Raw genomic sequence first — 57671 nt, forward strand, 5'->3', positions numbered from 1 at the left:
GCCGATGGGATCACTAATGCCAAAGTAGCTGACAATGCCATTCAAACTGAAAATATACTCGATGGAACGGTTGCCACAGCCGATATTGCCAATGATGCCATAACTGTTATCAAAATCGCTGATGATGTTGCCGATCAGGTGCTTACAACTGATTCCACTGGAAATCCTCAATGGGAAGATAAGTCAAATCTGCAAGGTCCTTGGACAGATGATGCTGATGACACTCCTGCTACAAGTGCTGATGGTAACATCTATAATAACGGCACTGTAGGAGTAGGTGATTTTTCGGGGGGAACAACTATTGATGCTAACTTACATGTAAGAGGAACGGGAACATTAGTTAGAGCAGGTGAATCGGCTGGAACTCGTTTGGATATAAACACTACAGGAAACAATACTGTTTTAGAACAAAGCTCAGCTGTGGGAATAGGAAGTCTTATCCTAAGAACAGAGGCTGATGCTGCTAAAGAAGTGGAACTTAAAAACACAGGAGAGATACAAGCAAAAGCATATGGAGAAGCGAATGTTGATGTACAGGTAACAGCAGCTAAACAACCCGTAGTAGGAATTGCATCTGATAATCAAGGTAATTTCTTAGAAGTACCGGTCATTTTTGCTGCAGGAAAAGCACCTTCTGGAGGTGGTGGTACACATTTTAATGCAACTGTCACAAAAATAACTACCAACAACCCTGCTGGTGGTGGTGGTAACGCCAACGGAGATTATCAGGTTACTTTTACAACCGCACTCTCCAGTACAAATTATATTATCCAACTTACATTACAAGATGGTGCTGGTGTTGGTAATGATGATTTAGACATTTCATATTATGATCAACAAACAACTGGTTTTAAAGTAAATATAGGAGATAATGATAATGGAGGAGGCAATAGAGCAGATAGAGACTCAGAATTTATGTTTACTGTAATCAGAATACCTGGTTTCTAAAATACATCAGCTATGAAAAACACAGCACTTATCATCTTATTTCTCTGCACTTCCACTTTAGTTAAAGCGCAAGTGGACCCTGAACTTATCTTAGCCTTAAAGAAAGGAACTACTACAGAAATTGCTGCTATATCTACTGCAAATATTGATGAAGGATATATGATATACGATACAGATATCAAAGCAGTATACGTATATAATGGAACCACTTGGCGCAAACTCTATTTTGGGCCTCTTGTCAATGCTCAAACAGGAAACTATACATTACAAGCTTCTGATGATGGTAATGTATTAACTTTTACCAGTGCCACAGATGTTACCCTTACTATACCCGCCGGTCTACCCATAGGGTTTAATGTAAGTGTATATCAGCAAGGCGCAGGACAAGTTCAGGTAACCGGCGGAGGCGGAGTTATTGTTCAAAACAGACTTGCTCGATTTTTTACGGCGGGCACAGGAGCGGGAATCGGTATTATTGCAACAGGAACAGATGTATATAATGTAACAGGAGATTTAAAAAAGAACTAAGGTGAAATTAATTCTCATATATATATTGTTATGTTTTGGTGTAGCTATGCATGCACAAATAGGAAATTACAATCAATTTCCTGCCATGCAGCCATATCATATTCTAGATGATGAAACGCTAACCACAGATATTGCCTTTGCATATTCTTTAAGACTTCTTAGATCTGATTATGAAGGTGCGCTTATTAAGTTACGAAGGGATTCAGATAATGCAACGTTGGATTTTTTCTGCGGTGGCGATGATCGTGTAGACATAGAAGCTATAGATGCTTGGAGAGGAGCGGCAAATGTTTTTGTAGAACGATGGTATGACCAAAGTGAGATTGGTAGGGATGCTATTCAAACCAATACGACACAACAACCTCAATTTATTCCTGATCCTACCCAACCTTATTTTGCAGGAGATGGGGCAAATGATATTCTTTTTGTAGAAGATACTATGGCAGAAGTTACAGAAAATGGCAAAAACGGATCTGTAGCAGGGGTATTTTATGCTACAGATCGTGCTGATTCTGCATTTGGAGCTTTAACTGGTGGAGATAGGTGGTTGGTACATATCAATTGGGTGGATGAATTTTGTTATTTTGATCCTGGTTATTGTTGTAATAACCCAAGAAGGTTTAGAAATGAACTACCTACCACAACAAACCCAGGCAGTCTAAATGTTTGGGATCAATATTCATTTATCCGAAGAGATGATCCTGGTAACGCAACTATAGACAGAACAATACTTAGATTAGGGGGTGTCGAAAGAGTAAATGGTAACTTTCCGGATAATCAATCCTTTGGACCTACCGCTATACCCTTTGGAATATGTGCTTTAGCCACAAATACTTCCGGAGGATCCACAAGTCGCAGTAACACTCGTTTTGCTGAAATAATAATGTGGAATCGTGGAAAAGAAGATACCTTTATTCAGGAAATAGAAGAAAATCAAATAGCCTTTTGGAATTTATGATAAAAACACTCCCTTTCATATTGACTTTAATTTTTTATGCTTTCGCGAAAGCGCAAGTGGATCCTGAATTGTTATTAGACCTTAAACAAGGAACAACTGCTCAGATAGCTGCAATACCTACTGCAAATATTGAAACCGGAGCTATGGTTTTTGATATAAGTTTAGGAGAAGTTTTTCAGTTTAATGGAACAAAATGGGTACAGATGTTATCTGAAGATTCCGGATGGAAAATAGATGGTAATACAGACACTGATGATACTACAGATTTTATAGGTACCACAGATGCTCAAGATCTCATATTAAAAGCAAATGATAGTGATGAGCTTCGTATTTCTGCTTCAAATGGTCAATTATTAGTTAACGAAGCTCCAAATTTTAATAATCATCCATTGGTTATTAGAGCTTCAGGCGTTGATGTATTAGCTTTTCAAAACTCTAGTGGCACACCTGAATGGCATTGGAATTTATTAGGAAACGGTTTGAATTTTGTAGAAAGCAACGTAGCGGATTACAGAATGTTTTTAGAAAACGGAGGTAACTTAGGTATAAATACAGACAATCCGGAAGCTACATTGGATATTAACCCTGTAAGCAATGAAGTACCGCTTAGAGTACGCCCCAACACGACCACTCCCACCGGTGCAAACCGAGGAGAGTTTTATGTAGACAATACTGATGGATTATTATATGCTTATGATCAAACTAGGGGAAAATGGTTAAGTGTCGATCGTACCATGATAGGTTGGGGAAGAAACTCTGGAAACGCATCAAATGAGTATTTAAGACAATTTAATGGAGCACAATCCAACAACAATGGGTGGCGAATGATAAGGGATGGGACTATTACTGCTATTACTGTGCAAAGTAACAATGTAGACACCTTTGATATAGAAATTGAAAACAATGATAACACCACCCCTATTTTTACATTCACCATTACCAATGCTGAAGGTGGGCATAATAACACAGTTAATGTAGATTTTAATGAAGGGGATTTTCTACAATGCTTTCTTCCTAATGTGGCAGGAGGAGTAGCATTTCCACAAGTATTGATCGAAATAGCATGGAGAAAATAGTTTGATATGATGAAATACATAAAATATATTAGTTTACTTGTTATAATACAACTCAGTCTTTCGGGTTTTGGTCAAGAAGCTTTTCATAATTTTGGAAACGTCCAAATCCATGATCAAGGTCAGATTGGATTTCATATCAATTTAATCAATGATGGTACTTTTGATCAAAATCTGGGACTTGCCGGGTTTTATAACCAAAATAATAATCTTACGGTTTCCGGTACTAATCGCCCAATATTTAATGACCTGGAAATTGATGTTCCAGACGACCTATTTCTCGAAATAGCTATGGGTGTCACTAATTCGCAACAATTTATAAGTGGTCGTGTGAATACACCCAGAGACAATATTGATGTTTCATTAGATTATATTAATGATGCAATTTATTTAAACGAAAATGATTTTAGTTTTGTCGACGGTTATAGTGCTATAACTGGGCTTTTGGATTTTACTTTCCCTATTGGAGATGATGAGCGATTACGTCCAATGAGTATTGATAATGAAGCTGCCATAAACACTTCTAAAGGAGCCTACTTCTTTGAAGATCCAAATTTCCCTGGTATAAGCATCTTCCCGTCCGGTGGTTTTGACACCACTAATTTTGGCAATCTACTATTCGGAGTTAGTGATATTGAGTTTTGGGATTTGGATGGAGATGTAGAAACCAGAGTTACCCTTACTTGGGATGACAGTAGTAATATTGATGAATTGGTAAGTAGTTTGACAGATCTCAGAGTTGCTGGCTGGGACAGAAACCTCGAGCAATGGGTCAACTTAGGTAACCTAGGAACTACAGGAGATTTAATTAACGGTGAAATTATATCACAACCTATAATTCCTAATGATTATGTAGTACTTACCTTTGGTTCTTCTAATCGTATATTAGACGGTGATTTTGAAATTTTTAATGCTGTTTCCCCTAATGGGGATGGTATTAATGACACCTTTATCATCCAAGGAATAGCACAATTTCCTAATAATGAACTTTTTATTTTTAATCGATGGGGTGTAGAGGTATTTAGCCAAAAAGGGTATAATAATACTTGGGGCGGAATCTCTGAAGGAAGAGCTACAATTGCCAAAGGAAAAGAGCTTCCTGTAGGAACATATTACTATGTTTTGTATATAAATGGTCAACAAGATCGTGCAGGATATTTATATATAAACAGGTAATAAATTTCGAATATTATAACTTCTTCACAAAGTGATGTGCCCATATTTCATAGCCTTCATTCAAGTAAAACTTATGTGAAGGGTAATTGCTTACATAACTATTTAACTCAGAAGTTTCGCAACCTTTATTTCGAGCATACTCGTAGATCCAAGAAAATACTTCTTTTCCTATTCCTCTGCCTCTATATTTATCATCAATATACACATGATCAGGCTCACAAGACTTGCCTGCATAATGGCGAGTCATAAACCATAGACCAAATACACCTATTATTTTTCCTTCAAAATGTACTCCCCAGCACTCATAATTCTGATCAAACATTTCAGAGAAACGTTGTCCCAAAACTTTGTCTTCTAACTGATTATTCATCAATTTTTGAATCATTGGAAGAATTGTAGAGATATCTTGCTTTAAAATTTTGTGAAATGCTAAATCCATATGATGCTTTTCTGCAAAAATAATTATACATTTATCTGGTATATTTAAAGAAATCTTAAAAAAATAAAAACCGCGATAATGAAAGAAAAATCAGGAAAAACACAGGATCTGATCGATAAAAAATTTTTGGAAGAACGTAGTGTTTTCCTTTGGGGACAGGTAGATGATAAATCTGCCAAACATGTAATCGATAGATTAATGTATCTGGACATGATTAATAATGACGAAATTAAATTATATATCAATAGCCCTGGAGGCTATGTTACTTCGGGCTTTGCAATGTATGATACAATAAAAAGTTTGAAAAGCCCTGTATCCACAATCTGTACAGGTTTAGCTGCTTCTATGGGATCTATTTTGCTCAGTGTTGGAGAAAAAGGGCGTAGATTCATTCAACCACACGCTAAGGTGATGATTCATCAACCCAGTGGAGGAGCTCGAGGACAAGCTTCTAATATAGAAATACAAGCTGCAGAAATCCTTAAGACTAAAGAATTAAGTGCACAGATTCTCGCAGATAATTGCGGACAAGACTTTGATAAAGTATTAAAAGACTTCAACCGTGATTACTGGATGGATGCTCAGGAATCATTAGATTATGGTATTATAGATGGTATTTTATCTTAATAATCAGTACTGTGGAAACCATTTTTTCTACAGAAAGATTATTGTTTAGAAAACTCCAAACAGAAGACGCAAAAAACCTCTATGAACTCAATCTTGATCCAGATGTCATCAGATATACAGGAGATCAACCATTTAGTTCAATTGTTGAAGCAGAAGATTTTATTATAAATTATACTGCATACACAGATTATGGCATAGGCCGATGGGCTGTGATTCATAAAAAAACCCGGGAATTCCTGGGTTTTTGCGGTTTAAAATATCATCCAGACGAAAACATAGTAGAAATTGGCTTTAGGTTTTTTAAAAGATATTGGAATCAAGGCTACGCTACTGAAGCTGGAAAAGGAGCTATAGCATATGGTTTTACTATTATGGGATATAAAGAAATCTACGCACATGTACATCAAAACAATGATGCTTCCAAGAGAGTATTAGAAAAGATAGGACTAACTTTTCAAAAAGAAATTATCTATGATGGAGTACCTGCCTTCTTATATAAAATAGAAAAAACGTAATTTAGATCCTATGCAAAGAAGAAATTTTATAAAAACTAATGCTATGGTGGCATTAGGTCTATCATTAACCTCGTTTTCTATGTTTCAGTCTCAATTTTCTAAAGATGACCTTATGGGAAAGAGTGATCCAACATTATATGGTCATGGATACAAACTTCAAAAAGAAGTCTATGAAGCTTTTCTGAAGATGAAAGCTGAAGCTGCTAAAAGCGGTATCAAAATCAAAGTCGTTTCCAGCTATCGTAACTACGCACATCAAAACCGGATTTGGGAGCGTAAATACAAGAAATTCACCTCAGAAGGGCTCTCTCCTATTCAAGTAATCAAAAAAATTGTGGAATATTCTACCATTCCAGGAACCTCCAGACATCACTGGGGTACTGATCTCGATATTGTGGATGGTAATCCACCTCAACCCAAAGGATTATTACTAGAGAAAAACTTTGAGAATAATGGACCATTTTGCAAATTCAAAGAATGGATGGACAAACATGCAGAAAGCTTTGGATTCTATTTAGTGTATACAGATATGAAAGATCGAAAAGGGTTTAAATATGAACCCTGGCACTATTCTTATGCATCACTTTCTATTCCTATGTTAAAAGAATATCAAAAACTAGATATTAAAACCGAATTACAAAAGGCCAAACTTATGGGTAGCTCTCACTTTACAGAAGATTTCATACAGCAATATATTAAAGAAAACATTTTTGATATTAACCCCCAATTATTATAAGACATACTAAAACGCTAATATTTTAGTTATTATATTTCCAAGACTCAACTAAAATGAAAACGACTTTAGTAAAATATTTAAGGATATTTACGCTGCTACTTTTCGTTATCTCATGCTCTGATGATAGTTCTTCAGAAATCGAACAACCAGTAATTACTAATCTGGTTAATGATATTTCAGTTGCAAACGAAATTCATAGACTTGTTAATCAACACAGACAGAGTATAGGACTATCTCCATTACAAAAAAACAGTACTGCAGAAGGATTAGCTGTAGATCACACCAACTATATGATAGTTCAGGGAGATATAAGCCACGATAATTTTAATGCTCGTGGGGATATATTAAATGAAAAAGAAAATGCCAGAAATACTGCAGAAAATGTTGCTTATTTATATCGTGATGCACAAAGTGTAGTAAACGGTTGGCTTAACAGCTCCGGACATAAAAAGAATATTGAAGGTAATTATACTTATACCGGTATCGCTGCCATCAAAGATCAACAGGGAAGATATTACTATACTCAGTTATTTTATCGCTAACACATGTGCTTGACTATGCTAGTGTACTAAACAAGTTTATTGCCCTGTATAATACCTCTAGTAGTTGCTTATCAAAAAGTGTCAATACATTTATTGGTAAGCAACTTTTTTATTTAGTAACTTTAAAAAACATTTGATTATTAATTAGAAAACTCAATTTTTATGAGACGTGGTGGCATGAAAATAAGGATATTAATCGGACTTGCGATTGTAGCCTTTGCCTTTATTAAGAAATGTAATAATAAAACTGAAAACCCATATACTCACCGAGTTCAGAATATAGATATGACCAGCGATGAGGAGATAAAAATTGGTTTAGCAAGTGCTCCACAAATGGCTGAGCAACATGGCGGTTTATATAATGATCAAAAATTACAGAGTTATATTGATATGGTAGGTAATAAACTGGTTAATTCTAGTATGGCCAAAAAAACACCATATAAGTATGAATTTCATCTTTTGGCAGATCCAAATACGATAAATGCTTTTGCATTACCCGGAGGGCAAATATTTATTACCTATGCGCTACTATCTAAGTTAGAAAATGAAGATCAGGTAGCAGGTGTTTTAGGCCATGAAATTGGTCATGTTTTAGGAAGGCATTCTGCAGAAAGAATTGCAGAACACGAATTTTGGAAAACTATTTCTACAGGTGCATCAGTAGGTGCAGATATGGGAGGCTTAGTCAACGGAATTGGGCAAAACATCCTTTTAGGTAATGGACGAGATGATGAATTAGAAAGTGATAAACTTGGTGTTCTTTTTATGCTTAATGCTGGTTATAATCCGGAAGAAATGATAGGTGTGATGAAAATTCTAAAGGCCGCAGCAGGACCCAATAAAACTCCGGAGTTTCAGAGTACTCACCCTGATCCAGAAAATCGTATAGAAAAAATAAAAGAAGCCATAAGAGAATATAGCGGAAAATAAAACCCCATCTGCAATGAAACAAATGGGGTTCTACACTACATTAATACTGTCACTACGACAATTCTTTAAGTAATGCCATTGCTTCTTTAGCATTAGATAATTTTGCAAACTTCATTGCATTATATCCTTTTTCGTTTTTAGTTTTGATTTTGGCTCCTTTTTCTACCAATACTTTAATAATATCTACACGATTATAACGAGCTGCATACATTAATGGAGTCATACCATTTGATTTCTTATTAACATCAGTTCCTAACTCAATTAATTTCTTAACAGTTTCGGTGTCTCCTTTTACAATAGCCATGCAAAAAGGACTGGTTTGATTGTTTGCAACAAATTCATAGGTATGACTATCAACAGTCATATTGTTTTCTAAAGCAAAACTTGCAGATGATACTAACAATGCAGTTAGTGTAAATAAAACGATTTTTCTCATGATGAATGAATTTTTAGATTAATTAATTTGATTACTTATAAGACCATCAAACACATTGTTTTGTTACAAACAAGAAAATTATATAACATAACTTTAACCTTTTCACGAGTATTTATATACTGAAAATCAAATAATTAACAAAACATAAAAAAATCCGCTCAACAATAAATTAAGTTAAGCGGATTTACTTTACATAGTGCTAACTCTGTATAGTTATTTCTGTTTAAGTTCTTTTAACATATTTATTGCATCATTGGCTCCAGATCTTTCCGCATACCTCGCAGCTGTATTGCCCTTTGCATCTTTTCTACTTATTTTAGCACCATTGGCTACTAATAATTTAATAATCTCTACTCTATTATACCGCGCAGCATACATAAGAGGAGTCATTCCTCCGGAGAAGCTATTAACTTCTGTACCTAATTCAATCATTTTCTTGACCATCTCATAATCCCCTTTTGCTACAGAAATACAAAAAGGTGATACGTTTGTAATCTCTGTCTTTTTAACTGCATAAGGTCTTAGATCTTTTACCGGATCATTGGCTAAAACCAATCCTATGGTCATACATAATACTAAAACTGTTAACTTTCTCATTTTTTTTAGATTTTAAGTTCAATTACTGATTTGTGTATTGTCAAATTTGACGGCGCAAATAAATTACATTATTCTTACTCAAATAACCAAAATATCAAGAATAACTCATTTTTAACCTTCCCTACACAAATTCGTTAACGATTTCACAAAAAATGCTTTTATTTAATATTTCAAAAAGGAATAGATAACACAGGAATAACTCCCTCTTTTTGCCCACTTATCATCGAAATCGTAACTTAGCCTCTTATTTTATTTTTTTGAGGCTATGACTCAATTACCAACCAACCAAAAACTTTTTATTAAGAATACATTATGAATAAAAAAGTAATCCTAATGATACTAGATGGATGGGGGACTTCTCCTGACCCTAAAGTATCTGCTATTGATCACGCAGCAACACCATTTATTGATAGTTTATATACCAAATACCCTAATGCAGCTTTACGAACCGACGGCCTTCATGTTGGTTTACCAGATGGTCAGATGGGAAATAGTGAAGTAGGTCATATGAATCTAGGTGCTGGCAGAATTGTATATCAGGATTTGGCTAAGATTAATATGGCGGTAGAAAACAACACGCTAAAAGATGAATCTACTCTAAAAGATGCTTTTCAATATGCCAAAGACAATAATAAAAATATCCACTTACTAGGTTTGGTAAGTGACGGTGGAGTTCATTCTCATATTAATCATATTAAAGGGTTACTAAACGCGGCAAATGATGCACAAGTAGACAATGTATTTCTTCATGCATTTACAGATGGTAGAGATGTAGATCCAAAGTCAGGAAAAGGACATATTCAGGATATTCAGGATCACATGTCCAAAAGTACTGGTAAACTAGCTTCTATTATTGGTAGATATTATGCTATGGATCGTGATAAAAGATGGGAACGCGTTAAGCTGGCTTATGATCTAGTTGTTAATGGGATTGGAGAATCTAGCAACAATGCTATCGATAGTATCCAAACTAGTTATGATAACGATATTACAGACGAGTTTATAAAACCGATTGTAGTAGAAGAAAACGGAGCTCCAATAGCTACCATACAGGAAGATGATGTGATCATTTTCTTTAACTTCAGAACTGATCGTGGACGAGAGCTTACAGAAATGCTATCCCAAAATGATATGCACGAATACAATACTCATAAGTTACCTCTTTACTATGTAACGATGACTAATTATGATGATAGTTTTAAAGGCATCAACGTAATTTATGACAAAGACAATATCACAGGGACCCTGGGAGAAGTACTTGCTAAAGCAGGAAAGACCCAAATCAGAATTGCAGAGACAGAAAAATATCCACATGTTACGTTTTTCTTCTCAGGAGGCCAAGAAGAACCTTTTGAGGGTGAAAGCAGGATACTGAGAAATTCTCCAAAGGTTGCTACTTATGACCTAAAACCAGAGATGAGTGCATATGAATTAAGAGATGCTTTAGTTCCAGAATTACAAAAAGGAGAAGTAGATTTCGTTTGTCTTAACTTTGCCAATGGTGATATGGTAGGACATACAGGAGTAATGGAAGCTGCAATTAAAGCTTGTGAGGCTGTGGATGAATGCGTAAAAGATGTTATTACGACTGGTCTGGAGAATGGATACGCCACTTTGCTTATTGCTGATCATGGTAACTGTGAAACTATGATTAACCCTGACGGGTCTCCGCATACGGCTCATACTACCAATCCGGTTCCTTTTATTTTGATCGATAATGATCAGATCAAAGTTAAAGATGGAGTTCTTGGAGATATGGCTCCTACAATCTTGGAGCTGATTGGCGTAAGCAAACCAGAAGTAATGACTGGCAAATCGCTTATTTAACTTATAATTTTATAATAAAAACTAGTCCCTAATGATAAAAGCGTTAGGGATTTTTTGTTACTTCCAATTCAAAACATGGACTATTTTCTGCGGTATAATTAGGGTTTAACATTCTTTTTATTAAATTGAAACATCTTTTTTTTTGTTAAAACATCTAAAAAAGTAGAATAAAGACGCAGCGAAATCCGATACTCTAGGTTATATACCATGAGCTTTTTTATGCACTAACCAAATCCATGAATAAAGAAGAGCAAGACAGATTAGTTAAAGCCTGTAAAAAGGGTAATCGGGATGCCATGGAAAAACTTTACACTTTTTTCGTACCACGAATGATTGCAGTAAGTAAACGTTATTGCAAGAATCAATCTGATGCAGAAGATGTTGTACAAGAAGCCTTTATCAAAGTCTTCAAGAGTATAAAAAAATATAATCACAAAGGAATGCTAGGAAGCTGGATTGAACGTATCGTTGTTAATTCAGCTATTGATCATTGGCATAAACTAAAAAAAACAGTTCATATAGAAGATTCGGATTTTTTTGAAGACAATGAACAAGGTGTAAACGAATCTGAGCAAGATTATTTATCAAAGGAAATATCTATAGAAAAATTAAGAACGTTAATCAGTGATTTACCTGAACAATATCGTTATGTTCTGAATCTTTATGCTATAGAAGGATATTCTCATAAAGAAATAGGAAAAATGCTTAAGATCAAAGAGAGTACATCGAGATCAAATTACACGAGAGCTAGAAAAAAGCTGTTGGAGAATATGAAAAATAATGGAATGGTAAAAATCAATAACGGATGAAAGATGATAAAGGCCATTTAGAAGAACTCTTGCAATCCAAGTTTAAGGATGATGTTGTCAAACCATCTACCAATATGTTTGATGATATCTACGATGCTTTACAGGAGGAAAAAACAAATCGAAACTATTTGCCGTGGTATCAAGCTGGTATTATAGCTCTAATTATATGCGCTATACTCGGTCTTTATTACTTTACAAATAATAAAACTTCAGAGAAAACCGATATTATTCCAGAAACTTCAGAACAAGATATTAATATAACGCCAGCTAAAAACGAAAAGCCAATCATCCAAAAAGAAGAACAACAAATAGTAATAGATACTATTAAAACCATACCAGCAGTAACTAAAGAACCGGTTAAAACTGAATCCCCCAAGGAAGAAATTATTACTTCACAAGCGGAAGAAGACCTAAAAGAGAAAGGGTTAATAGGAATGTCTTATATAGCTTCAGAAAAATATGCTTCAACAAAGCAAACCAAATATCTAAAACTACCTGACTCAAGTACTATTGTATTACGAAGAAGTAGCCGAGTTAATTATTATGATGCTTCGCTACTAAATTATAGAAGAGTATATCTTACCGGAACAGTATTCTTTAGTATAAATGATAATACATCCAAACCATTTGTCATATATGGCAAACAAGGTAAGGTAGAAGTTCATGGCAATTCCTTTGCTATGTCAACCAAAAAAGATGGAGATTATATGACACTTATTGAAGGATCTGCCGAAATAACTCATTTAGCAACAGATGAAAAACAAAAGATTACTCCTGGTGAAAGCTTTAAGATAACTACTCAGGAAATTGTAACTATAGAAAAATCACCTAATCAGTTCGCTTGGAAAACAGGTAATCTATATTATCAAAATGTCAAATTAGAAGAAATTCTAAATGACTTGGAAGAAAACTTTGATGCTAAAATCAGACTAAAGAATAGATCGTTATTAAATTGTCAATATACAGGTAATTTTAATGATGCTGCTACCGAAAAAGTATTGAATAGCATTGTCAAATCACTTACGTTAAAACTAAGCAAAAAAGATGGTGTTTATATCATATCGGGGAAAGGGAATTGTAATTAGTAGATATGTATTACTTTTATGGACTACCTACCTACAACTTTAAGACAGTTTTACGAACAGTTTTTGCAATAACCAGAGATAATCCCATTAAAAGACTTTGAAACGTACCCGCTTGGTAACGGAACATCAATTTCGTTATTTATACATTCTAATTTTCCACAATCAAGGCATCTGAAGTGAAAATGATTATGGTCACGTTTCTCTATTCCATTACCATAGTTCAAACATAGCGCAAAATACCGCTTACCATCATCACCTACAATTTTATGAACCCAACCATCCTCACAAAATCTATTTAGAATACGATAAATTGTTGCCCTATCAATATTAGAAACTAATCGTGCTTGCAACATATCATGGCTTAATGCTGATTCAGCAGATTTCAGAATATTTAATATTTCTGTTTTGGATTGTGTGGTTCTTCTTTTCATTTTTAATGCGACTTTGTTGCAATAACGTAAAATTATCTTACTTTTACAAAAAAATAAACCTATGGCAGAATGTCTAATTGATCCAAAAGAATTGAATAATATTAAGATCGAATTTATTAATTCTGAATTTGTTGTAACGCTTGTTGACCAAACTCATATTGAGTTACTAAAAGGTTATGGTAATACGGTGATATCCGCAATTAATGATTTACATCAAAATTTAATCTAAAAATCACCAATTGATATGAAAATCTATTTGACAGATTTATCATGCATAGATAAATTGATAATTGGAGTATACCATTATCAGTAATCACAAAACGTAATTTTATGAAAGAAGACAATATATTTGAAGTCATAATAATTGGGGGTAGTTATGCAGGCCTTTCTGCTGCAATGGCATTAGGCAGATCATTAAGAAAGGTCTTAATAATAGACACTAACAAACCTTGCAACAGACAAACACCACGATCCCATAATTTTATAACACTTGATGGAAAAACGCCAAAAGAAATATCTACTCTTGCTCGACAACAGGTAGAAAAATACAAGACGGTTTCTTTTTATAATGACTTAGCAATAACTGGGACGAAAACAAAAAATGGATATAATATTTCTACACTTTCAAACAAAACATTTTCGGCAAAAAAAATAATTTTTGCGACAGGGATTAAAGATGTAATGCCTAATATCTTAGGGTTTGCAGAGTGTTGGGGAGTTTCTATTATTCATTGCCCTTATTGCCACGGATATGAAGTACGTAATGAAAAAACAGGAATATTAGGAAATGGAGATTATGGTTTTGAATTCTCCAAAATGATAAATAATTTAACCAAAGATTTGACTCTTTTTACTAATGGAAAATCTACCTTAACCATTGAGCAAACAAAAAAACTAACTGATCATAATATTAAAATCATTGAAACCGAAATCGACCGTTTTGAACAGGAAAACGGTTACCTTAAAAACATACTATTTAAAAATGGAACAAAACATTCAATAAAAGCAGTTTATTCGCAAGTGTCTTTTATTCAGCATTCTGATATCCCAGAAAAATTAGGTTGTAAATTAACAGAACAGGGATATATTGAAGTAGATGCCTTCCAAAAAACAAATATTTATGGAGTATATGCTTGTGGTGACAATACTACTTTTATCCGTTCGGTAGCAAATGCTGTTTACGCAGGTAATATCTCTGGAGCTATGGTAAATAAAGAGCTAGTAGAGGAAAAATTTAAATAAAAACATAAGACGCATCAATATTAAACATTGATTTTCATTAAATTAATAACACAAAAACTGCCCACAAATAAATTTGTAGACAGTTTTTCAAACTTAACTAACCAATATCTTTTCTTTATAAGTTAAAAGTGATAGATCCTTCATCCGAGGTAAGTGTCACTTCTTTATCACAAGTTCCGTCACCATAATCAACATTAAAATTAACACCAAAACTACTAGAGAAATCCTGAGATCCCTGAACCGGATATCTTAAGAAATTAAACCCATCAAAACATTCTCTCTTAAATACTATTGGATTACCATCCACTGTTTTAGAATTTATAAAGAATTCTTGACTAACACCTTTTAAAGAAGAAGACTCTTCTAACACTAAAGTTTCTGTTGCTGTATAACGGTCTGTGAACACAAAATTTCTGTTAGTAGTATACTCATAAGCATCACCATTTGGCTCAGTAATCAGACCATCAATGACAACATCATACACCTGTACTTCTTCATTACTAAGATTCTCTACCAAATTAGCTGTTCTATATCCTTCAAATATATATCCTTCATCCCCTCTTACATTTTTAAAAACTGTAGAGTCTTTCCATTTGCCAGTTAGAGCACCAGCAACATAATATTCTATAGTACCTCGCCAATCATCAAAACGACAAGAACTTTCATTAGAATTTACTACAACCTTATTATAGTATTCATATTCAGAAAATCCGTTTATTGGATATTCCTGATACGGAACCAATAATTCTACAGAAATACAAGATCCTTTACTACTCTTATTTGCATTTTTTAATTCTACAGAAGCTCTTTCAGAAAATCTTCCAAAATCATCCATTGCAAAATCAAGGTTTTTATATAATTCGAATGTTTCTTGATCATCCGAAGAAGATATATCGTTATCAACATCTTCTACAGTACAACTAACTACTAGTCCAAAACTTAATGCGCAAATCAATAATTTTTTCATGGTATTACTTTTTTAATGATTATTAATGTTTTCTATCTACAAAACCAGAGAAAACAAAAACGCTGCGTATTATTTTTATTTTTTGTTAAACTAAAATCAAATCATAACTCTCAACACCAGGTTTTATCTATATTAGCGAGCTATTTAATTTTTTTAAAAAAATGAGAAAAATATTTCTTTTTACTATTTCTAGCCTATTATTATCTTGTGGAAGTATATCTAAAAGCACAGTCAACGAGCAAACGACATCAAAAAATATAAGTAAAGAACCTTCTACAACAAACATACAAAGAGCTAAAGCAAATATGTTAGTAGGAAAACAAACTAGGAATGCCTTAGAACAAAATCCATATGGAATTTGGTTTAATAGTAATTTCGAAAATTATGCTGTGGATACAGAAACGGTAAAGCTACTTTCACCATACCTAGAAGACATATCTATCAAAGCATTTATGGGTACATGGTGCAGTGATAGTAAAAGAGAAACTCCTAATTTTTATAAAATACTGGATCAGGCAAACTTTAATTACAACAATCTAGAATTGATTACAGTAACCCGATCAAAGGATACCCCTGAAGGCTATGAAAAAGGATTAGATATTCAGAGAGTACCAACTTTTATATTTTATAAAAATGGAAAAGAGGTCGGACGTTATGTAGAATTTGCCAGAGAGACCTTAGAGAAAGACATATTAGCTATTTTATCAGGAGTATCTTACAAGCATTCCTATGAGGATTAGCTTGATATCCTAATATTCTTTGTAAATTTGCCTTCCTTTAATTCAGAATTGTATAATAGATATATGGGTATTATTGTAAAAACACGTGAAGAAATTGAATTAATGCGAGAGAGTGCATTAATAGTATCTAAAACGCTAGGAATGCTTGCTCCTGAGGTAAAACCAGGTGTTACCACGTTACAATTGGATAAACTTGCAGAAGAATTCATTAGAGATCATGGAGCTATACCTGGATTTTTAGGGTTGTATGATTTTCCAAATACATTATGTATGAGCCCAAATGCCCAAGTGGTTCATGGCATCCCTAATGATAAACCACTAGAAGAAGGTGATATTATATCTATTGATTGTGGAGCTGTCAAAAATGATTTCTATGGAGATCATGCCTATACTTTTCCTGTTGGAGAAGTATCTCCGGAAGTAGAACGTTTACTAAAGGTTACCAAAGAATCTTTATATGTGGGTATAGCCCAGTTTAAAGTTAATAATCGCATAGGTGATGTCGGTTATGCCATCCAAAAATTCACTGAAGATGCCGGTTATGGTGTTGTTAGAGAATTAGTAGGTCACGGATTGGGAAGAAAAATGCATGAAGATCCTGAGATGCCTAATTATGGACGTCGTGGTAAAGGGAAAAAATTTATTGAAGGAATGGTAGTAGCCATTGAGCCTATGACTAATATGGGCACACATCGTATTAAACAGCTACAGGATGGCTGGACAATTCTTACTGCAGATGGTAAGCCTAGTGCTCATTTTGAGCATGATGTTGCTATTATTGACGGTAAACCTGAAATTCTTTCGACATTTAAATATATCTACCAGGCGTTAGGTATTGAATCTGACGAAGAAGATGCTTTTAGGCAAGAGTTATTAGCAGTTTAGTATATTCTAGGATAATACTCAAAAATTGTGATTGAGTAATTATAAATATGAAAAAACTTTTCAAACTAATACTGAATACAATTCCAAGGCCTATATTGATTCGATTGAGTTATATAGCCAGACCTATTATCGTATTATTCTTAAAAGGAAAAACGTTTACAGATCCTATAGATAAAAGAAGTTTTTCTAAATTTTTACCCTATGGGTACGAAAACCCAAGAGATAATGTACTTTCTCCATCTACACTATCTCTTGAGCGCCATAGGTTATTGTGGTTATATTTACAGACTGAAACCAATTTTTTTACAGCTAAAGCCAAAGTATTACACTTTGCTCCGGAACAAGCTTTTTATAAGCGCTTTAGAAAACTGAAAAACCTGGATTATACTACCACCGATCTTAATTCTCCTTTGGCTGATGTAAAAGCCGATATCTGTAACCTTCCGTTTAAGGATGATGAATATGATATTATCTTTTGTAATCATGTTCTAGAGCATATTCCAGATGATACTAAAGCTATGCAAGAACTCTTAAGAGTATTAAAACCAGGAGGAGTGGCCATTTTACAAATACCTCAAGACCTAAATCGTGAAACTACTTTTGAAGATAATAGTATTACAGATAGAAAGGAACGTGCTAAGATATTTGGACAATATGATCACGTAAGAATATATGGTTTAGATTATTTTAATAAATTAAGGCGTATTGGTTTCAAAGTAGAAGAGGTTGATTATACTGCTAAGCTATCAGAAGAAGAAGTTACTCGATATTGTTTAGCCAAAGGAGAAATACTTCCTGTTTGCTATAAGTCCTAGTTATTTTTGAGGCAAAAGAGTCAGTATTAACTCGTCTCTTCTAAACTGATGTTATTTCTAATTGCCTAAATATTAATTTTCTGGAAAACCGTTTACAGAAAGTGTTTGTAACACTTTATTCTGATCTTCATAAATAAAATAAACTTTCAGTTCCGGATGGCTCTTTAGAAATTGTTTAGATTTTTCTAATCCCATTGACATCAAAGCAGTGGCATACGCATCTGCTTCCATACAGGTTTGAGCTAAAATCGAAACACTCAAGAGATTAGATTTATGAGGATATCCAGTTTTGGCGTCGATGATATGGGCATAGCGATTACCATTTTCATCAATCTTGAACTTTCGATAACTACCAGAGGTCGCCATAGCTTCGTTTTGTAATGAAATCACTTTACTATACGATTGTGTTTCATCAAAATTAGGATCCTCTACTCCTATTTTCCATGGTTTTTCTTTTACCAGGTTATTACCCCTTCCTCTAATCTCTCCTCCTATCTCTACAAGATAATTTTCAAACCCTCTACGCTCCAAGAATTCAGCAAATACATCTACTGCATATCCTTTAGCCAAAGCATTAAAATCAATATAAGTTTTAGGATATTTTTTTATAATTTTATTGTTCTTAAGTACAACCTTATTCAACCCAACTGAAATTAATAACCTATCAATTTTAAGGCTATCTAAAGCTTTTATTTTTCCTTCTGGCCCAAAATCCCACGCGTTTACCAAAACACCCACAGTGGGATCAAAAGCACCTCCAGTTTCTTTATAAATCTTTTTTGAAGTATTAAAAACTTTCTGAAAATGTTCGTCTACAACAATAGTAGAATCCCCCTGGTTAATTTTTGAAATATCAGAATCGTTGATATATGTTGACATCGAAGTATTGATTACCTCTATTAAGCTATCATATGACTTAGAAAAATCTACTTCTTTAGTATCTATAAACTGTACCGAAAAAGTTGTCCCAAAGGCTTCTCCTTTTTTATAATTCAACTTTAATTTTGAATCTTCCTTACAGGAAATTAAAGATCCAATTATAAGCCCCCAAATAAGTTTTTTAATCATAAGAATTAATTGAGATGTGTTTCTATTGTTTGCAATCCTGCATATTCCAACACATAATCCTCGTTTAAAAAAACCGGTTTATTAGGATTTTCTGCATTTTGTAAACCTACTCCAGCATAAAACACTTTAGCTTCCTGTTCTCTGGCATGTTTTTTAAAAGCTTCCATCCAAACCATATCATAATTATGTGGATTATCAGGATAGGATATTGCTTTTACAATTACAAAGTATCGTTGATTTGATTTATCAATGCATACGAACTGTGGATGTTTCCCTAATTTGCTATTAATAGCTATAAATTCGTAGCCTTTTTTTTCTAATTCTTCGCCAACAATATTCATTGCCAGGTTATGTAATTCTTGTTTGGTTAGTATCCTTGTCATAGCGCTGCAAAGATACTATTATAAGCATATTAATTAAAATTTTAAGTTCCCGACTTCTATTTCATCTTCCTCTTTATCTAAACGTACTATACTTATTTTTTTTGATTCGTTCTTCCTTCCATAATTGGTATACACAGTTACTTTTAAGATTGTAGGACCAGATATCTTTTGAACATTATCCGCATAATAATCAATCATAACTTTGTAATTTCCCTTAATTGCGTTTTTCAACATAAACTCCTCTGGGCCATAACCTTCAGTCAGGTCTTCAGATAACCTTCCTCCAATTTCTGTTTCGGTATTGGAATAATATGCCTTCTCTTCATTAGGATCGATTACCCATAGATCTAAATCAGTATCACTATGATTCCAATCTACAACTATTCTAACATCTACAGGAGTTTCTGAAAACTTTATCCTATTTGCTTTACTAATATTAAGTTCTTTTTCGTGCTTAAAAACCAGTCTATTTAATTCGACATATGCTAATTGTTCTATTCCGTAAAATCGTTCGTCTTCATCTTTATCTAGTAGTTCTCCATTTTATATTTTATATAACAGGTCAAAACTTTTCTGAACTTCTCCAATATGTTCATATGCTATAGCCAAATCCCTATACGACTGTGGTTCTTCTGGCCTTAACTCTAACATTTTCTCATATACAATCACAGCTGAATCATATTTATCAAAATACTCCAGTTTATATGCTAGGGCTTTCATCAACTCATGATTATCTAAATCCACCTCCATTAAGTTTGTTAGCACTCTAATGGCAATGTCTTGAGCATCTTTTTTATCAAAAAAATCTGCTACATCCAGATAGAATGAAGGAATATTAGTATACTTTTTCCTAATTTCCAGATACTTCATATAAGCTAAATCTACTGTTTTCTCTTTTTCTAAGGTTTTGATGTATGGTGTATCAGGATTCCAGGCTTTTAGTTGTATTTTATCTGTTATTTCTTGATTCAATTTTGCAATCGCATCTTTATTAGATTTCTTACCTTCTTTAGTTGTAATTACAATTACTCCGTTTGCTCCTCTAGAACCATATATTGCTGAAGCGCTTGTATCTTTTAAAATCTGCAAAGATTCTATTTGATCTGGAGATAACTGAGATGTTGGATTACCTTCGACCGGAATTCCATCTACAATATATAAAGGTTGCGAATTGTTTGAAATAGTCGAGACTCCTCGAATTTCAACTTTAGAAGATGCTCCTGATTGCCCAGACACAGTTACTCCAGAAACGACTCCAGCTAGGGCTTCAGAAAAAGATTCAGATTGTACTGTTGCTACCGATGCTGTAATAAATGATTTTTTTTGAGCTGCATAACCTGTAACCACAACCTCCTCTAGCATCGAAGCACTTTCTTTTAGAACAACATTTATAGTATTTGAGTTATTTATAGTAATATTAGCAGAAACAAAACCTATGTATGAAAAATCCAATTCTTGACCTACATCTGTGTTTATTACAAAGTTCCCGTCAAAATCAGTTTGTGTTCCTGTAGAAGTTCCTTTAACAACAATATTTACACCTGGTAAAGGAAGTCCTTTTTCATCAGTCACAACTCCTGATACAATTCTTCTTGTAGAATCTATGACAGTAACATTAGCTTCAACAGTGGTATTTGATCTTTCTATAACATCATTTGTATTATCTGTAATTTGAGAAGTATCTACACCTGTATTTTGAACCGGGTTTTGATTTATATTATTAGAACTAGTTCGAACATTAGGTTTTATCGGTTTTTTATTTTTCTTTTTGGGAAACTTTGTGGTATACCATTCTATTAAATCTTCATAATCCTCAAATAACTCTTCTCTCCTTTCTTGTATTTCCTCTTGTTTATATAGTTCTTCTTCTTCAATATTCGCAATTCTTTCTTTATACTCAGATCTTAACTCTTGTGGAGGTTCAATTCTATACTTTACATAATCTTCTATTCTATCTAGAATTAACAACGAAGTATAGTCAGTAATCAAATTATATTTTTTAGCTAAAGAAATAATCTTCTTTTTATTTTCTTTTTTATTCTTGTTTAAAGACCTTAACTTTTGTTTTGCCCAAAGCCGTTTTACTATCTTTTCATTAGATGTACTATTGTTCACAAAAACTTTAACCTTCTTTTCTACTTTATTCTGATAGCCAAAAAGTAAGGTAAGAACAGTATTTTTTGAAAATTTACCAGTCACGGAAAAATCAGATATTACGTTAGTATTTGTATTTGGATATATCTCCTCTACATCTTTATTGTTTTTTATGCCTAAAAACTGAAATGTTTCGTGTTTTAATATTTCTAATGCATCTATAGAAGTATATCTAGTAAGGTTTATATAACTTCCGCCAGAAGTAGTAGCCATAGCATTCATTAACTCATGATTTCCTGAACCTGAAGAATTTACTACATACATAGTTTTTTTAGCAGACAAATTATAATCTCCTAAATTCGCTAACCCATCAGTAAAAAGAATAACTTCATCAGATTTTAGCTTTAAAGCATTCAAAAAACTTAGAGAAGTGCCTCCATCATGTCGAATGCTTTCAATTTCTCTTTTTAAATCTAACCATGCACCATCAGTTATTATAAATCTTTTATGATTGTTAATTGAATTATTGAATGAAATAAATTCAACTTCCACATTCTGAAGATATGTAAAATACAAATTCAGCAATTCCAGTTCTTTTTCATATTTTTTATGTGCCAATGAAAAAGATGCATCCCATAAAACAGTGATCTTGTTTGGTTTCTTCTTTATTTTTGAATTTGGTTTTAGTCTTTGATTAACATAAAAGAAGTTATTATAATTTAATACTTGCTTTGATCCAAGCGTATCAGGAATATGAACTATTATCGGATTAGAAGGAGTATAGTTTTCTTTGAATAACGATGCTTGAAAGCTATCATCATTTTGATTAAAATTCAACATACTATTAACCCCTAAAGGGTTGTTTTTTCCGTAAACCTTAATATCTATTGAAAATTCATCCAAATTTTCTTTAAAACCCAAAGGAAGTTCATATACTTTAACATCATTAGTCAAGAACAATTCTTGCTCATACGTTACTCTAATACGTTTATAATCCTTTGGTAAAATTGGATATATTCTCGCCTTATAATTATTTCCTTGTGTTTTTTCTAAAAGCCCAGGGTCTATATTTTTCCTTACCGTACTTTCAAAAGCGACTCTCGCAAGTTCCTTTTCCACAATAACTGCATCTCTCATTTTTCCATTAACATCCATTGCGAATCCAGAAACCGATTGCCCTTGTCCTAAGGGAAATGCTAATTCTCCCTCTAGTGTTCTGTCTAATTCATTATAGAATTTCATATCATAAGTAGTAGTGGCAAAATTTCCGATAATTTGTACATCTACACTCAAAACAGAAAGTTTCAATCGGGTAGAATCATTTAACCGAACCTCTGGAGCTTCTTGTGCTTGAAGATTAATTAATGACGCAAAAAACAGAAATAGAATAGAATTTTTCATGGTTAGCTTTTTTTGATTTAGAGTAAAGCTCCATAAAAATTATGTTTTGCAAAATGCAGAATGAGTAAACACACTATTATGATTAGGGAAGTTACCGATCTAAATATTATTTAAACCTTATAAACTTAGCCTCATCAAAATAATAACTGGGCGTATATACGGGTTCATTTTTATCAAATCGATACCATGGAGAAATAGAAGTATCATCGAAATTTTTAAGCAAACATACACTCTGAGCTGGTGTATTACCCTGAGCCAAAAGATACATTTTATCTCCCTGTTCATTTACGATCTCATCTACAATGATTTCAATATGCCCAGGAGAACCGGGTTTTACCAACATATCGCCTATGTTAATATCAGCAACAGATACTTTTGGTAATTCATGATACATGGATAACGTTCCTGCATAAGTATAAATCAAGTTCAGGTATTTATAAAAACCAAACTTAGAATGATTAGGTGAAGCTGTTTTATGAAAAGTAACATTATTACCGGATATCTTTGGACGATACCCTTCTGCATATTTCTTCCAAGAACAATAATGGCCAGAAGTAAAATTAAAACCAATTTCATCTTTTCTGTCCTCTTTCCATAAATATTCTGATCTAATTCTCATCAATGCATCAGCACATTGCTGAAGCCCATTTTTAGGAACGGGGACTTCCAAAATGGCATCGTGCCAATCCTGCGCAAAATATTCACTATCATCATAATTAATAATTTTACTACCATATGGTTTTAATTGATAGTTACGAAGATACTCCTGAAAAGAACCTGATTCATATTGTACTCTTTTGTACCCACTAGGCACAGTAACTCTGGTAGAAATTGAATCACCTTCTGCGTTTATATAATCAGCAGTACTGATCATATTGGTTGTAATTCCTTTCACATGACTTGCAATCATTTTTCCTTTAGAAGTTTTCACAAATAATAGTAATAAAACTAGCACTACTGTAACCGAAAAGACATATTTCCTCATAACTCTAATTGTAATCGAATTCAACTTTTTCCCTTAATAAAAATAGTCCTAAAACAGATCGACTATCTATATTAACAAAAATTTAACAAACTATTTAACTTCGCCCATAGTCCTTAAAGACGATTACTAATTAAATCTTAAAAAACGAACATTATGAATTTAAAAACTATTTATTCACTTCTAATCATCTTATTTACATTTTCAATTACTTATTCGCAAGAAGATAATAACTATGGCTTTGAAAAAGGAGATTTCTACATTTCAGGAGCAGTAAAATATAGTGGGTTAATAAGCGATCAATTCACCCCAAATAATGAGTTATTTGTAGAACCTTCTGTAGGATATTTTATATCCGATAATATTTCATTAGGGGTACAATCAGAATTTTTATTGACTAATACAGATAACTATAACATTTATGGAGTTGGCATCAATGGTCGTTACTTCTTCATGCCTAAAAAGAGGTTTAATGTGTTTACAGAACTTGCTTTGGATTACTCTAATGCTAAGACAAGTTTTAACACCTTCAAAGATACAACTGAAGCTTATAGTGCAACATTTTCAACTGGTTTAAACTATTTTATCACAAAAAACCTATCACTTTTTACAAAGTTTGAAATTTTGGATTATAGTTATTCTCAAACCGATATCGACAGAAGCCCTATTTTTCAACCACAGGGACAACAAAGTTTTGATAATCATAGAATAAGAATTGGCCCAGAAAACCTGCATCTCGGAATTATGTTCAAATTTTAATATCTCACAGTATTCAATAAAAAAAACCGATACAATTAGCTTGTATCGGTTTTCTATTTTATAATACTACTGGAAGATTATCCTCCAAAGTCATCAAATCTGATATTCTCATCAGGGATACCAAAATCTTCTCCCATCTTCTGAACAGCTTTGTTCATTAATGGTGGTCCACAGAAATACAACTCTATATCTTCTGGTGATTCATGATGATTAAGATAATTATCAATCACACAGTTATGAATGAAGCCTACAAATCCATCTCCTTCTGCGTCTATATCACTTTTAACTTTCCAGTTATCTTCCTCTAAAGGTTCAGATAAAGCTAAATAGAACTTAAAGTTAGGAAAGTTCTTTTCTAAGTCATAGAAATGATCTAAGTAGAATAATTCTCTCTTAGAACGACCTCCATACCAATAAGTAACTTTACGACCTGTTTGCAAGGTTTTGAATAGGTGATACAAATGTGAACGCATTGGTGCCATTCCTGCTCCTCCACCTACATATAACATTTCTGCTTCAGAATCATTGATAAAGAACTCACCATAAGGACCAGAAATCACTACTTTATCTCCAGGTTTCTGCGCAAAAATATAAGAAGATGCTACACCAGGATTTACATCCATCCATCCATTTTTAGTTCTATCCCAAGGTGGAGTCGCAATACGTACATTCAGCATAATCTCCCTTCCTTCTGCTGGATAAGAAGCCATAGAATATGCGCGCTCAACCGTTTCTGTATTTTTCATTACCAATGGCCAAAGACCAAATTTATCCCACTCCGCCTTAAATTTATCCGGAGTATCATGCTCTTCTGGATGTGCAGTAATATCTATATCAGAATATTTAATTTCACATTCAGGAATTTCAATCTGAATATACCCTCCTGCTTTATACCCCATATCCTCAGGAATACGAACTACAAATTCCTTGATAAAAGATGCTACATTGTAGTTACGAACTACTTCAGCTTCCCACTTCTTGATTCCGAATACTTCTTCAGGAATCTCTATATTCATATCTTGCTTCACTTTTACCTGACAAGCCAGACGTGCTCCGTGCTGTAACTCTTTACGAGAAAAATGTGGTGTTTCTGTTGGTAATGCTTCTCCTCCTCCTTCAAGCACGTGACATTCGCACTGAATACAGGTTCCACCACCACCACAAGCAGATGGTAAAAATATCTTTTCGTTACCAAGAGTAGATAACAGAGTACCTCCAGAAGCTACTTCAATTTCTTTTTCACCATTAATAGTAATTTTTACAGGACCCGAAGGCAGTAATTTATCTTTTGCAAATAATAAGATTCCTACTAAAACTAGAGTCAGTACCAAAAACGAAATAATAGTTATCGCTATCGTTCCACCGGTAGATGCTAAAAATATCATATTATTTAAATGTTGTAACGTTAGTATTTTCTGCTACCTCTTTTGTAGCTTCTTTTTCTTCAACCTGAGCGGCTTTGGTCTCTTTTTTCTCCTCTTCTTCTCCCCCGGTCAGCATTCCTCCAAAACTCATAAAACCTATTGCCATTAATCCTGTAAGGATAAATGTAATTCCTAATCCTCTTAATGGAGCAGGAACATTAGAGTATCTAATTTTTTCTCGAATTGCAGCAATTGCCAATATAGCTAGAAACCATCCAATACCTGATCCAATACCATATACACCAGCTTGGCTGATATTAGCAAATTCCTTTTGTTGCATAAATAATGATCCTCCAAGAATTGCACAGTTTACAGCAATTAATGGTAAGAAAATACCTAAAGAGTTATATAAAGAAGGTGAAAACTTCTCCACTATAATTTCTACTAACTGTACCATAGTAGCAATAGTAGCAATAAACAGAATAAAGGTAAGAAAGCTTAAATCATAGTCTGCATACTCAGGCCCCAACCAAACCAAAGCACCTTCTCTAAGAATATATTTATCTAGTAAAAAGTTTAGCGGTACGGTAATAGCTAATACAAATATTACGGCAGCACCAAGACCCACGGCAGTGGATACTTTTTTAGATACTGCAAGGTACGAACACATTCCTAAGAAGAATGCAAATACCATATTATCTATAAAGATCGATTTTAAAAATAATTCTAAATATTCCATGTTTCTTTATTTTAATGATCTTCTATTAATGCTTTATTTCTACTTCTTTGAATCCAAATAATAATCCCTACGGTAATCAGTGCCATCGGTGCTAATACCATAAAACCATTATTTTCATATCCTATAGCATACAATCCAGTCTTTTCGATTGGATCTCCTAACACTTTAGCTCCGAACAAAGTTCCCGATCCCAATAACTCTCTAAAGAAAGCTACGATAATCAGTAATACACCGTATCCTGCAGCATTACCAATTCCGTCAAGGAAAGATTTCCAAGGACCATTACCTAAAGCAAATGCTTCAAAACGTCCCATTATAATACAGTTGGTAATGATTAGTCCAATAAATACAGATAGTTCTTTACTTAAGGTATATGCGAATGCTTTTAATACCTGATCCACAATAATCACTAAAGCTGCAACTACAACCAACTGAACGATGATCCTGATTTTAGAAGGGATAATATTTCTCATCAATGAGATTACTACATTACCAATTCCTAACACAAAGATTACCGATATTGCCATTACAATTGATGGTTTCAACTGCGCTGTAATAGCTAATGCCGAACAAATACCTAATACCTGAATGGTAATTGGATTGTTATCAGCAAGTGGATCTATTAATAATTTTTTGTTTTTCTTCGAAAACAAAGGCTCTTTCGGCTCTTTTACTTTAACTTCAACTTTTTCTTCTGTTACTTCAGCCATCTGTTATTTTTTTAAAGTTTCGAAATAAGGTAAATACATTTTGATTCCTTTCTTCACCATAGCAGTTACACCATCACCAGTAATTGTAGCTCCGGCAATAGCATCTACAGCATTATCTTCTTTTCTTTCATTCTTAGGATCAGCGTTACCTTTCTTTACTGTTACTCCTTTGTATGATCCAGCAGTATCGAAAATATTTTCTCCTTTAAAATCATCTCTGAAAAAGGCTTCTTTGATATTAGCTCCTAAACCAGGAGTTTCTCCTTTATGATCAAAAAATGCTCCTTGGATTGTTTTAAAATCTTTATCTAAAGAAACATAACCCCAAATAGCATCCCAAAGTCCATTACCTCTCATCGGAACAATGTAGAACCTTTGTCCATCCTTTTGCCCGATAAATAATGGCATTTTTCTTTCGTAATTAGAGTCTTGTTTTACTTTATCGTTTTCTTTCTTTACTTCAATATTAAATGCATCAGTTGTTTTCTCTGCTGTGCTACCACTAACAATATATTGTTCTGATCCTACATATTGATCGAATAGCTCCTGAGCTTTTTCTGCCGGAACAAATTCATTAGGATCTTCGCTATCAGTAACTCCCATAGCAAAAAGAATATTTTGTTGCTTTTCTGTAATCTTATTAGCTGTAATATTTGGTTTAAGTACTGAAGATATTCCTGCTAATAAAGTTCCTACCACTACCACCATGGCAATGGCAAAAATTATTGTATATGAATTTTTATCTGTATTGATTGCCATGACTTAAGCCGTTTTTAATTTTAAACGTTTCATTCTTTTCTTCACATTACCTTGAACTACATAATGATCAATTGTTGGAGCGAATACATTCATTAATAATATTGCTAAGAATACTCCTTCTGGATATGCTGGATTAAATACACGAATCAGAATAGATATAAATCCTATTAAAAACCCATAAATCCATTTTCCTTTATTGGTTTGAGAGGCAGTTACAGGATCTGTAGCCATAAATACAATTCCAAATGCTATACCCCCTACTATTAAATGCTTCCAAAACTCAAGATTCATCAGAGCATAAAACTTACTAGAATCTGTTATCCAACCAGCTTCAACAACTCCGTTAAATATTAATCCCATTGCTAATGTTCCAAGAACAGCACTCAGCATAATTCTCCAACTACCAATTTTACTGTAGATTAAGAATAAACCTCCTAAAAGGATCAGGAAAGCAGATGTTTCACCAACAGAACCTGGAATAAATCCAAAGAACATATCTGAAACCGAATAATCGAATGGCTTAGAATTAGCCAGATATCCCAGAACAGTTTCTCCTGATAAGGCATCAACTCCTGATTTTTCTACTGCAGAGTGTACCCACACTTTATCCCCTGACATCCAACCTGGATATGAGAAGAATAAAAATGCTCTTATGGTTAACGCAGGATTTAAGATATTCATTCCAGTTCCTCCAAAAACTTCTTTACCAATCACAACACCAAAAATTACTGCAACTGAAAGCATCCACAACGGAGTATCAACAGGAACAATCAACGGCACCAACATTCCAGTTACCAAATATCCTTCTTCTACTTCGTGTCCTTTCTTTACAGCAAATAAAAATTCTACTGCAAGTCCAACTCCATAAGAAACTACAACTAGTGGAATTATTTTTGACGCTCCTAAAACAAAATTCTCCCAGTTGATAAAATGTTCAAATAAAGAAAACTCTTGAGGAAAACCATTAATTGCTGAATAATACTGATATCCTGCATTAAAAATACCAAAGAGTAAACATGGCACTAAAGCCATAATCACGGTATTCATAGTACGCTTCAGATCATCTGCTCCTCGAACGTGAGCCCCTGAATGCGTAGTCTCATTAGGTAAATACAAAAAAGTATGGATCGCGTTAAACGCGGGAGCCATTTTCTTGCCTTTATATTTTAGTTTTAGTTTATGTAATTTATCTTTTAATCCCATAGCACTATCCTATTTCTTTTAACATTAAGTCTAACCCTTCTCTAATGATTTGCTGATGTGGTTGCTTAGAAACACATATAAATTCTGTAAGAGCAAAATCTTCAGGAGCTACTTCGTACATCCCTAATTGCTCCATTGCATCCAAATCATTTACTGCACATGCCTTAAGTAATTGCAGTGGATAAATATCCAAAGGAAATACTGTCTCATAACTTCCCGTTACAACAAAAGCCCTATGTTCTCCATTAGTATTAGTATTCAAATCATATTTCTTATTTGGAAATAACCAAGAGAACGTTAATGCTCTAGAAGGAGAAATTTTATTAAAAATTGGTTTGTTCCAACCAAAGAATTCATAATCATCACCTTCAGGAATCACAGAAATCGTATTATGATAGTATCCAAGATTACCATCAGGCTTTACATTATCACCGGTAAGCACGTCTCCACTTATTACTCTTATATTCCCTTCATCATGCACTCCTGATGTATATACCACAGACGATACTTCGGCTCCGATTTTGGTTTTAAAGTATTTAGGAGTCTTTACAGAAGATCCTGCTAATGCCACTGTTCTTTCTGCATTGAATTTACCGGTAAGCAAAAGTTCTCCTATAATCACTAAATCTTGCGGATTTACCACCCAAACTACTTCTCCCTTATTAATTGGATCGATTTTAGCAATTTGTACACTTACATTCCCTGCAGGATGTGGTCCAGAAACATTATGAAGTGCTATATTATTAAGCCCAGCCAATGGTGAGTTACCTTTTTTACCTACAGAAACGTGTACTTGACCTTCTGTCAACTTGCTTAACGCTGTGACAGCTGCCTGCAGCTCATTCTCTTTACCTGCCAACACATAATCACTATCTGCTGCTAATGGTGCTGTTGTATATCCTGAGATAAATATCGCTTTTGGAGCTACATCAGGATTAGCAATTACATCATATGGACGCTGCTTAATAAAAGGCCAACAACCTGAAGATAAAAGATGAGCTTTTACCTCATCACCACTTAAGCTATTTACATCTTTAACACCAAAGTCAGCATATTGCTGTTCTTTGTCTGCAAGAATCTTAAATGCTAATATTTTTCTCTTTGCACCACGCACTATTTCCACCACTTCTCCGCTTACTGGAGATGGAAAAAGCATATTTTCATTAGATTTAGAGTGAAAAAGTGGTTCGCCGGCTTTGACTTCTACACCTTGTTTGGCAATAACTTTGGGTACAATACCGTGAAAATCGTCAGGCTTAATTGCAAAAACATTACTTCTGGTGGCATCTACAGTATTTTTCTCTGCTTCGCCAACAAGCTTAATGTCTAAGCCTTTTCTGATACGAATGTCTTTTGACATATTTGTAGTCTATGTTAATTAACTAAAAAAATCGTGCAAATTTACTAATTAAAACACGTAAGTTAAAACTGGTTATGTTATAAAGTTTTATTAATAATCATTCTAAATAATAATTTTTCGCCATACAGAAATCCCAAAGTACATTAGGCACACTTTTTGTTTATATTTACATTCTTAATTATCAATAAATGAGAAAAAAACTTAAACAAATCTTATTGTTTTTAGGATTTGTATTATGCGCTTATCATAACCTTATCGCACAACAAAATTCTCAAGAAATATCACCTCCTGAGTATATTAAAACCATTCAGCTGTATGGAGGAAATTCAGAGTTTTCGGGAACACCTATATTTAAACTTGGAGAATCACTTAAACTCAATTTTGATGATATCACAGGGGATGAATCTGATTATTATTATAGAATCAGTCATTACAACTTTGACTGGACTCCTTCTTCTTTATATAAAAACGAATTCTTGAATGGTTTTGACGAAGTCCGAATTCTTAATTACGAAAACTCATTCAACACCCTTCAGCTATACAGCAATTATACACTTACTATCCCAAACCAAGACACCAGAGGCTTTAAAGTAAGTGGGAATTATATGATAGAAGTTTATAACATAGATGATGAAGTAATATTTTCTAGGAAATTTATAATTTATGAAGATCTGACCTTTATAAAGTCTTATGTAAAAAGATCCAGAAACCTCAACTATGTAAACTCTAGGCAATCTATACAATTCGAAATAAATTCTCCCAACGAAATTTTACGCAACCCAAAACGAAATGTAAAAACTCTGGTTATCCAGAACAACGACTTAAAAAGAGCAATTACTAATCTTATTCCTCAATTCACGATAACTAATAGTCTGATATATAAATATGACCAAGAATCCAGTTTCGATGGAGGAAATGAATTTATTGGTTTCGACAGCAAAGAAGTACGTTCTTCTACCCCAGATATACAACGCATAGAACTACAGGACATCTATCATAACTTCTTATTTACTGATATCAAAAGAGCGAATAGACGTTACACTTATAACCCTGATATTAATGGTAATTTTGTAATTAGAAATCTACGTGCAGAAAACAGTAATTCTCAAGCAGATTATGTTTGGATGCATTTTACTCTAGAATGTTATGAATCTATTGGTGACGGAGAGCTACACATCTATGGAAACTTCAATAATTATACTCTGGACGACTCCACTCGTCTTAAATATGACAAAAAAAGTGGTTTATATTTCACTAAAAGACTATTCAAACAAGGTTTTTACAACTACAAATATGTTCTTGTTCGACCAGATGGCAGCATAGATCCAGGTTTTATAAGCGGTAATTTTGACGAAACAGAAAATGAGTATACTATCATACCCTATTACAGAGCTCCTGGAGCGAGGTATGATAGAGCTATTGGCAAAGGAACAGGAAATTCCAGAAATATAACCAATTAAAAAAGGTGGAACTGAAAGCTCCACCTTTTAGAATAACTGTTTTAAAATAAATTATTGGACAATCACTTTTATAGTCTCTAGTTTTATTTCTTCAACAAATATTGTATAAAAATACATTCCAACCCCTTCAATATCACCTCTGTTTAATGGGATAGTTTGGTTACCAGCTTCCACATGTTGGTTATAAATTACTTTCTTCTGCCCTAAGACATTAACCGCTATAATTTTTACAACTCCACCGTTTATTGTATTTAATTTCAATACTGACTGCCCTTTGATAGGGTTTGGAGCAATTGATGCTTTATTTATTTCATCAAAAACTCGAGAATCTTCTTCTTTTATAGGCACAGTATCGCAAGACGAAGGACAGGAGTCACTCCAAAAACCATTGAATTTCCCATCTGTATTAGGATAGGTTCTGGTAAACCAACCTGTTTTGCCTCGCACTAAATCTACCGTTTGTTTTCCATTACCATCATTAAATATAACCCCTATTTCATCAGGAGAAACTCCATTAGGAATTATAAAAGACCATTTACTCCAAGCAGAACCATTTGTTACTGTCATTACCTGACCAGGCCATCCAGCAGTACCTTCTAGAGTAACATTTCGAGCCATATCGAACAAGTAAATATTTGATACACTACCCCAGTTAAATGTTGGTGTTTTAAAATAAATATCTACAACGGTTTTATTCAACCCTTCACAATCTCTTTGACACTCATCACTCCAAACACCGTCTTGATACCATCCACTAGTACCTCTCGACAAATCATCAGTCTGACCATTATTTCCATTAAAAACAATTCTTATATCATCCGGGCTTACTCCTTCAGATAAAACTAAAGTATATTGATACCAGTTTGTACCAGGATAATTACTCATTTGTTCACCTGGCCATCCACTAGTCCCTACTAATGCTGAATTGGAAACTGAACTAAAAAAGTATGCATTTACAACATCACCCCATCCAGCGGGCTTATAAAAACTAAACGTAATCTCAGCCAAACCTTCTGTAGTTACTGAAACTGCTTCACTAAAAGCCGATTGATTACCTTTTGCATCCTTTGCCACTACACTAAACTCATAATTAGTATCACCCGATAAGCCATTAATAGTGACAGAAGTTGTACTTACAAACTTCACAAATTCTGTTCCTTGATATATATCATAACCAGTCACAGCAATGTTATCAGATGAGGCACTCCAACTTAAAGTAACCGAGGATTGTTTAATACTTGAAGCCACAACATTTGTTGGAACTGAAGGAGCTACATCATCTGATGGTAATTGGACCTGCAATGGTGCTTTCCACACTCCTCTTCCATAAGTTGCTGCCAACAGAACATTATCCTTTAAATTCACCTCTAAGTCTCTTACAGCCACATTAGGAAGATCTGAAGAATATTCTTGCCAAGGTTGATCTCCATCTTTAACATATACTCCCATATAAGTACCTAGGTATATAGACTCTGTTCCCTTATGGTGTCGTATTACAAACTTCCCTAGTCCAGGGAGATTATCAGTGATATCAGAGAAACTATTCCCTTGATCTAAGGATTTAAGTACTTCTCCTCCTGAACCTGCAGTAGTAACATAAATGATTTGGTTATTATCATTATGGATTTCGAGGGAAGTAATAAATCTGGTAAACCTATACACTTTTATCCAATTAACTCCTTTATCGGTACTTCTATACAGATTCTGACCATTTGCTATATATATAATATTAGTATCCGATGGATCTAACTCGATATGCTCTATATTGTCTCCTCCAAAATCAAATTCTGTTTGCTTTATAAAAGAAGTACCTTCAAGTTTATATAAACTGCTGTACCCAGCATACAAATTGCCATTGCGATCAGACACTAATGGAGTTACCCAATTACCACTTTCAGGACCACCCGCTGCGTACCTTCTTGTTTTACCTCTATCTTCAGTTTTATATAAACTTCCACCATATTGTATAAACCCATAGTATGTATTTGAATCATTTCCTTGCACAGCACAATCCATACCATCTGCTCCGTGATATACATTCCATTGTGACCCATCTAAAGCATATCCGCCATTGTCTTGTAAACCTCCAACCATGTGATCGGCACTACTATTTTCTGCAACAGATATCTTATAAAACTGACCAATTTGAAGTCCTTTTGTTAAATCAGTAAATGAATCCCCATTATTTTTAGACTCATAAACACCTCCATCACTACCACATAACAATCTCCCATTATAATATCGTAAAAAATGAATATCTGCATGGGTATAAGTAACTTGAGTTGGATCATTCCATCTATTAATCCTAATAAACCTATCTCCTCCGTCTGTTGATTTCCATATATTTAAACATCCTACAAATACCTGATTAGGATCTTGATCAGAAACAGCTAATGCTAAATCATACCAAGCCTGTGTACTTTCAAAAATATCTTGGGTTTCGCTAGTTTTATTAAAACTAGCACCAGAATTTATAGATTTATAAAGCCCTTGAAAAGAATTATTCATTGACGCACTCAGTAGATATACATATTCTGGATTAGCAGGAGTAACATCAATAACCAATCTGTTGGAGTTAGAAGGCAATCCATTTCTAACGATAAAAAAACTATTACCGCCATCAGTAGACTTATAAAAAGTATTTCTAGTCACTGCATAAACAACATTAGTATCACCTGGCTTTATTTTAATATCTTTTATATTACCAGATAAAGATTTTGTCCAAGTTGCTCCAGCATCTTCGGTTTTATAAACTCCTTTGCTTGTAGCCACCCATAATTTATTAGAGTTGTTTGGATCTATATAGATGTCATTACCGATTTCATATTGATCTGAAGGATCTAGACCTGTTTTGCTCCACGTATACCCGCCATCCACAGACTTCAAAACACCAACACCTAATGCATCATTAGCATCATCATCTCCGGTAGAAATATAAATAATATTGGAGTTATTATAATCTATTGCAATTCCTGAAACTCCGATCTGAGGCAAATAATCCGAAAGTGGTTCCCAATGCTCTCCATTGTCTATTGATTTCCAGATTCCACCTGCAGGTGCACCAACATACATCACATTGGATTGGTTAGGATCTACAATCGCCACATTGACTCTACCTTGACCAGGTGACCAGGAATTAGAACCATTATGATCATAAGGGCCCATTGGGGTCCAAGCATTTGCACTTTTTTGCCCAGAAGTTCTTTTAGACTGCTTCTTTTCCCAAATATCCCAGTAGAAATCTGGAGTAGGTAAAGTACCATCAGGCATCAAAGAATTCTTATAAAACTCCTCCCACCTCTTAAAAGGTTTATGCCCACTTCCTTTTACAGAAAAATCTCTTTTTTCCCAATAGCGATTAAAAGCATCAACTATCTCATCAAATTTAGTAGCATTTACCTCATTAGACTTTTCTTTTAATTTAATTTCAGACATCCATGGTGCATCTACGTTGTATTGAGCATTCACAGAAGTGATGTTCAAAGAAATGAATAAAAGCATGAAAACCACTCTGAATGTAGTTATGGTATTTTTCATATTTCAGGGTTATAAGTATTGATAAAAGTTTTTATTGTTAAACCGTAATTTGAATGCGCAAAAATACATACAGACTTTTTTAAAAACTTCCACCCACACTCTTCAAAAAAACTTTTTAAAATACTGATATTCAAAATTTTAATACCACCTATATCGATAAAGGTTAAATTATTTTTTTCGATAAAACACCAATAAAATTGCCTAAAAACACAACTAACGTCGACCTAAAACGTTGTAAAAAAAATTCTTACATCGCATTTCTATCGTTTGAGGATTCTGCTTTAGACAGTTACTGATTACACGCCATCCTAACTTTCTATTTTTTTTGTGTTTTGTATCGAAATACCTTTACTTTAACCTCATTTCGGGAAAACCATCAACCAAAAATGAAAAACACCGGGCGATTTCTAAAAAAGCACAGGGGAGATGAATGTCTTAATTGTGGGGTACCATTAGATGTTATTGATCGGTATTGTCATAGTTGTGGACAAATTAACACTACCAAAAAATTGTCTTTAAAAGATTTTTTTGGAGAATTTTTTGCTAGCATATTTTCATATGATTCTCGACTTAGACACACTATAATTGCTCTACTATTTAACCCAGGAAAAATATCTAAAGAATATATAGAAGGTAAACGAATAAAATATGCTAATCCGTTCCGTTTTTACCTTAGTATTTCAATAATCTTTTTTATTATCAATGGTTTGTTTATGAACCTGGATGATTTTTCTAGAGGCTATAATGATGGGTATAAAGCTGCGGAAAAAGCAAAAAAGAATTCTGAAAATGGTTTTAACTTTAAAATAAACAAAAACAAAGAAAGTATAACGATAACCAAAGATCTGGATTCAATTCCGAAACCTGATAGCAAAGTGACTTATTATACCGAAACGCAATTAGACACGATGAATTTTATCAAAGAATCACTAATACGTTTTGACATCTATCAATCTCATTATGAAAAAACCAAACAAGAATACCCGAATATTGCTCTGGATAGTTTGAAACATAAAAAAACCAAGTATAACCGATATCTATATAAGAAAGGTATACGAACAAAAAAACTTAATGAAGATCCTTCTGAACTAATAAAATTTATTTTAAACAAGCTACCGTTTATTATATTTCTATTCCTTCCTTTCTTCAGTCTTGGCATATGGTTACTGTATATTAGAAGACCATTTTCTTATATGGAACATTTAATATTCACGTTCCATACACAAACATTATTTTTCATTTTATTAGGAATAGCAATTTTATTTGACCAGATCACTAACAATGAGATTGCATCAGGAATTGCTATAATAATATTCTTATTTTATCTCTACAAGGCAATGCGAAAGTTTTATAATCAAAGTAGGATCAAAACTATTGTTAAATTTCTATTAGTCAATGTAATATTTTTTATCTTAGCTAGTATTGGAATTATAGTTACTTTTATAGGATCTCTATTTACATATTAATATGGTTCAACAGGTTACTAGAGGCATAAAAATTTCGGTGGACACCACTTTTGAAGGTACTTTCTATAAGAACCATAAAATTCATTTTGCCTTTGGGTACTGTATTACTATTGAAAATCAAAGTAAAGATTCTGTTCAACTCACCTCTCGTTTTTGGGAAATAAAAGATTCATTAAATAATACTGAAATTGTAGAAGGAGAAGGAGTTATCGGGAAAAAACCAGTCTTAAAACCTGGTGAATCTCACACATACAGTAGTGGATGCTTACTAAGTTCTCCTTATGGCGCAATGAAAGGTTATTACTACATGATTAACTTTACATCTGCAAGAAAATTTAAAGTAGCTATCCCGGGCTTCAAACTTAATGCTCCTTTTGCACTTAACTAAATATCACTTATTTAATCTAGTCTATCTTCTACCTCGCTAATCGAGGCAATAATGACAATGAAAATCGCATACAAGTTGGTGTTCCCTTCTATAATAATTCAGTTCAGAGGCTGACTTTGAAATAAAGCCAGCCTTTAGAAGTATGCTAAAATTTAAGTCTATAAATTTATCTTGCAGGAGGATATTGATAAAACCCTTGATTGTAATAATATGGATTTTCCTTACAAGTATATAAATCTGCAGTCTGGTTATATCCATTATTACTAAAAATAACATTACTGCACTGTCTAAATGGTATTTTTGTAGCGTACCAGCCATTACCCAGGTCAGCCATTTGAAGCCCTGGCCAATTACCCAAAAACTCATTAATACCATCCCAGGCATATAGATGTGTATACCCTTTCACCACAATTAATAATTCATCTTCCTCTGAAGCTGATGGAATCACTGAATACCAATTGTCCTTATAAAAAAATGGATATTCTTTATTTACAATCAAATCATCTGTTTGCCACGAACCATCATTACTAAAAATAATATTGGTTTCTTGTTTCTCATCATAAAAAGTAACATCTACTTTCCCCCATTTAGAGCTTGTATTAAAAGCACTTAACTCTGGGGTGTAAGAATTTATATTTACTCCTGGCCAAGGAATCGGATTAGGGTTGCCAGAATCCCAAGCATACACCTTATTATACCTTTGTAGATCATAAACATAAACTTCTTTAGTGTCACTGACCGGGATCGGTGTATTAGGATACATAATATTTGCTACTTCTATATCTGTTGAAGAAAGTTCGATTCTATTTATAGCATATGTACTTCCATCCTTTTTTGTAATTGTGGGCTCTCCATTTTTTGAAAAGAAATAAGGCCCATACATCATTATTGAATTAAAATCCATGACATCTGAATAATCAAACCCATCTCTATTTCTTTCTATATAGGTCATGAAATTATGCGCATAACCATCTCTAACATTTTCGAAATGCACAGTAACAAACTCATCTCTATTACTTCTACTTTGTTCATGCCACAAACCAATAGCATGTCCAATCTCATGAATAGTTGTACCCGTACTACAACCATTTGCCAATGTAATTGCCTGTCTACCTCCGGTCATCCCAACAAATGAAGAACAACCACTACCAAATTGAAAATACACATAATTCCTTTGATCAGTTCTAGGAATAAAACGTAAATTAGTATACTCCTCCCAATGTGCAATAGCATCAAAAATACGCTGTTGGTTAGGTAAACTTTCCTGAATCTCATAATAAACTGTACTATTCGTCCAGAAATTGCGAGTAATACCAACACCTTTTTTCGTTACTGGTTGATCTGATAATTGTGATTCTTGAAACACCATATCCCCTTCTAATAGATACTGCCCATCTGTCTTTTCCAAAAACAGTTCCTGAGTTCCATAATACTTTCTTACCACATTAGAAGATACTTCCTGATTAGGCTTTGAATTCTCAAATTCTTCTACTTGACAAGAAGAAAAATTCAACAATAATACAATGAAAAATGATTTTAGTAATTTTTTAACCCCCATGACCTACTTAATTATTTAGTTATTTAATTAATCAAACAATTTTACCTCCAAGACCCTAGAATCCTGAGTAAGTAAATTTAAAAAGCAAGAACAGAAAAATAATCACGAAATAATTAGTAGGGAAAACCGGTAAAAAAAATAAACCTTTGAAAATAAATAGGTTACAAATAAATATAACGATGGAGCTTGTTTTTATTTTTTCGATCAAAAACCAATAAAAAAGTTTAAAATCAACACTTTAAACAATCTATATCGTTATAACTTAAACTAATTATAGACTTTATACATCGTTTGAGAAAAATAAAAAATCAAAACATCTACTCAAACCTAGTTAAAATAAGGAAAAGAACTATAAAAACACTGTATATAATCAAGTTATCGCCGTCTTTAAAGAAATGGTAATTATCGATCTGAGAGAAGAAGTAAAAAATTTATTAGATAGATTAGAAGGATATCAAAAATCAACCTTATACACTTATGTAAATATTCTTCTTACTAAGTCAAATCTGATTTTCCTTCCCTCTTGCTCTACATGGCAGTATTTACAATGAGAATCATATACAAATTTGTACTTTTTTCTATAATCAAAAGTCGATTTCACTTCAAAAATACCTCTAAAATCCTCTTCTCCATACTCTGTATACCTTTTGATCTCAAATAAATCCTCGTTACTTGATTTATTAAGAACAAAATATGCACTACTGCCTATACCAGAAAGAAAATGAGCTTTCTTTAAAAAATCAGGCAAAACAATATTCTTCTCTTTTTTCAGTTCCGGTGCTCTTTTATCAAAGTAATTAGTCAGGTTTTCCTTAAAAACAGATTCAGGATATTCCTGCAGAATTCCCTTTTCTACTTGATAGACAATATTTCCTACTGAAGCCTTTTCTACATTACCCAAAGGACTTGGGGTAAATAATTTATTACGGCGCAACGGTTTTTTAATTTTAGATAGATCTGTACTTGAAAGCAAAGTGTCTGTTACAATTCTTGAGCAATTACTTCCTTCTTTCCTAAAAGTAGAATATGGTATACTTCCTTTACTTTGTAAGTCCAAAACATAGGACCTTGCTTTATCGTAATAAATGTAATCGCATACTGATGCAACGAGACGCCCACTACCATGTGTTTTTTCAGGGTGAGCCTCTAACCATAATAAAAATTCGTCTATATTAGACAAATTACCTTCTGGTGTAAATTTAGCATTAAAAGGAATTTCTAACTCTACATCTGTTACTGCACTACGAACTCTTCCTTTTCCTTGAGGAGTTATATATCTTCCGAAATCATAATATTCTGCAACACCTGTCTTATTTTCAATAAGCACCAGAGCCGCATGTCCAGCTTTTATGATTCCGTTTTTACCTAAACCAAACATTTGCAGTATTGCAGTAGATGTTTTTTCGTCAGAAAATCGAACAAATGTATCTGGAAAGGCTAATGAAATTATTTTGCCCGTGTAATTATTCACAGGAGTAGAAATTTTAATTAATGAAACACATGCTATACCGTAATAGCTTCAAAAACAACTGTACTTATTTCCTCATCTTGAAGATTTTCATATCGCATTGAAAGCTCTTCTTCATTCTTTACAATCTGTGTTATACTTCTAGTCTTTAAAAAACCTCGATCAATCTGCAGATCTACATCTTTGTCACCAATCCCAGCATTCTTATGAAAATCTAATAATGTTTCTGAAGTAAGTACATTTTGATTCTCGAAAGACTCAAACCAAACTTCACGTTTAGCTTTCATTTCTGGAGTATATAATGTAGAGGAAGACCAAATATGAGTCTGTTTTTCTAAAGTTTTAAAATGTTTTTGTTGCCCATCCCATACTAGTTCAAAAAACACAAGATCAGAGCTCCAATTAGCAGCAACAATAGTAAAGGGCTCGATACCTGAATAATCATAATCTTCTATTGCACTTTTTAGATCATCAGCTCCTAACAAGTCCCTAACAACAACACCCCTACTTTGTCTATATGACACGGCTCTTTCATGAATTTCAAAACCACCATTAAGCAAACAAATCATTGTATCTTTATCACTAACACCAATCCAAGTACCACCTGCAACAGCATCCTTAGGAAATAACATCCTGGTTTTATTAACCTGATAAAATTCCGGCAATAGTGTTTTTCGATTTACAGCCTCATCACGATTAGAGGTAAGAATAAAATTATTTTCTTCAATAGGGATTAATGTAACTGTACACATAAAGTTTGGGTCGACATAATATCGCACAACTTACAAAAAAAATTACATACTACTTTAAGCATGTTTATAAAAGGTTAAAATGAATATTAGCCTTTTTAATTTTCTATCTTTGCGACTTGAGGTTACTAACTCATCAAATACACATCTTACTAATTTAAACAATACACTATATCATGGGAAAAGGTTTTTTTCAAGTTCCAACTGCAATAAACGAACCCGTTAAATCTTATGCTCCAGGAACTCCTGAAAGAGAAGAAGTTCTAGAAACATATAAAGCAATGTACAACACCACAATAGATGTACCTTTATATATTAATGGAGAAGAAATCAGAACAGGAGACACATCTACTATGTCTCCCCCACACGATCACAAGCACATATTAGGAACCTATCATAAAGCTGAAAAGCAACATGTCCAAAAAGCTATCGATACAGCTATTGAAGCTCGTAAACAATGGGCTGATTTAGCTTGGGAGCAACGTGCAGCAGTATTCTTAAGAGCAGCTGAACTAATCGCCGGACCGTATAGAGCAAAAATTAATGCAGCTACGATGTTAGCACAATCTAAAAACATATTTCAGGCAGAGATTGATGCCGCTTGCGAATTTATAGATTTCTTACGCTTTAATGTAGAATTTATGACTCAGATCTATGAAGATCAGCCTGATTCTACTTCAGGAGCGTGGAATAGATTAGAATATCGTCCTCTCGAAGGTTTTGTATACGCAATTACTCCATTTAACTTTACCGCGATTTCAGGGAATCTTCCAGCTAGTGCAGCTTTAATGGGAAACACAGTGGTATGGAAACCAAGCGATAGTCAGATTTATTCTGCTAAAGTAATTGTAGACATCTTTAAAGAAGCTGGAGTTCCGGATGGTGTGATTAATGTGGTATATGGAGATCCTGTAATGATTACTGATACTGTATTAGCTAGTCCAGATTTTGCTGGAATTCACTTTACAGGAAGTACTCACGTATTCAAAGATATCTGGTCTAAAATCGGAACTAATATCCATAATTATAAAACATACCCAAGAATTGTAGGAGAAACCGGGGGTAAAGATTTTATTGTTGCGCACCCAAGTGCTAACGCTAAACAAGTAGCTACAGGAATCTCTCGAGGAGCATTTGAATTCCAGGGACAAAAATGTAGTGCTGCATCCAGAGCATATATACCTCAGAGCATGTGGGCTGATGTTGAGAAATATGTAAAGGAAGATATAAAATCCTTTAAAATGGGCTCTCCTGAAGACATGGGTAATTTTATTACTGCCGTAATTCACGAAGGATCTTTTGATAAATTAGCTAAATACATCGATCAGGCTAAAAATGATGCTGATGCAGAAATTATTGCTGGAGGTAATTATGACAAATCCAAAGGTTATTTTATTGAACCTACAGTAATTTTGGCTAAAGACCCTAAATATACCACAATGTGCACAGAGCTTTTTGGACCTGTTATTACTATTTATGTGTATGATGATAACAAATGGGAAGAAACGTTAGTATTGGTTGATGAGACTAGTGAATATGCGCTTACCGGAGCTATTTTCTCTACTGATCGTTATGCAGCTGCAGAAGCTACTAAAGCTTTAGAAAATTGTGCAGGTAATTTTTATATCAATGACAAACCTACCGGAGCTGTAGTAGGACAACAGCCTTTTGGTGGTGCTAGAGCATCAGGAACTAATGACAAAGCAGGGTCATACCTCAATTTATTACGTTGGGTATCTCCGCGTACAATTAAAGAGACTTTTGTCACTCCTGTAGATTATAGATATCCGTTTTTAGGTGAGTAGTTTCAGATGAAACTTATAATAAACAAACCGTATATCATATTTTGGACATTGATTCCAATGATTCTGATATACGGTTTTTCTTTAGGAGATAAAACGCTGGATGTAAATATTTATGACACTTATTTTGTAATTGCCCGATTTCAGGTTTGGTTTTTACTATCTTTTATATTTTTAGTTTATGGGGCTCTATATTGATTAGCCCTCACATTAAACAGAAAGCTAATAAGCTTCTTAACTATCGCACATACAATTACAACTATTATTGGAGTTTTGACATTAACAATATTAGGGTACTTAACAACAACATTTAAGACAGAAGAAAAAATATTTTTGATTCAAATAATTATTTTTTTGTTAATCTTAATTGGTCAATTATTGCTTTTAGTAAATTTAATTGCAAGTTTATTTCGAAAAAAGAAATTTAAAAGCATCTAAAAAATGACTATCCGACCAGCAAAATTAGAAGAACTCCCGATTTTATTGGGTTTTGAACAAAAGCTTATCGAAGCCGAGCGTCCAATGGATATTACACTAAAAACTAATGAAAAAATTAGTTATTACGATATTGGAGAATACATAGAATCAGATCATACTAATGTAGTGGTAGCTGAAATTGAAGGAGAAATTGTTGGTAGTGGTTATGGGCAGATAAGAGATCGAAAAGAGTTCTTCAAACAGAAGCAACTAGGTTACATAGGTTTTATGTATGTAAAAGAAGAGCATAGAGGTAAAGGAATCAGTCAAAAAATAATTCAGTATTTGTATGATTGGTTCAAAACTAAAGACCTGGAGGAAATTCGACTTACTGTCTACGACAAAAACCCAAGAGCTATAAAAGCCTACGAAAAGGTAGGCTTCGAAAAGCATTTAATAGAAATGCGAATAAACCTGAAAGGCTAGAGCTTATATTTAATTGGCAAATACACTACTTTTTTAGTTTCGAAAAACTCCTCTTCAAAATAATTTATCAAATCATATTGAACTGCTTTAGGAAAAAGAGCTAATTCGTCAGTTAGGTCACCTCCTTTTAGATATAAAATTCCATTTTGCAGATCGTGTACACTTTTTTTGGTAATATTTTTACGCACCCACTTTACAAAATCAGGCATATTCGTCACAGCACGACTTACTACAAAATCAAATCGGTCATCAAAAGTGCCAGCTCTTCGCTGTTCAGCCTTCAAATTCTGTAACCCCAAAGCTTTTGCAACCTCATTAACAACTCTAATTTTCTTAGCAATTACATCTACCAAATAAAATTGAGTTTCAGGAAATAAAATCGCCAAAGGAATCCCTGGAAAACCACCTCCTGTACCTACATCCAAAACTTGTGAGCCCGGTTTAAAACTCATAACTTTTCCAATCCCTAAAGAATGTAATACATGTCTTTCATATAAAGACTCAATATCTTTTCTGGAGATTACATTAATTTTAGCATTCCATTCAGCATATAAATCTCCTAATTTCGAAAATTGTAATTGTTGCTCTTCAGTTAAATCAGGAAAATATTTTAATAAGATATCCATCAACATAAAATTAGATTGTAAAAATACATGTTAAACCGGTATATTTTACTTCTTTTTAGGAAGTTAAAAAATATAAATCCCTAACTTTACCCAATATTAGAATGACAAATGACGTTTTGGTCATAAAGCTCAACTATCATGACTACACCCAATGTGCGCTTTAGCAGAGTAGATTCCGCTAAATTCTTTAGAACTCTGAATAAACGAGTTAATCAGTATTTTAAGGATAATAACATAAAAAGAACAGGAAATTGGCGATTACATATAAAAACAATAGTTATGTTCTCTATTTTTCTAACCCCATATTTCTTGATACTTACATTAAATATTTCTCAATGGTGGATGCTATTGCTCACAATTATTATGGGCGTAGGTATGGCTGGAGTAGGAATGAATGTTATGCATGATGGTAATCATGGTTCGTATTCTTCAAAGAAATGGATTAATAATCTAATGGGTAGTAGTATGTATATTCTTGCCGGAAATGTATATAACTGGCAAGTTCAACATAATGTACTACATCATACTTATACCAACATCCACGGACATGATGAAGATATGGATGCTGGTAGAGTAATTAGATTTACGAAACACGCAAAATGGAGACGTTTTCATAAATTTCAACATTATTATTCTATATTTTTGTATGGCTTATTAACTTTTAATTGGGCTCTTACCACTGATTTCAAACAGACCAAAAGATACCTTGCTCGTAAACTTGCATATGGAAAATTACCAAGTCCTATTCAACAATGGAGTACTATTGTTGTCACGAAAATTATTTATGTACTTATATGGATAGTAATCCCCATGATTATTTTATCTATTTCGTGGTGGAAAATATTAATAGGATTTTTTGTTATGCATTACGTAGCAGGATTAATTTTAAGCATTGTATTTCAATTAGCGCATATGGTAGAAGATGCACAAATGCCTGTACCAGACCAAACAGGAACCATGAAAAACACTTGGGCAATACATCAATTATTTACTACCGTCAATTTTTCTACTAAAAATAGAATAGTAAACTGGTTTACAGGTGGGTTAAACCATCAGGTGGAACACCACATTTTTCCACACATAAGCCATATTCACTACACGAAGATTTCTAAAATAGTAAAACAAACTGCTTTAGAGTTTAATCTTCCGTATAACGAATACAAAACCACACGTAAGGCTATAATAGCTCATTTTAAACATCTTAAAGAAATGGGAACGAAGCCTGCGGCAATACAATCATAACTTTTATTTACCAATTAGAAATGAGTACACAAGTATCGGAAATGAGTACACAATTATCAGACAGAATTAATGCATTGGAAGCCTCTGCTACGTTAGCTATGGCTGCAAAAGCTCGTGAACTAAGAGCTGAAGGAAAAGACATTATTGGACTTAGCTTAGGAGAACCTGATTTTAACACTCCGGATTTCATTAAGGAAGCTGCTATACAAGCAGTTAATGACAACTATAATTCTTATACACCTGTAGATGGTTATGTAGAATTGAAAGACGCTATCATTACCAAATTTAAACGTGATAACAATTTGGCTTATGATCGTTCACAGATTGTTGTATCAACTGGAGCTAAACAGGCTTTATACAATATAGCCCAGGTATATATCAATCCTGGAGATGAAATTATTTTACCTTGCCCTTACTGGGTAAGTTACAGTGATATTGTAAAACTTGCCGGAGGAGTTCCAGTAGAAGTAAGAACTTCTATTGATACAGACTTTAAGATGACTGCTGAACAACTTGAAGCTGCTATTACACCAAAAACAAAAATGTTATGGTATAGCTCTCCCTGTAATCCTAGTGGATCTATTTACAGTAAAGAAGAATTAAGAGCTCTTGCTGATGTGCTTCAAAAATATCCAGACATTGTAGTAGTAAGTGATGAAATATATGAACATATCAATTATGTTGGAGATCATGCTTCTATGGCTCAATTTGAAGATATGTACAACAGAACTGTTACTGTAAATGGAGTTGCTAAAGCTTTTGCTATGACGGGATGGAGAATAGGTTATATTGGCGCTCCAACTTCTATTGCCAGAGCTTGTAATAAAATACAAGGACAAGTAACCAGTGGAGCTAATTGTATTGCGCAGCGTGCTGTGATTACTGCATTAGAAGCTCCTGTGAGTAATATTCATTATATGGTTGATGAATTTAAGGAACGTAGAAAATTAATTTTAAATCTATTAGCAGATATTCCTGGATTCGAATGCAATAAACCAGAAGGTGCATTCTATGTGTTCCCTGATATTTCTTATTATTTTGGAAAAACATTAAAAGGCCAAACTATTGAAAATGCAACAGACTTTTCTATGTACTTATTAGAACAAGCTAATGTAGCTACAGTAACCGGTGTTGCTTTCGGAAATGGGAATTGTATAAGAATCTCCTATGCTGCGAGCACCGAACAAATTATTGAAGCTTTGAAAAGAATTAAAGAAGCTGTAAGCTAATTCTTAGTTTCTTAAAAAGAGATTTTATGATATAAGCCGATTACTCATCGAGACAAGTAATCGGCTATTTAATGTTAAGTAAAAACAAAATTTACTCTTTCAAAGAAAATTAGAGCTTTATTGAACAATAAAAAGTTTTAATTTCGTTTATAACAAACAACTCTTCAATTTCCCCCTAGTATGAAGATTTTCGATCATAGAAAATTTTTGATTTATAATTTGTCGATTTATCCATTAATCTCTTAAAACCTAAAATTATGGACATTTCGGAAAAAGAACGTATCGTTAAAAAAAACGTACTTGAAATTTTTAAGGAAAATTTCAAAGTAACCAAGACAGAAGAAGAAATTCTTAATATCAGACCGGAAAACGAGTTTGATGCTAACTACACAGATTATTACGAGTCTATTCTAGATATATTCCTTATCGAGGAAGAGTATCTGGAAAATATTAATGGAAAAGTTAAGCATACTATCAAAAAAGTAACCGAATTGTGGAACTCAACTCCACACTCTTTTGCTTCCTGGGAGTTTCAATACTAAATCAATTGTAATTACCTGTCTCTCCAGAAGAAAGGCGTAAGTAATATTAGGACGGTAAATAACTCTAACCTGCCTATTAACATAAGAAAGGAGCACCACCATTTCCCAAAATCTGGTAGCACATCAAAATTATTAACAGGACTTAGTTTACCAAATGCAGGGCCTACATTACCTAATGAGGATGCTGCTCCACCTATAGCTGTTTCGAAATCCAATCCTAGTGCCCCTAGAACCAATGAACCAATAATAAAAGAGAGCATATAAAGAATAAAAAAGGCAAGCACATTAAACACGATCTCTTTGGAAACCGCCTTTGTATTATAACGTACAGGAAGAATAGCATTAGGGTGTAATGTACGCTTAAACTCTAATATTCCGTTGCGTATAGTTATCAAATGTCTTACTACCTTCATACCGCCTGCTGTAGATCCCGCCGAACCTCCTAAAAACATAATCCCAAAAAAGAAAACTGTTAAAAAAGGAGCCCACATAGTAAAATCAGCACTCACAAAACCAGTTGTAGTAATTACAGCTAATACCTGAAATAACGCATGTCTAAAAGCGCTTTCTGCTTCTCCCCAAACCATAGGATGATCAATTGTAGAAATAGAAACATCTGCTTTAAAATAAATAATTAGCGTAGCAACAATCGTAAAACAAATAATAAACAGCGTGTATAATTTAAACTCTTCGTCTTTGATAATCTTCTGTACCTTTCCTTTGAACCCAAAATAACTTAGCACAAAATTCATACCTGCCAAAAACATAAATAATATAATAATATATTGTATAACTGGTTGATCATTCCAATGGGCAACACTTGCATTCTTAGTAGAAAAACCTCCAGTGGATAATGTACTCAACGCATGATTTATAGCATCAAAAAAATCCATCCCGGCTAATTTAAGCAAGATGGTCTCAGCAGCAGTATATCCAAAATATATCAACCATAATCGTTTAGCAGTATCGGTAATACGTGGATGTAGTTTATCAGCACTAGGTCCAGGTGCTTCAGCTGCAAATAACTGCATCCCACCTATTCCTAAAAGTGGTAAAATTGCAATAGCTAATACGATAATTCCCATACCGCCAATCCAATGAGTTAAACTACGCCAAAACAAAACACCTTTTGGAACAATTTCAATATCATTAAGAATAGAAGCTCCTGTAGTCGTATAACCTGACATCGTTTCAAAAAAAGCATTGGTAAAAGTCGGGATAGCTCCAGAAAACAAATATGGCAGTGTACCACTCAATGACATAAAAATCCAACCAAAAGTAACTACAATATATCCTTCTCGTTTATTAATTTCTTTCTGATGTTCTCTAGTTAGAAACATCAGTGCAATCCCAACAAACAACGTAGCTAGGGCAGCCAACATAATATCTATAGTCACCCCATCTTTATAAATAAAACTAATAATTGTCGCCAGTAGCATAAAACCTCCATTACAGAGCAACAAAAGCCCCATAATATGCGAAATAATCTTGTAGTTCAGTTTAGACATTGTTATAAGAAGAGCTTTTCTATTTTCTTAATAGATTTTGGCAAACAACATACTACTACTCTATCTCCTGCCTGAATATAAAATTCTCCCAACGGAATAAGACCCTCACCATTTCTTATCACACCAGCTATTATAGCAGAACGAGGAAAATCCAAATCTTTTATCAGATTATCACTTACTTCAGAAGTCGGTTTCACAATAAACTCCAATAACTCAGCATTCATATTATTGAGCTTGGTCATAGCTACCACTTCTCCTTTTCTTATGAATCTAAAAATGTTATTTGCTGCAAGAAGTTTTTTATTAATCAATGTATCAATTCCTATAGAATGAGATAATTGAAAATAATCCATATTCTCAACCAAAGCAATTGTTTTACCTACTCCTTTGGATTTTGCAACCAAACAAGACATAATATTGGTTTCAGAATTTCCTGTAACAGAGATAAATGCATCCATATCAGATATACCTTCTTCTTCTAGTAATTCTACATTACGTCCATCGCCATTAATAATCAATGCAGCTGGGAGATCATCAGCCAAATCAAAAGCCTTATCTCTATCTCTTTCTATTAGTTTAACCCTAAATTTATGATCACACAGGTCGCAAGAGGTTTTATACCCTATTTTGCTTCCTCCCAGAATCATTACTTTTTTGATCTGTTCTTTAACCTTACCAGTTAATTTGTATAATTCATCAACACCCCCCTTAGAGGTTATAAAATAAACCTGATCTCCTTCTTTAAACTTAGTATCACCTCTTGGAATCAATGTATATTGTGTTCCTGAACGCTGAATTGCTACTGGCATAAAATGTAACTCAGGAAATATATCTGCAGCTTCTCTTACAGTTTTACCAACAAACAAGGCTTCTTTGGACAATGTTGTACCTACCATTGTCAGAGCACCATCCTCAAACTCGTAACTATCGTGAAACGCAGATTGATTGAGTAGTAATTCAATTTCACTAGCCGCTAATGCCTCTGGTGAAATTAGCTCATCAATCCCAAACTTGATGAAACCAACTTCATCCTTATTTTCAATAAATTCTGTATTGGATATCCTTGCAATAGTGCGCTTAGCTCCCATTTGTTTAGATAATACACACACCGTAATATTAGTAGTCTCACTAGAGGTAACACTAATTACCATGTCCATATTCTCCACTTTTGCTTCTTTTAAGATAGCAATAGAAGTAGCATCTCCCTTAATAACTCTAATATCTAAATGAGTATCTGCATAGTTAAGACATTCTTTATCGGTATCAATAAGTGTAATGTCTTGAGACTCAAATGAAAGTAATTTAGCCAAATGAAATCCCACCTCACCAGCTCCGGCAATAATGATCTTCATCGGTTTTGTTTATTGTTTTTCATCAAACATAAAATCAACTAAAACATAAATAATTATGTCTTAAAAATATAAAAGTGTACAAAGATAGTGCAAATTGAATAACTGGTGAAATTTGATTAACTATAACTAAATGTGATTCTACTCTTACTATCTATTGCAAAAATGTATATTTGCCTAAATTTTTTGGATGTCAAAAAAAATAACACCATATAATGATAGCTCCAGAACAAAAAAGGAGCAGGTTGCAGAGATGTTTGATACCATTTCTGGAAACTATGACGGCCTTAACCGTGTAATTTCTTTTGGTATTGATATAAAATGGCGAAATAAAGTCGTTAAACTTGTCAGTAATACAAAACCTCAAAGAATTCTTGATGTGGCCACTGGAACTGGCGACTTAGCCATAAGTCTTACTAAGACAGGAGCTACTGAAATAATAGGACTTGATATTTCTGCAGGAATGTTAGAAGTTGGCAAACATAAAATCAAAGCTAAAAATCTGGATTCTATTATAAGTATGGTTCAGGCAGATAGCGAAAACTTACCCTATAAAGATGATTATTTTGATGCTATTACAGTAGCATTTGGAGTAAGAAATTTTGAAAATTTAGAAAAAGGGCTTTCAGAAATTTATAGAGTACTCAAGCCTGGAGGGATTTTTGTGGTATTAGAAACCTCAGTTCCCACAAAGACTCCCTACAAACAAGGATACAAGTTTTATTGTTCCAAAATTTTACCTACAATTGGAAAATTATTTTCTAAGGACAGATCAGCATACGCATATCTAAGCGAAAGTGCCGCTGCTTTTCCTTATGGTGAACAGTTCAACAATATTTTGGAAAAAATCGGGTTTATAGAGATGGAAGATAAGCCACAAACTTTTGGTGTTGCAACAATTTATACAGCCACAAAATAATATGAAGAAGTTTTTTATAATCATTGCTGTTCTAGTATGTACTCAAGACATGAGTGCTCAGCTATTTTCTAAAGAAAGAGTTCAAAACCTTCAAAACTTTGATAAAGATAGACTTAGTTGGGGTTTCATTCTTGGACTGAATAGTTACAATTTTAATTTTGATTATAATGCCATACCTGAAGGAGAAACCTCACCTTTGGATGGGGACATCCAGGTAAGTGGCTCAACGGGATTTAGTGTTGGTTTATTAGGTAATATGAGAATCAATGACTATTTGGATCTTAGATTAGAACCTATGGTAACTTTTTCTCAACGAAATTTAACCTTTTCAGGGCCAGATTTTACAGATACATCTGATTCTTTTAGAGAAGTTAAGTCTACTTATGTTCATATTCCTCTTTTATTAAAAATTTCTACCAAAAGACTAAATAATTTTAAACCTTTTGTTGTTGGAGGAATATCTACTTCGATTAATTTATCCAGCAACGAAGATAATCCTGATGATAACTCTGTAGGAGAATTCAGAATGACAACCAACACTAGCTATTATGAAGTTGGTTTTGGTATTGATTTCTATTTATACTATTTCAAGTTCTCTCCTTCTATTCGTGGAGTATTTGCTATGTCGGATGAATTAGTTAGAGATAACAATCCTAATAGTCAATGGACATCATCAATTGACAAAATGCAAACCAGAGGAATTTTTATCAATTTTACTTTTCAGTAATTTTTTTTAAAACCTTCTTCTAAATTCACTTAAAACTATTGCCGTTGCTGTGGCCACATTAAGACTTTCTGTTTCTTTTGTTGAACCAAATTGAGGGATCGATATTTTTTTGTTAACCAGCTGTTCTATTTCAGAAGAAATACCATTTGCTTCATTCCCCATTACGATAACCCCATTATCAGGTAATTCTTCAGCATAAATATCATTTCCATCCATAAAGGTTCCGAAAATCATTTCTTTCTGATCCTCAAGAAAGTCAAGAAGATTTACATAGCTTATATTCACCCTGGTAATAGATCCCATTGTTGCTTGTATAACTTTTGGGTTATAACAATCAACCGTTTGTTCAGAACAAACCAAGGCGGTAACTCCAAACCAATCACATAATCTGATTATTGTACCCAGATTACCAGGATCTCTAACATCATCTAAGGCTAAAACCAAACTATCCGTATTTACATCTTGGTTTTTTGGAATATAAAAAATAGCCAATGCTTTTTGAGGAGTAGCTAAAAAACTTATTTGTTTTAACTCCTGTTCTGTAACATCATAGTGAAGGTTTTGAGGAATATCAAAAGAAAACTCATTGGTAGAAAAAAGAGAATGAAGCTTTACTTCTGCCTCTAACAACTCAAGAATTACCTTTTTTCCTTCAGCAACAAATAACCCATGTTGTTTTCGGTACTTTTTTTGATATAAACTTTTTATTAGTTTCTTTTGGTTTTTGCTAACCATTCAAATAGTGTATTTTTGACTCAATAATGAATTCGTATTGAAATACTTTCTGACAAAAATATTATTAATTACGTTAACTACAACCTTTTTAGTTTCCTGTAATGCCGTTAAAAGAGTTCCAGAGGAAGATTATCTACTTACCAAGAATAAAATATTTGTAGATAGTGTAAAAACTAACGACACTAAATTATCCAATCAACTATACCAAAATCCTAATGTGAAGCTAGTCGGAATTCCATTTAGATTACACATCTACAACCTCGCAAGCATTGACAAAGACTCTTCATATCAGGCGTGGTTAAAAAGAAAACCTAATCGAGAAAAACGAATGAGCAGTTTTCTTTCTAAAAAACAGGTAAATCGATTAGGAGTTGGCTTAGCTGGAATTAATGAATGGATTAAAGAAACCGGAGAAGCCCCTACCATAATAGATGAATCAAAAGCTAAACGCTCACTTAATAGACTAAAAGCCTATTATTGGAATAATGGATGGTTTAATGTTGAAGGGGATTATAAAATCAATAGAGGTAATGACCAAAGAGCTACTATTGATTATTATATAAAACCACAACAACCATATCAAATAGATTCATTATATACCAAAATAGAATCAAAAGACGCTGATTCTTTGTATATTAAAAACAAGGAAGCATCTAAAATAGTTCGTGGAAAACAATACAAAACACTAGATATAGAAACTGAGAGAGAAAGATTAACCTCTCTATATAGAAATTCAGGTCTATTTCATTTTGAAAAAGAATATATAAAATTTGATGCAGACACAGTAAATACAGATCATAAAGTAAATCTGAACATGCTTATAAAAAATAGGCAGGTAACTAAAGGAGATTCTACTGCGCGAGTTCCGTTCAAGGTACACACCATTAGTAAGGTAAACATTTTTACAGATTACTCATTTCTAAATAGAGACAAAATACCTAGTGATAGTGTTTTTTATAATGGATACAATATTTATTCTTATAACAAATTAAAGTATACTAGAAAAGCTATTACCAACTCTATATTGATTAGCCCCGGAGAAATATTTAGGGATAGGGATCGTACATTAACCTACAATCAAATCAGTAACTTAAGAGCTTTTAAATACCCCAATATAAGATATGACCTAGATCCTAATGATCCGTCAGGAAGTAGTTTAATAGCTAATGTACTATTGACCCCTAGAAAAAAATATAGCACCAATGCGGAGTTTGATGTATCAACTTCTGATATTCAAGCATTTGGAATAGGATTTGGAGGCTCATTCTTAATAAGAAATGTATTTAGAGGAGCTGAGTTATTAGAAATATCTGCAAGAGGTAGTATAGGTTCCTCCAGGGATGCTGTAGATGGTAGTGGTCAATTTTTTGATATTTCAGAAATAGGAGCCGACCTTAAATTGTCATTTCCAAAAATAATTTTCCCACTAAAAACCAATAAGATTATTCCAAAATATATGTCACCAACTACTAATCTTACTTTTGGGATAAACGCACAAAGAAACATCGGGTTGGATAAAGTAAACGCATCTGGAACATTTAGTTATAAGTGGAGACCAAATACTATTATCACCAATCAGATCGACCTAATCAATGTACAGTTTGTTGACAATCTAAATGTAGAAAACTATTTTAGAGTGTATAACTCTTCATATAACCGTTTAAATAATATTGCAGTGCAGGTATTAGACCCTGATTCACCCTTTCTTAATGATCAAGGCTCACTGACAATTGATGAACAAGGTGCAGATGATTTCATTATTGAATCACTTGGCAGTAATCCTAATAGTGATCTAAGAGTTGACCAAATACAAGAAATCAGGAATATCAATGAGCGAAAAGAGCGATTAACAGAAAATAATTTAATTTTTGCTTCGAGTTATACTTATTTAAAAAACAATCGTAAAAATCTCTATGATGAAAATTTCTCAAGGTTTAGAGCTAAAATAGAGTTTGCCGGTAATGTACTCAACTCTATTTCTGAACTTACAGGACGAGAAAAAGAATCAAACGATCGTTTTAAAGTATTTAATGTTGAATTTTCTCAATATGCCAAGACCGAAATGGATTATATAAAACACTGGGATCTTGGGCGCAAAAGTGTGTTAGCATTTAGAGCTTCTGGCGGCATTGCAATCCCTTATGGAAATGCTAATAGCATACCGTTTGCCCGAAGTTTTTTTGGTGGTGGCCCCAATGATAATCGTGCTTGGTTGGCTTATGGTTTAGGTCCAGGTAGTAGTGGTGGAAGAGATGAGTTTAACGAAGCTAATATGAAACTGGCATTTAACCTGGAATATCGCTACAACATTTTGGGATCTCTTAATGGGGCCTTTTTTATAGATGCCGGAAACATCTGGAATGTATTAGACAATGAAGAAAACGAAGATGCCATCTTTTCTGGGTTTGACGACTTACAAGAAATTGCTGTTGGTAGTGGTTTAGGGCTTCGTTATGATTTTGATTTCTTTATCATCAGACTAGATGTAGGCTTTAAAACCTTTAATCCAGCTAATGATGAAGACCAGCGTTGGTTTAAAGGGTATAGTTTATCTAAGGCCGTATATAACCTAGGAATTAACTACCCATTTTAGCATTACTTTTGACCATTTATTATTTCTTAACTAATTAATTTTCAAAACACTTTCACTTTAGATTATAATATAAAATTCTTTACATATAATTTTGTTATTTTTGTAAGCTTATAAACCAAAACTAAATTATGAGTCACAACATCAAACCAGGAGTTGCTACGGGGGACGAAGTTCAAGCGATTTTTAAGTATGCAAAAGAAAAAGCTTTTGCACTACCCGCAGTAAATGTAATTGGTTCTAATTCGATCAATGCAGTATTAGAAACTGCCGCAGAGCTAAATTCTCCTGTAATTATTCAATTCTCTAATGGAGGAGCGCAATTTAATGCAGGAAAAGGATTGTCAAATGAAGATCAAAAAGCAGCTATCGCTGGAGCCACAGCTGGAGCAAGACATGTACATTTAATGGCAGAAGCTTATGGAGTTCCGGTAATTTTGCATACTGACCACTGTGCAAAAAAATTATTACCGTGGATTGACGGTTTATTAGATGCAGGAGAAGCATTTTATAAAGAAACTGGAAAACCATTATATAGCTCACATATGATAGATTTATCAGAAGAGCCTATCGAAGAAAATATAGAAATCTGTAAGGAATACTTAGCTCGTATGAGCAAGATGGGTATGACTTTGGAGATTGAGCTAGGAATCACTGGTGGTGAAGAAGATGGTGTAGATAACAGTGATGTAGATGATTCTAAATTATACACACAACCAGAAGAAGTTGCATATGCCTATGAAGAATTAAGTAAAGTAAGTGATAAATTTACTGTAGCAGCTGCATTTGGTAATGTACACGGAGTTTATAAGCCAGGTAATGTAAAATTAACTCCAAAGATCCTTAAAAATTCTCAGGAATTTATTTCAGAGAAATATGGAGTTGAGCATAACCACATCGATTTTGTATTTCACGGAGGAAGTGGATCTACTTTAGAAGAAATTAGAGAAGCTATTGGATATGGTGTGATTAAAATGAATATTGACACTGATCTACAGTTTGCATTTAATGAAGGTATTCGTGACTATATGGTAAACAATGTAGAATATCTAAAAACCCAGATAGGTAACCCTGATGGTTCTGAAGAGCCTAATAAAAAGTATTATGATCCAAGAAAATGGCTTCGAGAAGGAGAAGTCACTTTTAAGAATCGTCTTAAGAAGGCTTTTGAAGATTTAAATAATGTAAACACATTATAAAAGACAGAAAACCAAGCTGAAACTCTTTAAAATTATGAGTTTCAGCTTTTTTAATATAATAATTTATGACTGCTTGGTTTAAGAGAACGCAAAAAGGTATACAAACCGCTACTGAAGATAAAAAAGATGTACCCAAAGGGCTTTGGTATAAATCTCCTACCGGAAAAATTGTAGACGCAGAACAGCTCGAAAAAAACTTTTATGTAAGTCCCGAAGACGGTTATCACGTAAGAATAGGTAGTGCAGAGTATTTCGAAATACTCTTTGATGATAATAAATTCAAAGAACTTGATAAAAACCTATCATCAAAAGACCCTCTTAAATTCGAAGACAAAAAGAAATACGTGGATCGTCTTAAGGATGCCATGGACAAAACAAATCTTAAGGATGCTGTAAGAACTGCCGTAGGAAAATCCAATGGTAACGATATAGTCATTGCATGTATGGATTTCTCATTCATTGGTGGTTCTATGGGAAGTGTTGTTGGTGAAAAAATTGCCAGAGCTGCGGACTATTCTTTAAAACATAAAATTCCATTTATGATCA

Annotated in this window: 56 protein-coding genes (1 of these 56 running past the window's edge); 32 read left to right on the forward strand and 24 right to left on the reverse strand. The window is 33.5% G+C overall.

Annotated elements, in window-relative coordinates:
- From J8M14_RS19500 to J8M14_RS19520, 5 genes are all read left to right on the forward strand, one after another.
- On the forward strand, positions 1 to 948 hold a 948-nt coding region (locus J8M14_RS19500), incomplete at its 5' end, for a hypothetical protein (protein WP_211076507.1).
- 12 nt (positions 949 to 960) lie between these two features.
- A complete protein-coding gene (locus tag J8M14_RS19505; RefSeq protein ID WP_211076508.1) occupies positions 961 to 1476 on the forward strand; it encodes a hypothetical protein in 516 nt (171 codons plus the stop codon).
- Position 1477: 1 nt separating this feature from the next.
- Positions 1478 to 2434, forward strand: coding sequence for a hypothetical protein (locus J8M14_RS19510; RefSeq protein WP_211076509.1), 957 nt, complete (start codon positions 1478 to 1480; stop codon positions 2432 to 2434).
- Positions 2431 to 3510 carry a hypothetical protein gene (locus tag J8M14_RS19515; protein WP_211076510.1) on the forward strand — a complete coding sequence of 360 codons (1080 nt, stop codon included), beginning with the start codon at positions 2431 to 2433 and terminating at the stop codon, positions 3508 to 3510. Before J8M14_RS19510 ends, J8M14_RS19515 begins: the two co-directional genes overlap by 4 nt.
- A 6-nt stretch (positions 3511 to 3516) precedes the next feature.
- Positions 3517 to 4683 (forward strand): gliding motility-associated C-terminal domain-containing protein, encoded by a 1167-nt coding sequence (locus tag J8M14_RS19520; RefSeq protein ID WP_211076511.1) that lies wholly within the window; start codon positions 3517 to 3519, stop codon positions 4681 to 4683.
- Positions 4684 to 4696: 13 nt separating this feature from the next.
- Here J8M14_RS19520 and J8M14_RS19525 read toward each other — a convergent pair whose 3' ends face one another.
- Positions 4697 to 5122, reverse strand: coding sequence for a GNAT family N-acetyltransferase (locus J8M14_RS19525; RefSeq protein WP_211076512.1), 426 nt, complete (start codon positions 5120 to 5122; stop codon positions 4697 to 4699).
- A gap of 63 nt (positions 5123 to 5185) precedes the next feature.
- Here J8M14_RS19525 and J8M14_RS19530 point away from each other — a divergent pair, with 63 nt between their 5' ends.
- From J8M14_RS19530 to J8M14_RS19550, 5 genes are all read left to right on the forward strand, one after another.
- Positions 5186 to 5749: an ATP-dependent Clp protease proteolytic subunit gene (locus J8M14_RS19530; RefSeq protein ID WP_348772861.1), complete on the forward strand. Its 564-nt coding sequence runs from the start codon at positions 5186 to 5188 to the stop codon at positions 5747 to 5749.
- Positions 5750 to 5760: 11 nt separating this feature from the next.
- A complete protein-coding gene (locus J8M14_RS19535) occupies positions 5761 to 6264 on the forward strand; it encodes a GNAT family N-acetyltransferase (RefSeq protein ID WP_211076514.1) in 504 nt (167 codons plus the stop codon).
- Positions 6265 to 6274: 10 nt separating this feature from the next.
- Positions 6275 to 7000 (forward strand): M15 family metallopeptidase, encoded by a 726-nt coding sequence (locus tag J8M14_RS19540; protein ID WP_211076515.1) that lies wholly within the window; start codon positions 6275 to 6277, stop codon positions 6998 to 7000.
- Between the two features lie 53 nt (positions 7001 to 7053).
- A complete protein-coding gene (locus J8M14_RS19545; RefSeq protein ID WP_211076516.1) occupies positions 7054 to 7542 on the forward strand; it encodes a CAP domain-containing protein in 489 nt (162 codons plus the stop codon).
- Positions 7543 to 7704: 162 nt separating this feature from the next.
- Positions 7705 to 8472, forward strand: a complete 768-nt coding sequence (locus tag J8M14_RS19550; RefSeq protein ID WP_211076517.1) for a M48 family metalloprotease — start codon at positions 7705 to 7707, stop codon at positions 8470 to 8472.
- A 52-nt stretch (positions 8473 to 8524) separates the two neighbouring features.
- Here J8M14_RS19550 and J8M14_RS19555 read toward each other — a convergent pair whose 3' ends face one another.
- Positions 8525 to 8908: an ankyrin repeat domain-containing protein gene (locus J8M14_RS19555; protein WP_211076518.1), complete on the reverse strand. Its 384-nt coding sequence runs from the start codon at positions 8906 to 8908 to the stop codon at positions 8525 to 8527.
- Positions 8909 to 9121: 213 nt separating this feature from the next.
- Positions 9122 to 9505, reverse strand: a complete 384-nt coding sequence (locus J8M14_RS19560; protein ID WP_211076519.1) for an ankyrin repeat domain-containing protein — start codon at positions 9503 to 9505, stop codon at positions 9122 to 9124.
- 312 nt (positions 9506 to 9817) lie between these two features.
- On the opposite strand from J8M14_RS19560, the gene gpmI reads away from it, so the two are divergent.
- The 3 genes from gpmI (at position 9818) to J8M14_RS19575 (ending at position 13226) form a co-directional block, all read left to right on the forward strand.
- Positions 9818 to 11332, forward strand: a complete 1515-nt coding sequence (gene gpmI, locus J8M14_RS19565) for a 2,3-bisphosphoglycerate-independent phosphoglycerate mutase (protein ID WP_211076520.1) — start codon at positions 9818 to 9820, stop codon at positions 11330 to 11332.
- A gap of 236 nt (positions 11333 to 11568) precedes the next feature.
- Positions 11569 to 12141, forward strand: a complete 573-nt coding sequence (locus tag J8M14_RS19570) for an RNA polymerase sigma factor (RefSeq protein WP_282100270.1) — start codon at positions 11569 to 11571, stop codon at positions 12139 to 12141.
- A complete protein-coding gene (locus tag J8M14_RS19575; RefSeq protein WP_211076522.1) occupies positions 12138 to 13226 on the forward strand; it encodes a FecR domain-containing protein in 1089 nt (362 codons plus the stop codon). Before J8M14_RS19570 ends, J8M14_RS19575 begins: the two co-directional genes overlap by 4 nt.
- A gap of 50 nt (positions 13227 to 13276) precedes the next feature.
- Here the strand turns inward: J8M14_RS19575 and J8M14_RS19580 are convergent, their stop codons facing one another.
- Positions 13277 to 13657, reverse strand: a complete 381-nt coding sequence (locus tag J8M14_RS19580) for a transcriptional repressor (protein ID WP_211076523.1) — start codon at positions 13655 to 13657, stop codon at positions 13277 to 13279.
- Positions 13658 to 13718: 61 nt separating this feature from the next.
- Here J8M14_RS19580 and J8M14_RS19585 point away from each other — a divergent pair, with 61 nt between their 5' ends.
- Positions 13719 to 13886: a hypothetical protein gene (locus J8M14_RS19585; RefSeq protein WP_211076524.1), complete on the forward strand. Its 168-nt coding sequence runs from the start codon at positions 13719 to 13721 to the stop codon at positions 13884 to 13886.
- Positions 13887 to 13987: 101 nt separating this feature from the next.
- Positions 13988 to 14899 carry an NAD(P)/FAD-dependent oxidoreductase gene (locus tag J8M14_RS19590; protein WP_211076525.1) on the forward strand — a complete coding sequence of 304 codons (912 nt, stop codon included), beginning with the start codon at positions 13988 to 13990 and terminating at the stop codon, positions 14897 to 14899.
- Positions 14900 to 15014: 115 nt separating this feature from the next.
- On the opposite strand, the gene J8M14_RS19595 is transcribed toward J8M14_RS19590, so the two are convergent.
- Entirely contained in the window at positions 15015 to 15866 is an 852-nt protein-coding gene (locus tag J8M14_RS19595) for a hypothetical protein (RefSeq protein ID WP_211076526.1), read from the reverse strand.
- A gap of 161 nt (positions 15867 to 16027) precedes the next feature.
- Between J8M14_RS19595 and J8M14_RS19600 the strand changes: the two genes are divergently transcribed.
- From J8M14_RS19600 to J8M14_RS19610, 3 genes are all read left to right on the forward strand, one after another.
- Positions 16028 to 16606, forward strand: coding sequence for a thioredoxin family protein (locus J8M14_RS19600; protein ID WP_211076527.1), 579 nt, complete (start codon positions 16028 to 16030; stop codon positions 16604 to 16606).
- A 63-nt stretch (positions 16607 to 16669) separates the two neighbouring features.
- The gene (gene map, locus J8M14_RS19605; protein ID WP_211076528.1) at positions 16670 to 17491 is read left to right on the forward strand and encodes a type I methionyl aminopeptidase; all 822 of its coding nucleotides are present in this window, start codon (positions 16670 to 16672) and stop codon (positions 17489 to 17491) included.
- A 47-nt stretch (positions 17492 to 17538) separates the two neighbouring features.
- Positions 17539 to 18306: a class I SAM-dependent methyltransferase gene (locus J8M14_RS19610; RefSeq protein ID WP_211076529.1), complete on the forward strand. Its 768-nt coding sequence runs from the start codon at positions 17539 to 17541 to the stop codon at positions 18304 to 18306.
- Positions 18307 to 18378: 72 nt separating this feature from the next.
- Here the strand turns inward: J8M14_RS19610 and J8M14_RS19615 are convergent, their stop codons facing one another.
- The 5 genes from J8M14_RS19615 to J8M14_RS19635 all read right to left on the reverse strand — a co-directional run bounded on the left by J8M14_RS19615 (position 18379) and on the right by J8M14_RS19635 (position 24237).
- The gene (locus tag J8M14_RS19615) at positions 18379 to 19374 is read right to left on the reverse strand and encodes an FAD:protein FMN transferase (protein WP_211076530.1); all 996 of its coding nucleotides are present in this window, start codon (positions 19372 to 19374) and stop codon (positions 18379 to 18381) included.
- Positions 19375 to 19379: 5 nt separating this feature from the next.
- Positions 19380 to 19757 (reverse strand): Na(+)-translocating NADH-quinone reductase subunit F, encoded by a 378-nt coding sequence (locus J8M14_RS19620; protein ID WP_211076531.1) that lies wholly within the window; start codon positions 19755 to 19757, stop codon positions 19380 to 19382.
- Positions 19758 to 19790: 33 nt separating this feature from the next.
- Positions 19791 to 19991 carry a DUF2135 domain-containing protein gene (locus tag J8M14_RS19625; protein ID WP_282100271.1) on the reverse strand — a complete coding sequence of 67 codons (201 nt, stop codon included), beginning with the start codon at positions 19989 to 19991 and terminating at the stop codon, positions 19791 to 19793.
- A 309-nt stretch (positions 19992 to 20300) separates the two neighbouring features.
- Positions 20301 to 23252 (reverse strand): VIT domain-containing protein, encoded by a 2952-nt coding sequence (locus J8M14_RS19630; protein WP_211076533.1) that lies wholly within the window; start codon positions 23250 to 23252, stop codon positions 20301 to 20303.
- A gap of 106 nt (positions 23253 to 23358) precedes the next feature.
- Positions 23359 to 24237: a DUF4846 domain-containing protein gene (locus J8M14_RS19635; RefSeq protein ID WP_211076534.1), complete on the reverse strand. Its 879-nt coding sequence runs from the start codon at positions 24235 to 24237 to the stop codon at positions 23359 to 23361.
- A 153-nt stretch (positions 24238 to 24390) separates the two neighbouring features.
- Here J8M14_RS19635 and J8M14_RS19640 point away from each other — a divergent pair, with 153 nt between their 5' ends.
- Positions 24391 to 24993: an outer membrane beta-barrel protein gene (locus J8M14_RS19640; protein WP_211076535.1), complete on the forward strand. Its 603-nt coding sequence runs from the start codon at positions 24391 to 24393 to the stop codon at positions 24991 to 24993.
- 77 nt (positions 24994 to 25070) lie between these two features.
- Here the strand turns inward: J8M14_RS19640 and nqrF are convergent, their stop codons facing one another.
- The 6 genes from nqrF to J8M14_RS19670 are packed head-to-tail and all read right to left on the reverse strand — an operon-like array spanning position 25071 to position 31128.
- Positions 25071 to 26378: an NADH:ubiquinone reductase (Na(+)-transporting) subunit F gene (gene nqrF, locus J8M14_RS19645; RefSeq protein ID WP_211076536.1), complete on the reverse strand. Its 1308-nt coding sequence runs from the start codon at positions 26376 to 26378 to the stop codon at positions 25071 to 25073.
- Position 26379: 1 nt separating this feature from the next.
- A complete protein-coding gene (gene nqrE / locus J8M14_RS19650) occupies positions 26380 to 27096 on the reverse strand; it encodes an NADH:ubiquinone reductase (Na(+)-transporting) subunit E (protein ID WP_211076537.1) in 717 nt (238 codons plus the stop codon).
- An 11-nt stretch (positions 27097 to 27107) separates the two neighbouring features.
- Positions 27108 to 27806, reverse strand: a complete 699-nt coding sequence (locus J8M14_RS19655; RefSeq protein ID WP_247672710.1) for an NADH:ubiquinone reductase (Na(+)-transporting) subunit D — start codon at positions 27804 to 27806, stop codon at positions 27108 to 27110.
- Between the two features lie 3 nt (positions 27807 to 27809).
- Positions 27810 to 28565, reverse strand: coding sequence for a Na(+)-translocating NADH-quinone reductase subunit C (locus tag J8M14_RS19660; RefSeq protein WP_211076538.1), 756 nt, complete (start codon positions 28563 to 28565; stop codon positions 27810 to 27812).
- A gap of 3 nt (positions 28566 to 28568) precedes the next feature.
- Positions 28569 to 29768, reverse strand: a complete 1200-nt coding sequence (locus J8M14_RS19665) for an NADH:ubiquinone reductase (Na(+)-transporting) subunit B (RefSeq protein ID WP_211076539.1) — start codon at positions 29766 to 29768, stop codon at positions 28569 to 28571.
- Positions 29769 to 29772: 4 nt separating this feature from the next.
- Positions 29773 to 31128 carry a Na(+)-translocating NADH-quinone reductase subunit A gene (locus J8M14_RS19670; RefSeq protein WP_211076540.1) on the reverse strand — a complete coding sequence of 452 codons (1356 nt, stop codon included), beginning with the start codon at positions 31126 to 31128 and terminating at the stop codon, positions 29773 to 29775.
- A gap of 188 nt (positions 31129 to 31316) precedes the next feature.
- On the opposite strand from J8M14_RS19670, the gene J8M14_RS19675 reads away from it, so the two are divergent.
- Positions 31317 to 32588 carry a DUF5103 domain-containing protein gene (locus J8M14_RS19675; RefSeq protein WP_211076541.1) on the forward strand — a complete coding sequence of 424 codons (1272 nt, stop codon included), beginning with the start codon at positions 31317 to 31319 and terminating at the stop codon, positions 32586 to 32588.
- A 51-nt stretch (positions 32589 to 32639) separates the two neighbouring features.
- Here the strand turns inward: J8M14_RS19675 and J8M14_RS19680 are convergent, their stop codons facing one another.
- Complete coding sequence (locus J8M14_RS19680) at positions 32640 to 36125, reverse strand: starch-binding protein (RefSeq protein ID WP_211076542.1); 3486 nt, start codon at positions 36123 to 36125, stop codon at positions 32640 to 32642.
- A 386-nt stretch (positions 36126 to 36511) separates the two neighbouring features.
- On the opposite strand from J8M14_RS19680, the gene J8M14_RS19685 reads away from it, so the two are divergent.
- Positions 36512 to 37591 carry a DUF3667 domain-containing protein gene (locus J8M14_RS19685; RefSeq protein WP_211076543.1) on the forward strand — a complete coding sequence of 360 codons (1080 nt, stop codon included), beginning with the start codon at positions 36512 to 36514 and terminating at the stop codon, positions 37589 to 37591.
- A gap of 1 nt (position 37592) precedes the next feature.
- A complete protein-coding gene (apaG, locus tag J8M14_RS19690; RefSeq protein WP_211076544.1) occupies positions 37593 to 37979 on the forward strand; it encodes a Co2+/Mg2+ efflux protein ApaG in 387 nt (128 codons plus the stop codon).
- Between the two features lie 166 nt (positions 37980 to 38145).
- Here apaG and J8M14_RS19695 read toward each other — a convergent pair whose 3' ends face one another.
- The 3 genes from J8M14_RS19695 to J8M14_RS19705 form a co-directional block, all read right to left on the reverse strand.
- Positions 38146 to 39537 carry a M12 family metallopeptidase gene (locus tag J8M14_RS19695; RefSeq protein ID WP_211076545.1) on the reverse strand — a complete coding sequence of 464 codons (1392 nt, stop codon included), beginning with the start codon at positions 39535 to 39537 and terminating at the stop codon, positions 38146 to 38148.
- Positions 39538 to 40012: 475 nt separating this feature from the next.
- Complete coding sequence (locus tag J8M14_RS19700) at positions 40013 to 41008, reverse strand: DUF6695 family protein (RefSeq protein WP_211076546.1); 996 nt, start codon at positions 41006 to 41008, stop codon at positions 40013 to 40015.
- Positions 41009 to 41040: 32 nt separating this feature from the next.
- Positions 41041 to 41757 (reverse strand): NRDE family protein, encoded by a 717-nt coding sequence (locus J8M14_RS19705; protein ID WP_211076547.1) that lies wholly within the window; start codon positions 41755 to 41757, stop codon positions 41041 to 41043.
- Positions 41758 to 41930: 173 nt separating this feature from the next.
- On the opposite strand from J8M14_RS19705, the gene pruA reads away from it, so the two are divergent.
- Together pruA and J8M14_RS19715 are read left to right on the forward strand one after the other, a co-directional pair.
- The gene (gene pruA, locus J8M14_RS19710; protein WP_211076548.1) at positions 41931 to 43559 is read left to right on the forward strand and encodes an L-glutamate gamma-semialdehyde dehydrogenase; all 1629 of its coding nucleotides are present in this window, start codon (positions 41931 to 41933) and stop codon (positions 43557 to 43559) included.
- Between the two features lie 438 nt (positions 43560 to 43997).
- Positions 43998 to 44459, forward strand: a complete 462-nt coding sequence (locus J8M14_RS19715) for a GNAT family N-acetyltransferase (RefSeq protein WP_247672711.1) — start codon at positions 43998 to 44000, stop codon at positions 44457 to 44459.
- Here J8M14_RS19715 and rsmG read toward each other — a convergent pair.
- Positions 44456 to 45085, reverse strand: coding sequence for a 16S rRNA (guanine(527)-N(7))-methyltransferase RsmG (rsmG, locus tag J8M14_RS19720; RefSeq protein WP_211076549.1), 630 nt, complete (start codon positions 45083 to 45085; stop codon positions 44456 to 44458). The genes J8M14_RS19715 and rsmG overlap by 4 nt on opposite strands.
- Before the next feature lie 138 nt (positions 45086 to 45223).
- On the opposite strand from rsmG, the gene J8M14_RS19725 reads away from it, so the two are divergent.
- The 3 genes from J8M14_RS19725 to J8M14_RS19735 all read left to right on the forward strand — a co-directional run bounded on the left by J8M14_RS19725 (position 45224) and on the right by J8M14_RS19735 (position 48098).
- Positions 45224 to 46327, forward strand: a complete 1104-nt coding sequence (locus J8M14_RS19725; RefSeq protein WP_211076550.1) for an acyl-CoA desaturase — start codon at positions 45224 to 45226, stop codon at positions 46325 to 46327.
- A 41-nt stretch (positions 46328 to 46368) separates the two neighbouring features.
- Positions 46369 to 47556 carry a pyridoxal phosphate-dependent aminotransferase gene (locus J8M14_RS19730; protein WP_211076600.1) on the forward strand — a complete coding sequence of 396 codons (1188 nt, stop codon included), beginning with the start codon at positions 46369 to 46371 and terminating at the stop codon, positions 47554 to 47556.
- A gap of 257 nt (positions 47557 to 47813) precedes the next feature.
- A complete protein-coding gene (locus J8M14_RS19735) occupies positions 47814 to 48098 on the forward strand; it encodes a hypothetical protein (protein WP_211076551.1) in 285 nt (94 codons plus the stop codon).
- A gap of 11 nt (positions 48099 to 48109) precedes the next feature.
- On the opposite strand, the gene J8M14_RS19740 is transcribed toward J8M14_RS19735, so the two are convergent.
- Both J8M14_RS19740 and trkA read right to left on the reverse strand, forming a co-directional pair.
- Positions 48110 to 49606 carry a potassium transporter TrkG gene (locus tag J8M14_RS19740; protein ID WP_211076552.1) on the reverse strand — a complete coding sequence of 499 codons (1497 nt, stop codon included), beginning with the start codon at positions 49604 to 49606 and terminating at the stop codon, positions 48110 to 48112.
- A gap of 2 nt (positions 49607 to 49608) precedes the next feature.
- A complete protein-coding gene (trkA, locus tag J8M14_RS19745) occupies positions 49609 to 50958 on the reverse strand; it encodes a Trk system potassium transporter TrkA (RefSeq protein ID WP_211076553.1) in 1350 nt (449 codons plus the stop codon).
- Between the two features lie 187 nt (positions 50959 to 51145).
- Here trkA and ubiE point away from each other — a divergent pair, with 187 nt between their 5' ends.
- Both ubiE and J8M14_RS19755 read left to right on the forward strand, forming a co-directional pair.
- Positions 51146 to 51874 (forward strand): bifunctional demethylmenaquinone methyltransferase/2-methoxy-6-polyprenyl-1,4-benzoquinol methylase UbiE, encoded by a 729-nt coding sequence (ubiE, locus tag J8M14_RS19750; RefSeq protein WP_211076554.1) that lies wholly within the window; start codon positions 51146 to 51148, stop codon positions 51872 to 51874.
- A 1-nt stretch (position 51875) separates the two neighbouring features.
- A complete protein-coding gene (locus tag J8M14_RS19755) occupies positions 51876 to 52601 on the forward strand; it encodes a porin family protein (protein ID WP_211076555.1) in 726 nt (241 codons plus the stop codon).
- A gap of 6 nt (positions 52602 to 52607) precedes the next feature.
- Here the strand turns inward: J8M14_RS19755 and J8M14_RS19760 are convergent, their stop codons facing one another.
- Positions 52608 to 53336: an RNA methyltransferase gene (locus J8M14_RS19760; RefSeq protein ID WP_211076556.1), complete on the reverse strand. Its 729-nt coding sequence runs from the start codon at positions 53334 to 53336 to the stop codon at positions 52608 to 52610.
- A gap of 37 nt (positions 53337 to 53373) precedes the next feature.
- Between J8M14_RS19760 and J8M14_RS19765 the strand changes: the two genes are divergently transcribed.
- The 3 genes from J8M14_RS19765 to accD form a co-directional block, all read left to right on the forward strand.
- Positions 53374 to 55929: a BamA/TamA family outer membrane protein gene (locus J8M14_RS19765; protein ID WP_211076557.1), complete on the forward strand. Its 2556-nt coding sequence runs from the start codon at positions 53374 to 53376 to the stop codon at positions 55927 to 55929.
- A 128-nt stretch (positions 55930 to 56057) separates the two neighbouring features.
- Complete coding sequence (gene fbaA / locus J8M14_RS19770) at positions 56058 to 57125, forward strand: class II fructose-bisphosphate aldolase (protein ID WP_211076558.1); 1068 nt, start codon at positions 56058 to 56060, stop codon at positions 57123 to 57125.
- A 65-nt stretch (positions 57126 to 57190) separates the two neighbouring features.
- Positions 57191 to 57671 carry the 5' portion of an acetyl-CoA carboxylase, carboxyltransferase subunit beta gene (accD, locus tag J8M14_RS19775; protein ID WP_211076559.1) on the forward strand. It continues 380 nt past the right edge of the window, so 481 of the gene's 861 nt are visible here — the first part of the coding sequence; it begins with the start codon at positions 57191 to 57193; the stop codon falls past the right edge of the window.

It is taken from the genome of Aquimarina sp. MMG016 (genome assembly GCF_018100805.1).
Classification (GTDB): Bacteria; Bacteroidota; Bacteroidia; order Flavobacteriales; family Flavobacteriaceae; genus Aquimarina.

What these genes read in the sequence shown, in the direction of transcription:
- rsmG (WP_211076549.1), bottom strand. Translation starts at nt 45,085, where the DNA reads ATGGATATCTTATTAAAATATTTTCCTGATTTAACTGAAGAGCAACAA.
- J8M14_RS19575 (WP_211076522.1), top strand. Translation starts at nt 12,138, where the DNA reads ATGAAAGATGATAAAGGCCATTTAGAAGAACTCTTGCAATCCAAGTTT.
- J8M14_RS19545 (WP_211076516.1), top strand. Translation starts at nt 7,054, where the DNA reads ATGAAAACGACTTTAGTAAAATATTTAAGGATATTTACGCTGCTACTT.
- J8M14_RS19525 (WP_211076512.1), bottom strand. Translation starts at nt 5,122, where the DNA reads ATGGATTTAGCATTTCACAAAATTTTAAAGCAAGATATCTCTACAATT.
- J8M14_RS19670 (WP_211076540.1), bottom strand. Translation starts at nt 31,128, where the DNA reads ATGTCAAAAGACATTCGTATCAGAAAAGGCTTAGACATTAAGCTTGTT.
- J8M14_RS19625 (WP_282100271.1), bottom strand. Translation starts at nt 19,991, where the DNA reads ATGTTGAAAAACGCAATTAAGGGAAATTACAAAGTTATGATTGATTAT.
- J8M14_RS19655 (WP_247672710.1), bottom strand. Translation starts at nt 27,806, where the DNA reads ATGGCTGAAGTAACAGAAGAAAAAGTTGAAGTTAAAGTAAAAGAGCCG.
- apaG (WP_211076544.1), top strand. Translation starts at nt 37,593, where the DNA reads ATGGTTCAACAGGTTACTAGAGGCATAAAAATTTCGGTGGACACCACT.
- J8M14_RS19740 (WP_211076552.1), bottom strand. Translation starts at nt 49,606, where the DNA reads ATGTCTAAACTGAACTACAAGATTATTTCGCATATTATGGGGCTTTTG.
- J8M14_RS19560 (WP_211076519.1), bottom strand. Translation starts at nt 9,505, where the DNA reads ATGAGAAAGTTAACAGTTTTAGTATTATGTATGACCATAGGATTGGTT.
- J8M14_RS19635 (WP_211076534.1), bottom strand. Translation starts at nt 24,237, where the DNA reads ATGAGGAAATATGTCTTTTCGGTTACAGTAGTGCTAGTTTTATTACTA.
- J8M14_RS19555 (WP_211076518.1), bottom strand. Translation starts at nt 8,908, where the DNA reads ATGAGAAAAATCGTTTTATTTACACTAACTGCATTGTTAGTATCATCT.
- J8M14_RS19550 (WP_211076517.1), top strand. Translation starts at nt 7,705, where the DNA reads ATGAGACGTGGTGGCATGAAAATAAGGATATTAATCGGACTTGCGATT.
- trkA (WP_211076553.1), bottom strand. Translation starts at nt 50,958, where the DNA reads ATGAAGATCATTATTGCCGGAGCTGGTGAGGTGGGATTTCATTTGGCT.
- nqrE (WP_211076537.1), bottom strand. Translation starts at nt 27,096, where the DNA reads ATGGAATATTTAGAATTATTTTTAAAATCGATCTTTATAGATAATATG.
- J8M14_RS19515 (WP_211076510.1), top strand. Translation starts at nt 2,431, where the DNA reads ATGATAAAAACACTCCCTTTCATATTGACTTTAATTTTTTATGCTTTC.
- fbaA (WP_211076558.1), top strand. Translation starts at nt 56,058, where the DNA reads ATGAGTCACAACATCAAACCAGGAGTTGCTACGGGGGACGAAGTTCAA.
- ubiE (WP_211076554.1), top strand. Translation starts at nt 51,146, where the DNA reads ATGTCAAAAAAAATAACACCATATAATGATAGCTCCAGAACAAAAAAG.
- J8M14_RS19705 (WP_211076547.1), bottom strand. Translation starts at nt 41,757, where the DNA reads ATGTGTACAGTTACATTAATCCCTATTGAAGAAAATAATTTTATTCTT.
- J8M14_RS19595 (WP_211076526.1), bottom strand. Translation starts at nt 15,866, where the DNA reads ATGAAAAAATTATTGATTTGCGCATTAAGTTTTGGACTAGTAGTTAGT.
- J8M14_RS19505 (WP_211076508.1), top strand. Translation starts at nt 961, where the DNA reads ATGAAAAACACAGCACTTATCATCTTATTTCTCTGCACTTCCACTTTA.
- pruA (WP_211076548.1), top strand. Translation starts at nt 41,931, where the DNA reads ATGGGAAAAGGTTTTTTTCAAGTTCCAACTGCAATAAACGAACCCGTT.
- J8M14_RS19640 (WP_211076535.1), top strand. Translation starts at nt 24,391, where the DNA reads ATGAATTTAAAAACTATTTATTCACTTCTAATCATCTTATTTACATTT.
- J8M14_RS19665 (WP_211076539.1), bottom strand. Translation starts at nt 29,768, where the DNA reads ATGGGATTAAAAGATAAATTACATAAACTAAAACTAAAATATAAAGGC.
- J8M14_RS19600 (WP_211076527.1), top strand. Translation starts at nt 16,028, where the DNA reads ATGAGAAAAATATTTCTTTTTACTATTTCTAGCCTATTATTATCTTGT.
- J8M14_RS19585 (WP_211076524.1), top strand. Translation starts at nt 13,719, where the DNA reads ATGGCAGAATGTCTAATTGATCCAAAAGAATTGAATAATATTAAGATC.
- J8M14_RS19590 (WP_211076525.1), top strand. Translation starts at nt 13,988, where the DNA reads ATGAAAGAAGACAATATATTTGAAGTCATAATAATTGGGGGTAGTTAT.
- J8M14_RS19675 (WP_211076541.1), top strand. Translation starts at nt 31,317, where the DNA reads ATGAGAAAAAAACTTAAACAAATCTTATTGTTTTTAGGATTTGTATTA.
- J8M14_RS19540 (WP_211076515.1), top strand. Translation starts at nt 6,275, where the DNA reads ATGCAAAGAAGAAATTTTATAAAAACTAATGCTATGGTGGCATTAGGT.
- nqrF (WP_211076536.1), bottom strand. Translation starts at nt 26,378, where the DNA reads ATGATATTTTTAGCATCTACCGGTGGAACGATAGCGATAACTATTATT.
- J8M14_RS19615 (WP_211076530.1), bottom strand. Translation starts at nt 19,374, where the DNA reads ATGATTAAAAAACTTATTTGGGGGCTTATAATTGGATCTTTAATTTCC.
- J8M14_RS19610 (WP_211076529.1), top strand. Translation starts at nt 17,539, where the DNA reads ATGAAAAAACTTTTCAAACTAATACTGAATACAATTCCAAGGCCTATA.
- J8M14_RS19695 (WP_211076545.1), bottom strand. Translation starts at nt 39,537, where the DNA reads ATGGGGGTTAAAAAATTACTAAAATCATTTTTCATTGTATTATTGTTG.
- J8M14_RS19520 (WP_211076511.1), top strand. Translation starts at nt 3,517, where the DNA reads ATGATGAAATACATAAAATATATTAGTTTACTTGTTATAATACAACTC.
- J8M14_RS19580 (WP_211076523.1), bottom strand. Translation starts at nt 13,657, where the DNA reads ATGAAAAGAAGAACCACACAATCCAAAACAGAAATATTAAATATTCTG.
- J8M14_RS19730 (WP_211076600.1), top strand. Translation starts at nt 46,369, where the DNA reads ATGAGTACACAATTATCAGACAGAATTAATGCATTGGAAGCCTCTGCT.
- map (WP_211076528.1), top strand. Translation starts at nt 16,670, where the DNA reads ATGGGTATTATTGTAAAAACACGTGAAGAAATTGAATTAATGCGAGAG.
- J8M14_RS19630 (WP_211076533.1), bottom strand. Translation starts at nt 23,252, where the DNA reads ATGAAAAATTCTATTCTATTTCTGTTTTTTGCGTCATTAATTAATCTT.
- J8M14_RS19755 (WP_211076555.1), top strand. Translation starts at nt 51,876, where the DNA reads ATGAAGAAGTTTTTTATAATCATTGCTGTTCTAGTATGTACTCAAGAC.
- J8M14_RS19760 (WP_211076556.1), bottom strand. Translation starts at nt 53,336, where the DNA reads ATGGTTAGCAAAAACCAAAAGAAACTAATAAAAAGTTTATATCAAAAA.
- J8M14_RS19660 (WP_211076538.1), bottom strand. Translation starts at nt 28,565, where the DNA reads ATGGCAATCAATACAGATAAAAATTCATATACAATAATTTTTGCCATT.
- J8M14_RS19570 (WP_282100270.1), top strand. Translation starts at nt 11,569, where the DNA reads ATGAATAAAGAAGAGCAAGACAGATTAGTTAAAGCCTGTAAAAAGGGT.
- J8M14_RS19715 (WP_247672711.1), top strand. Translation starts at nt 43,998, where the DNA reads ATGACTATCCGACCAGCAAAATTAGAAGAACTCCCGATTTTATTGGGT.
- J8M14_RS19685 (WP_211076543.1), top strand. Translation starts at nt 36,512, where the DNA reads ATGAAAAACACCGGGCGATTTCTAAAAAAGCACAGGGGAGATGAATGT.
- J8M14_RS19620 (WP_211076531.1), bottom strand. Translation starts at nt 19,757, where the DNA reads ATGACAAGGATACTAACCAAACAAGAATTACATAACCTGGCAATGAAT.
- J8M14_RS19680 (WP_211076542.1), bottom strand. Translation starts at nt 36,125, where the DNA reads ATGAAAAATACCATAACTACATTCAGAGTGGTTTTCATGCTTTTATTC.
- J8M14_RS19735 (WP_211076551.1), top strand. Translation starts at nt 47,814, where the DNA reads ATGGACATTTCGGAAAAAGAACGTATCGTTAAAAAAAACGTACTTGAA.
- J8M14_RS19725 (WP_211076550.1), top strand. Translation starts at nt 45,224, where the DNA reads ATGACTACACCCAATGTGCGCTTTAGCAGAGTAGATTCCGCTAAATTC.
- gpmI (WP_211076520.1), top strand. Translation starts at nt 9,818, where the DNA reads ATGAATAAAAAAGTAATCCTAATGATACTAGATGGATGGGGGACTTCT.